General features: G+C 72.3%; 54 protein-coding genes (1 of these 54 only partly in view). 23 read left to right on the forward strand and 31 right to left on the reverse strand.

Annotated elements, in window-relative coordinates:
* The first annotated feature begins 1 nt into the window (after position 1).
* The 3 genes from ACYSUO_RS15890 (at position 2) to ACYSUO_RS15900 (ending at position 2,932) form a co-directional block, all read left to right on the forward strand.
* Entirely contained in the window at positions 2-892 is an 891-nt protein-coding gene (locus ACYSUO_RS15890; RefSeq protein ID WP_461776739.1) for an electron transfer flavoprotein subunit alpha/FixB family protein, read from the forward strand.
* 181 nt (positions 893-1,073) lie between these two features.
* On the forward strand, positions 1,074-2,372 hold the full coding sequence (locus ACYSUO_RS15895; RefSeq protein ID WP_461776740.1) for a DUF6986 family protein: 1,299 nt from the start codon (positions 1,074-1,076) through the stop codon (positions 2,370-2,372).
* Positions 2,373-2,458: 86 nt separating this feature from the next.
* Positions 2,459-2,932 carry an NUDIX hydrolase gene (locus ACYSUO_RS15900; RefSeq protein WP_461776741.1) on the forward strand — a complete coding sequence of 158 codons (474 nt, stop codon included), beginning with the start codon at positions 2,459-2,461 and terminating at the stop codon, positions 2,930-2,932.
* Between the two features lie 17 nt (positions 2,933-2,949).
* Here ACYSUO_RS15900 and ACYSUO_RS15905 read toward each other — a convergent pair whose 3' ends face one another.
* Entirely contained in the window at positions 2,950-4,032 is a 1,083-nt protein-coding gene (locus ACYSUO_RS15905; protein ID WP_461776742.1) for a LacI family DNA-binding transcriptional regulator, read from the reverse strand.
* A gap of 105 nt (positions 4,033-4,137) precedes the next feature.
* Between ACYSUO_RS15905 and ACYSUO_RS15910 the strand changes: the two genes are divergently transcribed.
* Complete coding sequence (locus tag ACYSUO_RS15910; protein WP_461776743.1) at positions 4,138-5,100, forward strand: ROK family protein; 963 nt, start codon at positions 4,138-4,140, stop codon at positions 5,098-5,100.
* Positions 5,101-5,179: 79 nt separating this feature from the next.
* On the opposite strand, the gene ACYSUO_RS15915 is transcribed toward ACYSUO_RS15910, so the two are convergent.
* Positions 5,180-5,572, reverse strand: coding sequence for an anti-sigma factor antagonist (locus tag ACYSUO_RS15915; protein ID WP_461776744.1), 393 nt, complete (start codon positions 5,570-5,572; stop codon positions 5,180-5,182).
* A 682-nt stretch (positions 5,573-6,254) separates the two neighbouring features.
* Between ACYSUO_RS15915 and ACYSUO_RS15920 the strand changes: the two genes are divergently transcribed.
* Positions 6,255-7,250 carry an NUDIX domain-containing protein gene (locus tag ACYSUO_RS15920; protein WP_461776745.1) on the forward strand — a complete coding sequence of 332 codons (996 nt, stop codon included), beginning with the start codon at positions 6,255-6,257 and terminating at the stop codon, positions 7,248-7,250.
* Here ACYSUO_RS15920 and ACYSUO_RS15925 read toward each other — a convergent pair.
* Both ACYSUO_RS15925 and ACYSUO_RS15930 read right to left on the reverse strand, forming a co-directional pair.
* The gene (locus ACYSUO_RS15925; protein WP_461776746.1) at positions 7,220-7,984 is read right to left on the reverse strand and encodes an MBL fold metallo-hydrolase; all 765 of its coding nucleotides are present in this window, start codon (positions 7,982-7,984) and stop codon (positions 7,220-7,222) included. The two genes, ACYSUO_RS15920 and ACYSUO_RS15925, sit on opposite strands and share 31 nt — an antisense overlap.
* A gap of 72 nt (positions 7,985-8,056) precedes the next feature.
* Positions 8,057-9,418 carry a M20/M25/M40 family metallo-hydrolase gene (locus ACYSUO_RS15930; RefSeq protein ID WP_461776747.1) on the reverse strand — a complete coding sequence of 454 codons (1,362 nt, stop codon included), beginning with the start codon at positions 9,416-9,418 and terminating at the stop codon, positions 8,057-8,059.
* A gap of 143 nt (positions 9,419-9,561) precedes the next feature.
* On the opposite strand from ACYSUO_RS15930, the gene ACYSUO_RS15935 reads away from it, so the two are divergent.
* A complete protein-coding gene (locus ACYSUO_RS15935; protein ID WP_461776748.1) occupies positions 9,562-10,800 on the forward strand; it encodes a geranylgeranyl reductase family protein in 1,239 nt (412 codons plus the stop codon).
* 3 nt (positions 10,801-10,803) lie between these two features.
* On the opposite strand, the gene ACYSUO_RS15940 is transcribed toward ACYSUO_RS15935, so the two are convergent.
* On the reverse strand, positions 10,804-11,256 hold the full coding sequence (locus tag ACYSUO_RS15940) for a nitroreductase family deazaflavin-dependent oxidoreductase (RefSeq protein ID WP_461776749.1): 453 nt from the start codon (positions 11,254-11,256) through the stop codon (positions 10,804-10,806).
* Between the two features lie 145 nt (positions 11,257-11,401).
* Between ACYSUO_RS15940 and ACYSUO_RS15945 the strand changes: the two genes are divergently transcribed.
* From ACYSUO_RS15945 to ACYSUO_RS15955, 3 genes are all read left to right on the forward strand, one after another.
* Positions 11,402-12,127 (forward strand): TetR/AcrR family transcriptional regulator, encoded by a 726-nt coding sequence (locus ACYSUO_RS15945; protein WP_461776750.1) that lies wholly within the window; start codon positions 11,402-11,404, stop codon positions 12,125-12,127.
* Positions 12,128-12,205: 78 nt separating this feature from the next.
* The gene (locus ACYSUO_RS15950; RefSeq protein WP_461776751.1) at positions 12,206-13,468 is read left to right on the forward strand and encodes a sensor histidine kinase; all 1,263 of its coding nucleotides are present in this window, start codon (positions 12,206-12,208) and stop codon (positions 13,466-13,468) included.
* Positions 13,465-14,130, forward strand: a complete 666-nt coding sequence (locus ACYSUO_RS15955; RefSeq protein ID WP_461776752.1) for a response regulator — start codon at positions 13,465-13,467, stop codon at positions 14,128-14,130. The genes ACYSUO_RS15950 and ACYSUO_RS15955 overlap by 4 nt, the downstream gene beginning before the upstream one ends.
* Positions 14,131-14,140: 10 nt before the next feature.
* On the opposite strand, the gene ACYSUO_RS15960 is transcribed toward ACYSUO_RS15955, so the two are convergent.
* Together ACYSUO_RS15960 and ACYSUO_RS15965 are read right to left on the reverse strand one after the other, a co-directional pair.
* Positions 14,141-14,806, reverse strand: coding sequence for a response regulator (locus tag ACYSUO_RS15960; protein WP_461777002.1), 666 nt, complete (start codon positions 14,804-14,806; stop codon positions 14,141-14,143).
* Positions 14,807-14,832: 26 nt separating this feature from the next.
* A complete protein-coding gene (locus tag ACYSUO_RS15965) occupies positions 14,833-15,963 on the reverse strand; it encodes a sensor histidine kinase (protein WP_461776753.1) in 1,131 nt (376 codons plus the stop codon).
* Between the two features lie 254 nt (positions 15,964-16,217).
* On the opposite strand from ACYSUO_RS15965, the gene ACYSUO_RS15970 reads away from it, so the two are divergent.
* On the forward strand, positions 16,218-16,604 hold the full coding sequence (locus ACYSUO_RS15970; RefSeq protein WP_461776754.1) for a DUF6223 family protein: 387 nt from the start codon (positions 16,218-16,220) through the stop codon (positions 16,602-16,604).
* A 26-nt stretch (positions 16,605-16,630) separates the two neighbouring features.
* On the opposite strand, the gene ACYSUO_RS15975 is transcribed toward ACYSUO_RS15970, so the two are convergent.
* The 3 genes from ACYSUO_RS15975 to ACYSUO_RS15985 all read right to left on the reverse strand — a co-directional run bounded on the left by ACYSUO_RS15975 (position 16,631) and on the right by ACYSUO_RS15985 (position 19,551).
* A complete protein-coding gene (locus ACYSUO_RS15975) occupies positions 16,631-17,377 on the reverse strand; it encodes a maleylpyruvate isomerase family mycothiol-dependent enzyme (protein ID WP_461776755.1) in 747 nt (248 codons plus the stop codon).
* Positions 17,378-17,433: 56 nt separating this feature from the next.
* Positions 17,434-18,645 (reverse strand): MFS transporter, encoded by a 1,212-nt coding sequence (locus tag ACYSUO_RS15980; RefSeq protein WP_461776756.1) that lies wholly within the window; start codon positions 18,643-18,645, stop codon positions 17,434-17,436.
* A 126-nt stretch (positions 18,646-18,771) separates the two neighbouring features.
* Positions 18,772-19,551, reverse strand: a complete 780-nt coding sequence (locus ACYSUO_RS15985; RefSeq protein ID WP_461776758.1) for a DeoR/GlpR family DNA-binding transcription regulator — start codon at positions 19,549-19,551, stop codon at positions 18,772-18,774.
* A 180-nt stretch (positions 19,552-19,731) separates the two neighbouring features.
* Between ACYSUO_RS15985 and ACYSUO_RS15990 the strand changes: the two genes are divergently transcribed.
* Together ACYSUO_RS15990 and ACYSUO_RS15995 are read left to right on the forward strand one after the other, a co-directional pair.
* Positions 19,732-20,649, forward strand: coding sequence for an SIS domain-containing protein (locus tag ACYSUO_RS15990; protein WP_461776760.1), 918 nt, complete (start codon positions 19,732-19,734; stop codon positions 20,647-20,649).
* Positions 20,650-20,683: 34 nt separating this feature from the next.
* A complete protein-coding gene (locus tag ACYSUO_RS15995; protein ID WP_461776761.1) occupies positions 20,684-21,535 on the forward strand; it encodes a class II fructose-bisphosphate aldolase in 852 nt (283 codons plus the stop codon).
* Positions 21,536-21,585: 50 nt separating this feature from the next.
* Here the strand turns inward: ACYSUO_RS15995 and ACYSUO_RS16000 are convergent, their stop codons facing one another.
* Positions 21,586-23,256 carry a putative glycoside hydrolase gene (locus ACYSUO_RS16000; protein ID WP_461776763.1) on the reverse strand — a complete coding sequence of 557 codons (1,671 nt, stop codon included), beginning with the start codon at positions 23,254-23,256 and terminating at the stop codon, positions 21,586-21,588.
* A 281-nt stretch (positions 23,257-23,537) separates the two neighbouring features.
* On the opposite strand from ACYSUO_RS16000, the gene ACYSUO_RS16005 reads away from it, so the two are divergent.
* Positions 23,538-24,413 (forward strand): polysaccharide deacetylase family protein, encoded by an 876-nt coding sequence (locus ACYSUO_RS16005; protein ID WP_461776764.1) that lies wholly within the window; start codon positions 23,538-23,540, stop codon positions 24,411-24,413.
* Between the two features lie 21 nt (positions 24,414-24,434).
* Here ACYSUO_RS16005 and ACYSUO_RS16010 read toward each other — a convergent pair whose 3' ends face one another.
* The 3 genes from ACYSUO_RS16010 to ACYSUO_RS16020 all read right to left on the reverse strand — a co-directional run bounded on the left by ACYSUO_RS16010 (position 24,435) and on the right by ACYSUO_RS16020 (position 27,469).
* Positions 24,435-25,223, reverse strand: coding sequence for a response regulator transcription factor (locus ACYSUO_RS16010; protein ID WP_461776765.1), 789 nt, complete (start codon positions 25,221-25,223; stop codon positions 24,435-24,437).
* Positions 25,224-25,316: 93 nt separating this feature from the next.
* On the reverse strand, positions 25,317-26,138 hold the full coding sequence (locus ACYSUO_RS16015; protein ID WP_461776767.1) for a methyltransferase domain-containing protein: 822 nt from the start codon (positions 26,136-26,138) through the stop codon (positions 25,317-25,319).
* Positions 26,135-27,469 carry a hypothetical protein gene (locus ACYSUO_RS16020; protein WP_461776769.1) on the reverse strand — a complete coding sequence of 445 codons (1,335 nt, stop codon included), beginning with the start codon at positions 27,467-27,469 and terminating at the stop codon, positions 26,135-26,137. Before ACYSUO_RS16020 ends, ACYSUO_RS16015 begins: the two co-directional genes overlap by 4 nt.
* A 118-nt stretch (positions 27,470-27,587) precedes the next feature.
* Between ACYSUO_RS16020 and ACYSUO_RS16025 the strand changes: the two genes are divergently transcribed.
* Both ACYSUO_RS16025 and ACYSUO_RS16030 read left to right on the forward strand, forming a co-directional pair.
* On the forward strand, positions 27,588-28,229 hold the full coding sequence (locus ACYSUO_RS16025) for an alpha-ketoglutarate-dependent dioxygenase AlkB family protein (protein WP_461776771.1): 642 nt from the start codon (positions 27,588-27,590) through the stop codon (positions 28,227-28,229).
* A gap of 78 nt (positions 28,230-28,307) precedes the next feature.
* On the forward strand, positions 28,308-29,567 hold the full coding sequence (locus tag ACYSUO_RS16030; RefSeq protein WP_328634402.1) for an ROK family protein: 1,260 nt from the start codon (positions 28,308-28,310) through the stop codon (positions 29,565-29,567).
* Here the strand turns inward: ACYSUO_RS16030 and ACYSUO_RS16035 are convergent.
* The 7 genes from ACYSUO_RS16035 to ACYSUO_RS16065 form a co-directional block, all read right to left on the reverse strand.
* Positions 29,554-30,783, reverse strand: a complete 1,230-nt coding sequence (locus ACYSUO_RS16035) for an MFS transporter (protein ID WP_461776772.1) — start codon at positions 30,781-30,783, stop codon at positions 29,554-29,556. The two genes, ACYSUO_RS16030 and ACYSUO_RS16035, sit on opposite strands and share 14 nt — an antisense overlap.
* A gap of 112 nt (positions 30,784-30,895) precedes the next feature.
* Complete coding sequence (locus tag ACYSUO_RS16040; RefSeq protein WP_461776773.1) at positions 30,896-31,492, reverse strand: TetR/AcrR family transcriptional regulator; 597 nt, start codon at positions 31,490-31,492, stop codon at positions 30,896-30,898.
* A 101-nt stretch (positions 31,493-31,593) separates the two neighbouring features.
* Positions 31,594-32,508 carry a phosphotriesterase family protein gene (locus ACYSUO_RS16045; protein WP_461776774.1) on the reverse strand — a complete coding sequence of 305 codons (915 nt, stop codon included), beginning with the start codon at positions 32,506-32,508 and terminating at the stop codon, positions 31,594-31,596.
* A complete protein-coding gene (locus ACYSUO_RS16050) occupies positions 32,502-33,086 on the reverse strand; it encodes a DUF4865 family protein (protein ID WP_461776775.1) in 585 nt (194 codons plus the stop codon). The genes ACYSUO_RS16045 and ACYSUO_RS16050 overlap by 7 nt, the downstream gene beginning before the upstream one ends.
* Positions 33,087-33,097: 11 nt before the next feature.
* Entirely contained in the window at positions 33,098-33,706 is a 609-nt protein-coding gene (locus ACYSUO_RS16055; protein ID WP_461776776.1) for a TetR family transcriptional regulator, read from the reverse strand.
* Between the two features lie 81 nt (positions 33,707-33,787).
* Complete coding sequence (locus ACYSUO_RS16060; RefSeq protein WP_461776777.1) at positions 33,788-34,159, reverse strand: iron chaperone; 372 nt, start codon at positions 34,157-34,159, stop codon at positions 33,788-33,790.
* Positions 34,156-34,797, reverse strand: a complete 642-nt coding sequence (locus tag ACYSUO_RS16065) for a DUF998 domain-containing protein (RefSeq protein ID WP_461776778.1) — start codon at positions 34,795-34,797, stop codon at positions 34,156-34,158. Before ACYSUO_RS16065 ends, ACYSUO_RS16060 begins: the two co-directional genes overlap by 4 nt.
* Positions 34,798-35,094: 297 nt before the next feature.
* Here ACYSUO_RS16065 and ACYSUO_RS16070 point away from each other — a divergent pair, with 297 nt between their 5' ends.
* Genes ACYSUO_RS16070 through ACYSUO_RS16080 form a run of 3 tightly spaced genes read left to right on the forward strand, consistent with a single transcriptional unit; the run spans position 35,095 to position 38,836 of the window.
* Complete coding sequence (locus ACYSUO_RS16070) at positions 35,095-35,436, forward strand: SHOCT domain-containing protein (protein ID WP_461776780.1); 342 nt, start codon at positions 35,095-35,097, stop codon at positions 35,434-35,436.
* Positions 35,433-36,278 carry an ABC transporter ATP-binding protein gene (locus ACYSUO_RS16075; RefSeq protein ID WP_461776781.1) on the forward strand — a complete coding sequence of 282 codons (846 nt, stop codon included), beginning with the start codon at positions 35,433-35,435 and terminating at the stop codon, positions 36,276-36,278. Before ACYSUO_RS16070 ends, ACYSUO_RS16075 begins: the two co-directional genes overlap by 4 nt.
* On the forward strand, positions 36,275-38,836 hold the full coding sequence (locus ACYSUO_RS16080; RefSeq protein WP_461776782.1) for an ABC transporter permease: 2,562 nt from the start codon (positions 36,275-36,277) through the stop codon (positions 38,834-38,836). Before ACYSUO_RS16075 ends, ACYSUO_RS16080 begins: the two co-directional genes overlap by 4 nt.
* A gap of 29 nt (positions 38,837-38,865) precedes the next feature.
* On the opposite strand, the gene ACYSUO_RS16085 is transcribed toward ACYSUO_RS16080, so the two are convergent.
* Together ACYSUO_RS16085 and ACYSUO_RS16090 are read right to left on the reverse strand one after the other, a co-directional pair.
* A complete protein-coding gene (locus ACYSUO_RS16085; protein ID WP_461776783.1) occupies positions 38,866-39,375 on the reverse strand; it encodes an ATP-binding protein in 510 nt (169 codons plus the stop codon).
* Between the two features lie 206 nt (positions 39,376-39,581).
* Positions 39,582-39,896 (reverse strand): hypothetical protein, encoded by a 315-nt coding sequence (locus ACYSUO_RS16090; protein WP_461776784.1) that lies wholly within the window; start codon positions 39,894-39,896, stop codon positions 39,582-39,584.
* Between the two features lie 323 nt (positions 39,897-40,219).
* On the opposite strand from ACYSUO_RS16090, the gene ACYSUO_RS16095 reads away from it, so the two are divergent.
* Positions 40,220-41,374 carry a PLP-dependent cysteine synthase family protein gene (locus tag ACYSUO_RS16095; RefSeq protein ID WP_461776785.1) on the forward strand — a complete coding sequence of 385 codons (1,155 nt, stop codon included), beginning with the start codon at positions 40,220-40,222 and terminating at the stop codon, positions 41,372-41,374.
* Positions 41,375-41,448: 74 nt separating this feature from the next.
* Here the strand turns inward: ACYSUO_RS16095 and ACYSUO_RS16100 are convergent, their stop codons facing one another.
* Positions 41,449-41,949 (reverse strand): SRPBCC family protein, encoded by a 501-nt coding sequence (locus tag ACYSUO_RS16100; RefSeq protein ID WP_461776786.1) that lies wholly within the window; start codon positions 41,947-41,949, stop codon positions 41,449-41,451.
* Positions 41,950-42,064: 115 nt separating this feature from the next.
* Complete coding sequence (locus tag ACYSUO_RS16105) at positions 42,065-42,892, reverse strand: DeoR/GlpR family DNA-binding transcription regulator (protein WP_266716289.1); 828 nt, start codon at positions 42,890-42,892, stop codon at positions 42,065-42,067.
* A 246-nt stretch (positions 42,893-43,138) separates the two neighbouring features.
* Here ACYSUO_RS16105 and ACYSUO_RS16110 point away from each other — a divergent pair, with 246 nt between their 5' ends.
* On the forward strand, positions 43,139-45,574 hold the full coding sequence (locus ACYSUO_RS16110) for a hypothetical protein (RefSeq protein ID WP_461776787.1): 2,436 nt from the start codon (positions 43,139-43,141) through the stop codon (positions 45,572-45,574).
* Here the strand turns inward: ACYSUO_RS16110 and ACYSUO_RS16115 are convergent.
* From ACYSUO_RS16115 to ACYSUO_RS16130, 4 genes are all read right to left on the reverse strand, one after another.
* Positions 45,544-47,949 (reverse strand): right-handed parallel beta-helix repeat-containing protein, encoded by a 2,406-nt coding sequence (locus tag ACYSUO_RS16115; RefSeq protein WP_461776788.1) that lies wholly within the window; start codon positions 47,947-47,949, stop codon positions 45,544-45,546. The genes ACYSUO_RS16110 and ACYSUO_RS16115 overlap by 31 nt on opposite strands.
* A 160-nt stretch (positions 47,950-48,109) precedes the next feature.
* On the reverse strand, positions 48,110-48,715 hold the full coding sequence (locus ACYSUO_RS16120; RefSeq protein WP_461776790.1) for an Rv1733c family protein: 606 nt from the start codon (positions 48,713-48,715) through the stop codon (positions 48,110-48,112).
* Positions 48,716-48,891: 176 nt separating this feature from the next.
* A complete protein-coding gene (locus tag ACYSUO_RS16125) occupies positions 48,892-49,716 on the reverse strand; it encodes an MOSC domain-containing protein (RefSeq protein ID WP_461776792.1) in 825 nt (274 codons plus the stop codon).
* A 76-nt stretch (positions 49,717-49,792) separates the two neighbouring features.
* Positions 49,793-50,236 carry a DUF6643 family protein gene (locus ACYSUO_RS16130; RefSeq protein ID WP_461776794.1) on the reverse strand — a complete coding sequence of 148 codons (444 nt, stop codon included), beginning with the start codon at positions 50,234-50,236 and terminating at the stop codon, positions 49,793-49,795.
* Between the two features lie 266 nt (positions 50,237-50,502).
* On the opposite strand from ACYSUO_RS16130, the gene ACYSUO_RS16135 reads away from it, so the two are divergent.
* Positions 50,503-51,696: a TerD family protein gene (locus ACYSUO_RS16135; protein WP_461776796.1), complete on the forward strand. Its 1,194-nt coding sequence runs from the start codon at positions 50,503-50,505 to the stop codon at positions 51,694-51,696.
* An 18-nt stretch (positions 51,697-51,714) separates the two neighbouring features.
* Here the strand turns inward: ACYSUO_RS16135 and ACYSUO_RS16140 are convergent, their stop codons facing one another.
* Positions 51,715-52,878, reverse strand: a complete 1,164-nt coding sequence (locus ACYSUO_RS16140; RefSeq protein WP_461776798.1) for a glycosyltransferase — start codon at positions 52,876-52,878, stop codon at positions 51,715-51,717.
* Positions 52,879-52,937: 59 nt separating this feature from the next.
* Here ACYSUO_RS16140 and ACYSUO_RS16145 point away from each other — a divergent pair, with 59 nt between their 5' ends.
* Both ACYSUO_RS16145 and ACYSUO_RS16150 read left to right on the forward strand, forming a co-directional pair.
* Entirely contained in the window at positions 52,938-53,723 is a 786-nt protein-coding gene (locus ACYSUO_RS16145) for a glutamate racemase (RefSeq protein WP_461776800.1), read from the forward strand.
* A 75-nt stretch (positions 53,724-53,798) separates the two neighbouring features.
* Positions 53,799-54,362 (forward strand): hypothetical protein, encoded by a 564-nt coding sequence (locus ACYSUO_RS16150; RefSeq protein WP_461776801.1) that lies wholly within the window; start codon positions 53,799-53,801, stop codon positions 54,360-54,362.
* A 21-nt stretch (positions 54,363-54,383) separates the two neighbouring features.
* On the opposite strand, the gene ACYSUO_RS16155 is transcribed toward ACYSUO_RS16150, so the two are convergent.
* On the reverse strand, positions 54,384-55,275 hold the 3' portion of the coding sequence (locus ACYSUO_RS16155; protein WP_461776803.1) for an O-antigen ligase family protein. It continues 41 nt past the right edge of the window; the window shows 892 of its 933 coding nt (coding positions 42-933); the start codon falls outside the window, past its right edge; it ends in the stop codon at positions 54,384-54,386.

Consider the following 55,275-nt stretch of genomic DNA (forward strand, 5'->3'; position numbering starts at 1 on the left):
GCTGGCCCGCCGCATCGGCGACCCGGTCGCCGTGGCGCTGGGCAACGGCGCCGGTGACACCGCCGCCGCGCTCGCCGAGCACGGCGCGGTCAAGGTGCTCACGCACGAGGCCGGCGAGTACGCCGACTACCTGGTGGTGCCGAAGGTGGACGCGCTGCAGGCCGCCTACGAGTCGGTGTCCCCGGCCGCGGTGCTGGTGCCGTCCTCCGCGGAGGGCAAGGAGATCGCCGCCCGTCTCGCGCTGCGGATCGGTTCGGGCATCATCACCGACGCCGTCGACCTGGAGGCCGGCGACGGCGCCCCCATCGCCACGCAGTCGGTGTTCGCCGCCTCCTACACCACCAAGTCGACCGTCTCGAAGGGCACGCCGGTCATCACCGTCAAGCCCAACTCGGCCGCCGTGGAGGCGGCCCCGGCCGCCGGCGCCGTCGAGGCCCTGACGGTGTCGTTCTCCGAGGCCGCGACCGGCACCAAGGTGACCTCGCGCACCCCGCGTGAGTCGACGGGGCGTCCGGACCTGACGGAGGCCGCGATCGTGGTCTCCGGTGGCCGTGGTGTCAACGGTGCCGAGAACTTCTCGGTCATCGAGGCGCTCGCCGATTCCCTCGGCGCGGCCGTGGGCGCCTCGCGTGCCGCGGTGGACGCGGGCTGGTACCCGCACTCCAACCAGGTCGGCCAGACCGGCAAGAGTGTCTCGCCGCAGCTGTACATCGCCTCGGGTATCTCCGGTGCGATCCAGCACCGCGCCGGTATGCAGACCTCGAAGACGATCGTCGCGATCAACAAGGACGCCGAGGCGCCGATCTTCGACCTCGTCGACTACGGCGTCGTCGGCGACCTCTTCGACGTCGTCCCGGCCCTGACCGAAGAGGTCAAGACCCGCAAGGGCTGAGACAGTTCCGACGTCGACGGGGCCGCGTGGTGTTCGCACCGCGCGGCCCCGTCCGCGTGACAGGACGATGGCAGAGGCGACGAAAAAGACCCATTGACGCCGATCACGCCGACGGTTAACTTCGCTATACGGATTGTTGATTCCGTGAAGTGGAAACATCGAGCATACGGAGAGTGCACGAATGGGTCAGCAGGAGAAGGTGTCGACGAGCCTCGCGGGCGCGGTCAGCGAGAGCATCAGCGCCTCACTCGCCCCGGTCGACGCGGAGCTCGCCCGCCGCTACCCGGGAGACCCCGGCACCCGTCAGCCCGTCCACACGGTCTACGTCCCCGGCGACGCGTTCAACGCCGACACCATCCGCACCTGGGGCGACAAGGCGCTCGCACAGCTCGACGAGCACGCCCCGGACGCCGCCTCCTTCGCAGCCGTCCTCGGCCTGAGCGAGGAGCTCGCCGAGCCGGTCTACACCCGCGTACGCGCGAAGCTGGAGCGCGAGCCGGTGGAGGACCTGCGCGTCGACTTCGAGGACGGCTACCGGCCCGCCTCCGACGCCGACGAGGACGAGACCGCCGCGCGCGCCGCCCGCGTCATCGCCGAGGCGTACGCGAACGGCACGGCCGCCCCGTACATGGGCATCCGCATGAAGTGCATGGAGGAGGCGGTCCGCGACCGCGCCATCCGCACGCTCGACATCTTCCTCACCGGCCTCATGGAGCACGGCGGCCTGCCCGAGGGCCTCGTGCTCACCCTGCCCAAGGTGACGTACCCGGAGCAGGTCACCGCCATGGTGCGGATCCTGGAGGCGTTCGAGAAGCAGCACGGGCTCGAGCCCGGCCGGATCGGCTTCGAGATCCAGATCGAGACCAGCCAGTCCATCCTCGGCGGCGACGGCACCGCCACGGTGGCCCGCATGATCGAGGCGGCGGAGGGCCGCGCGACCGGTCTGCACTACGGCACCTTCGACTACAGCGCCTGCCTCGGCGTCTCCGCCGCGTACCAGGCCAGCGACCACCCGGCCGCCGACTACGCGAAGGCGGTCATGCAGGTCGCCGCAGCGGGCACCGGCGTCCGCGTCTCGGACGGCTCGACGAACGTGCTGCCCGTCGGCTCCACCGCCAAGGTCCACGACGCCTGGCGCCTGCACTTCGGCCTCACCCGGCGCGCCCTGGCCCGCGCCTACTACCAGGGCTGGGACATGCACCCGGGCCACATCCCGACGCGCTACGCCGCCGTCTTCGCCTTCTACCGCGAGGGCTTCGAGGCCGCCGCCGCGCGCCTGTCCGCCTACGCCAACCAGGCCGAGGGCGACATCGCCGACGAGCCCGCCACCGCGAAGGCCCTCGCCGGCTACCTGCTGCGCGGCCTCGACTGCGGCGCCCTCGACGTCGCCGAGGTCGCCCGCCGCTCCGGCCTCACCCGCGCCGACCTGGAGGGTTACTCGGCCCCGCGCCGAGGCGACCTGACGGCCACGGCGGAGTAAGGCACACAGTTCGTCGCTGCCCTTCTCCGGGGACGGCCGGGGGAGGGCAGCGGTGCGTTCGGCGGCCGCGCGCCTAACCTTCCGGGATGGACCTACGGCTGGCGGCCTACGCCGTGTGCATCGAGGACGGGCGGGTGCTGCTGGCGCACGCCGTCAAGCCCGACGGGGAGCAGACGTGGACGCTGCCCGGCGGGCGCGTCGAGGACGCGGAGGACCCCGTCGACGCGGTGGTCCGCGAGGTCGCCGAGGAGACCGGCCTGACGGGCGAGGTCGAACGGCTGCTGGGCGTGGACTCGCGGGTCGTGCCCGCTGCGGAGCGCCGCGTGCCCGGATCGCCCCCGCTGCACAACGTCGGCGTCTTCTACGCGGTCCGGATCACCGGGGGAACGCTGCGGCCCGAGCCCAACGGGGAAACGGCCGAGTCGGTCTGGACACCGCTCGCCGACGTCGCGGCCCTCGCCCGCTCGTCGCTGCTCGACATCGGTCTCGCCCTGGCGCTGACCACTCCGCCGACCGGCCACGTCGCGCCGGTACCGGTGGGCGGCCTGATCGAGTACTAGGGCCGTGGGCGGTCGACTCAGTCGGCGGGCGGCAGTTCGCCCGAGCCGCGCTGGATCAGGCGCGTCGTCAGCTCTATGCGCTCGGGCGGCAGCGCCGCCCCGTCCAGCTGCAGGAAGAGACGGTCCGCCGCCGTGCGGCCCAGCTGCGCCGCGTCCTGCGCCACCACCGTCACGCCCGGCTTCAGCAGGTCGCCCAGCTCGATGTCGTCGAAGCCGACGAGGGCCACGGGGCGTTCGCGTTCGGACAGGACCCGGACGGCCGTGACCGTCACACGGTTGTTGCCCGAGAAGATCGCCGTGACCGGGTCGGGGCCCGTGAGCATGTCCTCGGCCGCGCGCCGCACCCGCTCGGGTTCCGTGACACCGAGCGACACCCACCGGTCGTCGACGGCGAGCCCGGCGTCCTCCATGGCCGCCCGGTACCCGCGCACACGCTCGATCGCCGTGTGGATGCGGGGCTGGTCGCCGATGAAGCCGATCCGTCGGTGGCCCTGGGCGATGAGGTGGGCGACACCGTCGCGCGCGCCCCCGAAGTTGTCGGACAGCACCACGTCCGCGTCGATCTTCCCGGCGGGTCGGTCCACGAAGACCGTCGCGACACCGGCCGCGATCTCCGGCGCCAGGTACTGGTGGTCGGTCCCCGCGGGGATCACCACGAGCCCGTCCACGCGCCGCGCGCACAGCGCGAGCACCAACTCCTGCTCCCGCTCCGGGTCCTCGGCGCTCGACCCGTTGATCAGCAGCGCGCCGTGCGCCCGCGCGACCTCCTCGACGGCGCGGCTGAGCGGCCCGTAGAACGGGTCGGCCAGATCCTCCAGGACGAGTCCGATGCTCGCCGTACGCCCCTTGCGCAGGACGCGCGCGCTGTCGTTGCGCCGGAAGCCGAGCGCGGCGATCGCCTCCTGTACGCGGCGCTCGGTGTCCTCGGTGACACCCGGCTCCGCGTTGACGACGCGGGAGACCGTCTTCAGGCCGACCCCGGCCCGCGCGGCGACGTCCTTCATCGTCGGTCGGTTGCCGTAGCGGTTCTCGGTGCGGCGGGCGGTACGGTCCACTGTGCGCTGTCCTGTCCTGTCGTCCCGGCGTGTGGCGTCGAGCATAGGGCCTGGACAACGTTGTCAGATGCGAGAGAGACTGTCCACCACTGATCGGTTGTCCACTCGCAGCCGCCCATCCGACCTGCCTTTCCAGGGGAACAGACACTGATGCACATGGACCTCGTCGCCGCGCTCGACATCGGCGGCACCAAGATCGCCGGTGCCCTTGTGGACGACCGGGGCCACCTCCTCCTGCGAGCGCAGCGGCCGACCCTCGCGCAGGAGGACGGCGAGACGGTGATGGGCGCGGTGGCGGAGGTCCTCGGCGAGCTGACGGCCTCCGACCTGTGGCCCCGGGTACGCGCCGTGGGCATCGGCAGCGCCGGACCCGTGGACCGCTCCCGGGGCACGGTCAGCCCGGTCAACGTGCCGGGCTGGCGCGGATTCCCGCTGGTCGACCGGGTGCGCGCGGTGACGGGCGAGCTGGCCGTCGAGCTGATCGGCGACGGCGTGGCGATCACGGCCGCCGAGCACTGGCAGGGCGCGGCCCAGGGCCACGACAACGCGCTGTGCATGGTCGTGTCGACCGGTGTCGGCGGCGGCCTGATCCTGGGCGGCGAACTGCACCCCGGCCCGACGGGCAACGCCGGGCACATCGGCCACATCAGCGTCGACCTCGACGGCGACCCCTGTCCGTGCGGCGCGCGCGGCTGCGTCGAGCGCATCGCCAGCGGTCCCAACATCGCCCGTCGCGCCCTCGCCGAGGGCTGGCAGCCGGGCTCCGACGGCGACGACACCGCCGTCGCGGTGGCCCGTGCGGCCCGCGCCGGTGACCCGGTGGCGATCGCCTCCTTCGAGCGCGCGGCGCAGGCGCTCGCGGCCGGTATCGCGGCGACGGCGACGCTCGTGGAGATCGACATCGCGGTGATCGGCGGTGGCGTGGCGAAGGCCGGTGACGTGCTGTTCACGCCCCTGCGCCGCGCGCTGCGCGACTACGCCACGCTCTCCTTCGTGCAGGGCCTCACGGTCGCCCCGGCGTCGACAGGTACGGACGCCGGTCTCGTGGGCGCGGCGGCAGCGGCGCTGCGCGTGGGGCCGGGTGTGAACGGGGTGCACCGGCAAGCGGTTTGAGGCACCCGGCGGGCGTGCCGTCCTTACGGGGCGAGCATGCCCTCGCCCCGTCTGGGAAGGCCCGTCACGCCCTCGGTCGTCATCCGGGCAGCTGTCGGTCCCTGCGTACCGCCTCGCCCACCGTCCAGGCCGGCGCCAGCAGCCCGGTCAGGCCGCCCAGCGAAATGAGGCGGAGGGTGAGGCGGTGGCGGCAGACCACGGTGACGCGGCCGTCGTGCTCGCGGGCCCTTTCCGCGGCGAGCTCCAGGAGTCTGAGGCCGGAGCAGTCGAAGAACGTCGTGTCGGTCAGGTCGACGACCACCACGCGGTAGGGCCTGGCGGCCACCGAGTTGAGGATCGGGGAGATCTGGTGGAACGTCTGAATGTCGATCTCGCCGGTCAGTTCGACCACGACGCAGTCCCCGACGATGCGCAGCCGGGGCGCGGGAATACCGTCCTCTAATGAAGACGTGATGTCGATGGCGCCGAACACGCCGAAAGCGCAGTCCTGTTGCCCGCTCTGTAGCATCTGGCCCCCCGGGTCACGAGCCCGGCCGAGTCCGAGGAGGGACCGGGCGGGCGGAACGAGGTCACCGGGGTCCAGGGTGCCTGGTCGATCACGCTAGTCGGAGGGTTCCCTCCCTGCGGCGGCGTAACGATTCATGAGCGGCTCACGTCACTTGATGGGGTGAATAACTCCGAAATCGCTTGACGTTAAGCGTAGTTCCGCTAACGGCGCTACCCGTGTGTTCTGTGCACACCCCGTGTGAACTCCGCACCGTCACCGGGGGTGCACACACGGTGTCGCACTCCGCCGGGGCGCGCTTGACTGGCTCGAAGAAAACGCGGGAGGTCATGATCTGGGCCGGCCGTCGACCGTCGGGCAGCGGTGGGCGTCATCCGGCCGACGGGTCTCCCGCAGGCGGCTCCGGGCTCCCCCCGATACCCGGAGTCGCGCGGGCGGTGTCATGGCGTGCGACCGCCTGGTACACAGAGCCCGCCTGCCGCGACTTCCCTGGGTGGCGGGCGGGCTCTCCGTACGGCGGATCCCGGGGCCTGCTTTTAAACTCCCCGGCGAGGTCGCTGGCGTATGCATCGATCCCCTCATCAGCGGCTGGTTTCCGTGACAGGGTGTTGCGGGCAAGCCACAGGGGGCCGATGGATGAGGGGGAGCCGTGATCGTCTGGATCAACGGGGCGTCCCGCGCGGGGAAGACCACCGCGGCGCGGGAGTTGATCGACCTGATCCCCGACTGCACACTCTTCGACCCCGAGGTGATCGAGGGCGAGCTGGAGCGGCTGCTGCCCGCGAAGCGGCTCGCCGAGGTGAGCGACCATCAGGACCTGCCGATCTGGCGGCGCCTCGTCGTCGACACCGCCGCGGCGCTCCTCGCCGAGCTGGGCGGCGTGCTCGTGGTGCCGATGGGGCTGCTCCGCGAGGAGTACCGCGACGAGGTCTTCGGTGGCCTCGCGGCCCGGCGGATTCCTGTGTGCCATGTGCTTCTTGCTCCTGGGGAAACGATCCTGCGGGCTCGTGACCCCGCCGGAGAGGCCCCCGCCGACATCGAGCCGTACCGGGCCGCACTTGCCGGCTGGCTCGCCGCCGACGCCTACCCCGTCGACAACGGCGCCCTGTCCCCGTACGAGACCGCCGTCCGGATCGCCGCCGCCCTGCGTACCGGGGACGCGCCGTCCTGCGACATCGTGCAGACGCCCGAGCCCACCGCCGAGACGGTGGCCGCGGGTGTGCTGCTCTTCGACGACGAGGACCGGGTGCTGCTCGTCGACCCCACGTACAAGCCGGGCTGGGAGTTCCCCGGCGGTGTCGTCGAGGCGGGCGAGGCGCCCGCGCGCGCGGGTGTGCGCGAGGTGGCGGAGGAGACGGGGATCCAACTCGACGACGTGCCGCGGCTGTTGGTCGTCGACTGGGAGGCGCCCGCGCCGCCCGGCTACGGCGGCCTGCGGCTCCTCTTCGACGGCGGCCGGCTCACGGGCTCGCGGGCACGCGAAGTGCTGTTGCCGGGGCCCGAGTTGCGCGCATGGCGCTTCGTGACGGAGAGCGAGGCCGCCGCGCTGCTGCCGCCCGTACGGTTCGAGCGGCTGCGCTGGGCCCTCAGGGCGCGCGAGCGCGGCGCCGCCCACTACTTGGAGGCAGGGGTCCCGGTGGGGTGAGCGCGCGCGACCGCCGCCCGCAGTGCCGCGCCCGCCCCGCCCACCACCGGGTCGCCGTGCCCGAAGCAGGCCACCTCGCTGTCGAGCCCTGCGAGCCGCCGGTAGGAGGCGATCGCCCGCTCCTTGTCCAGGTTGAACACGCCGAGCATCACCTGCCCGTCCAGCGGTGACGCCGCGATCGCGTCGCCGGTGAACAGCACGCCGTGCCGGGGGAGATGGAGCGCGATCGACCCCTCGGTGTGTCCTGGCGCCGCGACGACGTGCGCCCCGTCACCGAAGGCGAGCACGTCACCGTCTTCCAACTCCCTTACGTAGTAAGGGAGCACAGGGTCCGCCGGAGCCGGCGGGAGCTGGGCCAGGGCCTGGGCATGAAGAGGACGTTCCCAGTCCTCGTGGACCGGCTCGGGCCCCACCGCCTCGCCGCGCACGTACGGGGCGTCGAGCCGGTGCGCGGACACCTCGGCCCCGCTGAGACGCGCGAACTCCCCGGCCCCGCCCGCATGGTCCTCGTGGAAGTGCGTGAGCACGACCCGCCGTACGTCGCCGGGGTCGTGCCCCCACGCGCGTACGGCGTCGGCGATCGGGTGCGCGGCGCCGACCGCGCCCGCGTCGATGAGCGTCAACCCGTCCGCGTCGCGCCAGAGATAGGCCTGGCCGACGGCGAACCGCAGCAGCCGGAGCCGGGGTGTGACGTCGATGGTCTCGACGATCGGGTACGCGTCGGTGGTGTCCATGCCGCGACCGTACGAGCCCCGTGCCCCGAGCCGCGTACGACTTGGCTCAGGGCAGAGACGGATTGCGCGACGTCAGTTGGAGGCCGCGTACTTCTGCAGGAACAGGGCCTCCGCCACCGAGAGGCGCTCCAGCTCCTCCGGGGACACCGACTCGTTGACCGCGTGGATCTGGGCCTCCGGCTCGCTCAGGCCGATGAGGAGGATCTCCGCCTCCGGGTAGAGCGAGGCGAGCGTGTTGCACAGCGGGATCGAGCCGCCCTGGCCCGCGTACTGCATCTCCTGGCCGTCGTACGCCTGCGCCATGGCGTCCGCCATCGCCGCGTACGCGGGGCTCGCGGTGTTCGCGCGGAACGGCTGGCCCTGGCCGACCTGTTCGACCGCGACCCGGGCGCCCCACGGGGTGTGCGCCTCGATGTGCGCCATGAGGAGCTTCGTGGCCTCCGAGGCGTCGACGCCCGGCGGGACGCGCAGGCTGATCAGCGCGCGGGCGCCCGCCTGCACCGACGGCGTCGCGCCGACGACGGGCGGGCTGTCGATGCCGAGGACCGTGACGGCGGGGCGGGCCCAGATGCGGTCGGCGACCGTGCCGGAGCCGATCAGGCCGACCCCGTCGAGCACCTTCGCGTCCTTGCGGAACGCGTCCTCGTCGTACTGCAGGCCGTCCCAGGACTCGGCGGAGTCCAAGCCGTCGATGGTCGTCGAGCCGTCCTCGGCGCGCAGCGAGTCCAGGACACGGACCAGGGCGGCGAGCGCGTCCGGGGCGGCGCCGCCGAACTGGCCGGAGTGCAGGTTGCCTTCGAGGGTGTCGACCTGGACGCGGACCAGCGTCATGCCCCGCAGGGTCGCCGTCGCGGTCGGCAGGCCGACGCGGAAATTGCCCGCGTCACCGATGACGATCGTGTCGGCGGTGAGCAGCTCGGGGTGCTGCTCGGCGTAGCGCTCCAGGCCGCCCGTGCCCTGCTCCTCGGAACCCTCCGCGATCACCTTGACGTTGACCGGCACCCCGCCGTTCGCCTTCAGGGCGCGGATCGCCAGCAGGTGCAGCAGCACGCCGCCCTTGCAGTCGGCCGAGCCGCGCCCGTACCAGCGGCCGTCCTCGCGCTCCGTCAACTCGAACGGGGGCGTCACCCACGCCGCCTCGTCCAGCGTCGGCTGTACGTCGTAGTGCGCGTACAGCAGCACCGTGGGCGCACCCGCGGGGCCGGGCAGGAATCCGTACACCGACTGCGTGCCGTCCGGGGTGTCGAGCAGTGCGACGTCCTGGAAACCCTCGGCGCGCAGTGCGTCGGCGACCCAGTTGGCCGCGCCCTCGCTCTCGCTCTTCGGGTACTGCTCGAAGTCCGCCACCGACTTGAAAGCGACCAGTTCGGTCAGCTCCGTCTTGGCCCTCGGCATGAGCGAGGCGACGGTCTCGGCGATCGGATGCGGCGACATGGGCACGCTCCTCGTAGGTGCGACGTTGTGCAGGGTGTGCGGAAGATCCTCCCATAGAGGGCCGACGCACTGCCCGCCGTAGGATGCCTGGGACAGGTGCGGCAGGCATTCCTAGATGGCCGAAACGGGAGCAGCAGACCATCGTGAGCAGCGAGAATCCGGCGACGGACGGCACGGACGGCAACGAGACGGGCGACGGCGGGCCCTCCGGGAGCGTGTGGGACGTCGTCGTCGTGGGCGCGGGCCCGGCAGGCGCCTCCGCCGCGTACGCGGCCGCGAGCGCGGGGCGTCGGGTGCTCCTCCTGGAGAAGGCCGAACTGCCCCGCTACAAGACGTGCGGCGGCGGCATCATCGGCCCTTCGCGGGACGCGCTGCCGCCCGGCTTCGTGCTGCCGTTCAAGGACCGGATCAACGCGGTGACGTTCTCCCTGAACGGCAGGTACACCCGCACCCGGCGCTCCAAGAAGATGCTCTTCGGGCTCATCAACCGGCCCGAGTTCGACGCCCAGCTCGTCGAGCACGCCCAGAAGGCGGGCGCCGAGCTGCGTACCGGTGTCACGGTGACCAGCGTCGAGCAGCACGGCAGCGCGGTGCCCGACCGGCGCACCGTCGCGGTCGGGCTGCAGGGCGGCGAGACGATCCTGGCGCGGGCCGTGGTCGGCGCCGACGGCAGCGCGAGCCGGATCGGCGCGCATGTCGGCGTGGAGATGGACCAGGTCGACCTCGGCCTGGAGGCGGAGATCCCGGTACCGCAGAGCGTCGCCGAGGACTGGCAGGGGCGGGTCCTCATCGACTGGGGGCCGATTCCCGGCAGTTACGGGTGGGTGTTCCCGAAGGGCGACACCCTCACCGTGGGCGTGATCTCGGCGAAGGGGGAAGGCGCCGCCACCAAGCGGTACTTGGAGGACTTCATCGCGCGCCTCGGGCTCGCCGGCTTCGAGCCGTCGATCTCGTCCGGGCACCTGACGCGCTGCCGGGCCGACGACTCGCCGCTCTCGCGCGGCCGCGTCCTGGTGTGCGGCGACGCGGCGGGGCTCCTGGAGCCGTGGACCCGGGAGGGCATCTCGTTCGCGCTGCGCTCGGGGCGGCTCGCGGGGGAGTGGGCGGTGCGCGTCGCCGAGGCGCACGACGCGGTGGACGCGCGGCGCCAGGCGCTGAACTACGCGTTCGCGGTCAAGGCCGGTCTCGGCGTCGAAATGGCCGTCGGCAAGAGCATGTTGGCGGTCTTCGAGCGCAAGCCGGGACTGCTGCACGCGGCGCTCACCTCGGTGCGCCCCGCGTGGAACGCGTTCGCGAGGATCACGCGGGGCTCGTCCTCCCTGGGCGAGCTCGTGCGCACGCATCCGATGGCGGGGCGGGCGCTGTCGCGGCTCGACCGCTGACGGTCACTTGAACGTGATGTGGAAGACGGGGTGGTCCGGCGCGATCCGGCGCAGTTCGGCGTCGGAGGAGTCGGGCCCCACCCCGTTGAAGAACACCCCGACCTCCGCCTTCCAGCGCTTGAGGTAGGCGCGCAGCAGGGCGGGCTTGTCGTCGTCCGTGACCTCGATCGCGGTGAAGGCGTCGGCCCGCTTGCCCAGGCGCAGTTCCCCGCCGCCCGCGGCCCGCATGTTGTGGGTCCACTGGACGTGGCCGCGCGGGGCCACGAGGTACTGCCGGCCGTCCACGGTCATGAGGTTGACCGGTGTGGTGCGCCACTCGCCGCTCTTGCGGCCCCGGACGGCGAGGACGCGGGATCCCCAGACGCTGAGGCCCCGGCGGGTCATCCACGACACCACCCGGTTCAGGACGTTCACGGTGAACCAGCCGGGCTTCTGAACGTGCACGGACGCGGACATGAGGTCCTCCAGGAAAGTGTGAGCGGTGCTCTCGCTTGAGAGCAGTCTGCACGGGTTCAGTGATCCAAAGCAAGAGCAGTGCTCTCTTTTTTGAGCACCGCACCGCAATGTGTGCACCGATCCGTATCCGTGGAACACTCGAACCATGAGTACGAGCCGCAGCACACCCCCACGAGCCGCGAGTGCCGCCCAAGGAGCCCGCGCCCGCGCCCGGCAAGAGGTCACCGCCGCCATCAAGGACGAGGCGCGCAGACAGCTCGCCGAGAGCGGTGCGGCCAAGCTCTCGCTGCGCGCCGTCGCCCGCGAACTCGGCATGGTCTCCTCGGCCCTGTACCGCTACTTCCCCAGCCGCGACGACCTGCTGACCGCGCTCATCATCGACGCGTACGACGCCCTGGGCGAGGCCGCCGAGCACGCGGACGTCGGCTTCGTCCGGACGTCGTCGGCCACCGAGCGCTGGAGCGCCGTGTGCGGGGCGGTACGGGACTGGGCCCTGGCGTACCCGCACGAGTACGCCCTCATCTACGGGTCCCCCGTGCCCGGATACACGGCTCCGGACAGTACGGTCAGGGCCGCCGCGCGCGTCGGGCAACTGCTCATCGGGATCGTCCGCGACGCGCACCAGGGCGGCGGCGTGGCGCCGCCCGAGCTCTCCGACGCCCTGCGGCCCGAGGCCGAGCGTATGGCCGCGGATCTCGCGCCTGACCTGCCGCCGGGGGTGGTGGCCGCGCTCGTCGCCGCGTGGGCGCAACTGTTCGGGCTCATCGGTTTCGAGCTGTTCGGCCAGTTCAACCGCGTCGTCGACGACCGATCGGCCTTCTTCGACCACGCCGTGTCGCGCCTCGCCCGCGACGTCGGGCTCTCCATGTAGCCGTACTCCCGCGGAAGTACGTGTGATCACCTCGCACGGCGGACGCCCGGCGCCGCCCGGGGCGCTTAGCGTGGCGGCATGGACGAGCAGCGCGTACGTGACGGTGGCCCGCCCCGGCAGTGGGGCGGGCCACCGTGGCTGCGCGACCGGTGGGGGCGCGGGGCCGTCGAGGGCGACCGTCGGTGGCCGTGGCGGTCCACGCTTCTCGTCACCGTGTTCGTCCTCATGGGGACCAACTTCGCCGCGCACGGGCAGGTGGGCGAGCGCGCGGACCTGGATGTGTTCGCGCGGCTGCTGATGCTCGTCGGGGGCGTGCTGCTCCTGTGGCGCCGGCGGTACCCGGTCGCCGTCGCGTTCGGCACGACGGCGTGCGTGACCGTGTACCTGGGCGCCGGGTATCCGTACGGTCCCGTGTTCCTGCTCGTGGCCCTCGCGTGCTTCTCCGCGATCGTGGCGGGGCGCCGGTGGGCGGCGTGGGGCGCGGCCGGGGTGCTCTGGGCGGGGCACCTGCTCATCGGGCACTGGCTGTACGCATATCTGCCGCCCTCGGGCGACGGGCCCGCCCCGTGGGCGCAGGAGGGGATCGTCGCGGCCTGGGTGCTCGCGATCATGGCGATCGCCGAGCTGGCGCGGGTGCGGCGCGAACAGTGGGAGCACGCGCGCGTGGAGCGGGAGAAGGCGGCCAGACGGCGGGCCGACGAGGAGCGCCTGCGCATCGCCCGCGAACTCCACGACGTGCTCGCCCACTCCATCTCCGTGATCAACGTGCAGGCGGGCGTCGGGCTCGCCCTGCTCGACACCGACCCGGAGCAGGCCCGCACCGCGCTGACCACCATCAAGAGCGCGAGCAAGGAGGCGCTGGGAGAGGTGCGGCAGGTCCTCGACACTCTCCGGACCCCCGGCGACGCGCCCCGCGCACCCGCGCCCGGCCTCGACCGCCTCCCGGAACTCGTCGACCAGGCCGCGGGCGCCGGGCTCACCGTCGACGTCACCACCGACGGCGCGCGGGCCACGCTGCCGCCGGGCGCCGACCTCGCCGCGTTCCGCATCGTGCAGGAAGCGCTCACCAATGTCGTACGGCACTCGGGCTCACGCCACGCGCGCGTACAACTGTCGTACGGGGACCGGGTGTTGACGCTCACCGTCGACGACGACGGGCCCTCGACCCACGCCGACGCGGGCGGCAGCGGCAACGGGCTCGCCGGAATGCGCGAGCGCGCCGCCGCCCTCGGTGGCACGATCGAGGCGGGCCCGCGCGGGGATGGCGGTTTCCGGGTCGTCGCGCGCCTCCCGCTCACCACGACCACTTCCGCACCGTCCGCATCGGAGGAGCTCCAGTGATCCGCGTACTGCTCGCCGACGACCAGTCGCTCGTCCGCGCCGGGTTCCGGGCGCTGCTCGACGCGCAGAGCGACATCGAGGTCGCGGGCGAGGCGGCGGACGGCGAGGAAGCGGTGCGCCTGGTGCGCGAACTGCGCCCCGACGTCGTGCTCATGGACATCCGCATGCCGCTGCTCGACGGCCTCGCGGCGACCCGCCGGATCGGCGAGGACGCGGACCTGGAGGCGGTGAAGGTGGTCATGCTCACCACCTTCGAACTCGACGAGTACGTCTTCGAGGCGATCCGCTCCGGGGCCTCCGGCTTCCTCGTCAAGGACACCGAGCCGGAGGAACTGCTGCGCGCCGTAAGGGCAGTTGTTCATGGCGACGCGCTGCTCTCGCCGGGCGTCACCCGCCGCCTGATCGCCGAGTTCGCGGCGCGCTCGAAGGAGCCGGAGACCGTCGCGCCGCTCACCGAACTGACCGAGCGGGAGCGGGAGGTGATGGCGCTCGTCGGCATCGGCCTGTCCAACGAGGAGATCGCCCGCCGCCTCGTCGTCAGCCCGCTCACGGCGAAGACCCATGTGAGCCGCACGATGGTGAAGCTGGGCGCCCGTGATCGGGCCCAACTCGTCGTACTGGCCTACGAGTCGGGGCTCGTGCGGCCCGGGTGGCTGGGCTGAGGCACACCTGTCACCTGGCGCCGCGTGCGGTCACGAGCCCGGATTCGTACGCGAGCACCACGAGATGGGCGCGGTCGCGGGCGCGGAGTTTGGACATGGCCCGGTTGATGTGGGTCTTCGCGGTCAGCGGTGTGATCACCATGCGGGCAGCGACCTGGTCGTTGGCGAGTCCGTGGGCGACCAGGACGACGGCCTCGCGCTCGCGGTTCGTCAGCTCCGCCAGGCCCTCGGCCGGGCCCGGATGCGGCGGCTGGGTGACGTAACGGTCGATCAGCTTGCGCGTGATCGACGGCGCGAGCAGGGCGTCGCCCCGCGCGGCGACCCGCACCGCGTGCAGCAGGTCCTCCGGCAGGATGTCCTTCACCAGGAACCCCGCGGCGCCCGCCCGCAGCGCCTCGAAGACGTACTCGTCCAGGCCGTAGTTGGTCAGGACGACCACGTGCACCTGGTCGAGGGCCGGGTCCGCGGCGATGCGGCGGGTCGCCTCGATGCCGTCGACGACCGGCATCTGGATGTCGATCAGCACGATGTCGGGCAGGTGTCGCCTGATGAGTGCCAGCGCCTCCTCGCCGTTGGCGGCCTCCGCCACCACCTCGATGTCGTCCTCGAGGTCGAGGAGCGCGCGGAATCCGCTGCGGATGAGCGGCTGGTCGTCGACGAGCAGCACCCGGATCACCTTCCGCGCCTCGTCCTGTGCCCCGTTCATGGTGTGCGCTCCACGGGGAGTTCGGCCCGGACGCTGAACCCGCCGCCGGGACGTGGCTCGGCCCGCAAAGTGCCGCCGAGCGCGGTGACACGTTCGTGCATGCCGAGGAGTCCGATGCCGGGCAGCGGGGCGGAGCCCGGTGCGGCCGTGCCGTCGTCGTCGATGCGCAGGGCGAGGGTGTCCGGGCGGTGGCCGACGGTGACCTCGGCGGTGCGGGCGGCGGCGTGCCGGGCGACGTTCGTCAGTGACTCCTGGACGATGCGGTAGGCGGTGCGCTGCACGGCGGCCGGCACCTCGCGGGGGCGGCCCTCGATCGTCAACGTCGTCTCCAGACCGCCCGTTCCGGCCCGCTTCACCAGCTCCGGCAGGTCGTCGAGGGTGTGCGGCGGGCGTGTGTCGTCGTCCCGCAGAGCCTCCAGCGTCGCCCGCAGCTCGCGGCTCGCCTCACGGCCCGCCTCCTGGATGGCCAGGAGAGGCTCGGGCACCTGCTCGCCGCGCTTGAGCGCCACGTGGACGGCGACCTCGGCCTGCAGCTTGACGATCGAGATCTGGTGGGTCAGCGAATCGTGCAACTCCCGTGCGATACGCAGCCGTTCCTCGTCGGCGCGCCGCCGCGCGGTCTCCTCCCGGGTGCGCTCCGCCTCGTCCGCACGCCGCTCGGCCTGCCGCAGCGCTTCCCCCGCGGCGGCGGCCGCGACCAGCCAGCCCAGTTCGAGCGCGCCCCGCGAGTGCGTGAACGCCTCGCGGACGGACCCGGCGCCCGGCGAGAGCAGGTAGGCGAGCGGCAGCGCGGCGAGGACGGCGACGGATGCCACCAGCGTGGCGAGTCGGTGCCCCTCGCGCACCGCGGCGTACACCGCGAACAGATAGGCCACGACCGGTACGTCGAGGCCTGTCGCCTGATAGCCGACGGCGCACAGACCGGTGACCGCGAGGACGGCGACGGGCGCGCGGCGGCGTGCGTAGAGCGCGAGGCCGCCGCCCAACAGCAGCGCGTAGCCGAGGAGTTCGAGGTGCGTGCCGGCCCGGTCGCCGGAGAGCCCGGCGGCGAGCAGCATCGCCGCCACACACCCGGCGATCACCGCGTCCCTGACTCCCGCCCGCACAGCGAACCGTTCCGTGCCCATGCGCGCAATCTAGCCGCAGGGCGCCGGGGGCGGACCCTGCGTGCGGAGGATCGGCCGGCTACCGCGCGTGCCGCAGCGGCCGTGGAAGTACCGCGCCCGCGGTAGCCGGCTGCGGCAACGGTGGCAGCGCGAAGAGTCTGCGGCTGCCGGACGACGGGGCCGGGGCCCGGCGACATGCTCTGAGTACCGACTCGAGAGACCACCAACTCAAGAGACCAGCAATTCAAGCGACACCGAAGACGAAGGAGGATCCCATGTCAGGCCTGATGTCAGTGCAGTCCTTGCTCGTCTCCGCCCAGGCGGCCGAGGTCGACTCCACCACCCTGACCGCCGACCGCGTGTGGGCCACGTCCGCCGCGGGGATCGGGCTGATCGGCGTGCTCGTCGGTGGTCTCGCCCTGGCCCGCCGCGTCGGCGGCCACGAGCGGCAGGCGGCCCTCGCGGCCCAGTTCGCGGGGCTCGTCGCCGTGGTCGTCGGTGCGCTGAACCTGGCGCTCGCCGACGGCGGACCCGGCACCGGGAACGGTGTCGTGGGCGGCGGCATCGCCTTGGTCCTCGGTGCGGTCGCCGCAGTCGTCGGCCGGCTGGCGCAGCGCCGATCCCGGGAGGACGGGACGGCGCGGCACCAGCCGGGTCACTGACCGCGATGCGGAGGTCCTCCAGGAGGTCAGATCCCCGAGTGCTCCCGCCAGAGCGCGGCGAGCGCCGGGTCCCCGCTCACGTCCGGGAACGGCAGCCGGTTCCACAGCGCCAGGTACAACCGCGCCGCGGGACCGGCGAGTTCGCACTCCGCCTCGTCCGTGGCACCGCGTTCGGCGGCCGGCGGATCCTGCGTGATGCGTACCGTCCACACGGCGTCCGCGCCCGCGTCCGTGGCCCGTACGCGCAGGGTCCTGGGAACGTCCGAGCGCACCCGGCTGCGCTTGCGGGCGTGGAAACCGATGAGCAGCTCGTCGATCCCGTCGACCGCGAACTCCGGGGTGAGCGGGTCGGGTTCGCCGCTGAGGGTGGTGTTCAGGGCCGACTGCGCGTCCACCCGGTGCACCGTCGTCTCGTGCGCCTGGCGCCGCGCCCAGAACGCCAGCGGCGAGGGTGCGGGCAGGAAGGCCCAACAGTCCACATCGGTACGGGCGTCGGTGAGGGTGTCGACCAGCTGCCGGTGTCCCTCGCGGTACCAGTCGAGCAGGGCGTCGCCGTCCAGGTCGGAGCGGTCCTCCAGGGGGTGGCGCTCCTGTAGTCCCTCCGCCACGTACGAGTTGGCCCAACGGTGCACCGCACCCTGGTGACGTAGAAGATCGCGCACCTGCCAGCCGGGGCACGTCGACACCTTGGCGTCGACGCCCGCCTCCTCGGCGGCCGCGGCCAGCAACCGGCCCTCGTCGTCGACGATTCGAATATGTTCGGCAATCTGCATACGCGGAGTCTGCCGCTACAACTGTGCGCCCACGCAAGCCAATTCCATTACGTGGTCTACGTCGTCGCCACGCGCCGCGTCGCGAAGCCGATCGTGGCCGCCACCGCGGCGAGCACCGCCACGCTCGTCAGGGCCGCGGACAGCGAGAACCAGTCCGCCATGAAGCCGATGGCGGGCGGCCCGAGCAGCATGCCGCCGTAGCCGAGCGTGGACGCGGCCGCGACGCCCGTGGGCCCGGCGAGCGCCCCGGCCCGTTCGATCGCGACGGGGAAGAGGTTCGCGAGGCCGATCCCGGTGATCGCGAAACCGATGAGCGCGAGCCACACCGTGGGCGCCAGCGAACCGAGCAGCATGCCGACCGCACCGGTCAGGCCGCCGGCCACCAACGTCCGTGTCCTGCCCAGCCGTTCAAGCAGGGTCGTGCCCGTGAGTCGGCCGATCGTCATGGCGAACGCGAAGCACGAGTAGCTGGCCGCCGCGATGCCCGGGTGGGCGTGCAGGTCCTGCTCCATGTGCAGCGCGCTCCAGTCGGCCAGCGCCCCCTCGCCGTACGCCGTGCACAGCGCGATGAGGCCGCAGACCAGGACGAGCAGGCGGGTGCGGCCGTCGATACGGCTGCCGGTGCGGGGAGCCTCGGTGGCGGGCGTACGGTCCACGGGGCCCGGTGCCGGGTGGCGCAACAGGGTCGGGGCGGCGCACGCGGTGACGGCCAGGCCGATCACGGCGATCGCCATCAGGTGCTTGGTGGGTGTCAGATGTGCCGCCACCAGTCCGCCGAGGCCCGAGCCGATCATGCCGCCGAGGCTGAACGCGGCGTGGAAGCTGGGCATGATCGGCCTGCCGAGGGCGCCGACCAGGTCGACGGCGGCGCTGTTCATCGCCACGTTGATGCCGCCGTACGCCGCCCCGAACGCCAGCAGGACGAGGCCGAGCGCGAGGGGTGAGTGGGTGAGCGGCGGCAGGATCACGGTCAGCGGGAGCAGCACGCCGCATGCGACGGTCACCGCGTGCGAGCCGAAGCGCCGGCACAGCCGCCCGGTCAGCATCATCGTGATGACGGCGCCGGCCGAGACACCGAGCAGCGCGAGGCCGAGGGCGCTCGCGGACGCCCCGGTCTGTGCCTTGACGGCGGGGATGCGCACCACCCAGCCGGCGAAGACGAAGCCGTCGAGCGCGAAGAACGCGGTGAGGGCCAGGCGCAGGCGGGCCAGGGACGCGGCGCGGGGGTCGTCGGCGTTGACGGTCCCGAGTTTGTTCAGTAGCGGCACAAAGTCAGACTAGAGCGGGACTCCGTTGCCGAACAAGGGGGTCGCCCGCAGATGTGTGCGGGTTACACGGTGAGCGCCTGCAGGCGTGTGCGGGTCACACGGTGAGCGCCCGCAGGCGTGTGAGGGCTACACCGTGAGCACCCGCACGCCCGCCTCCTCGAACCGGCCGAGGGTCTCCTTGTCCGCCGCCGTGTCCGTGACGAGGATGTCGACCTGCGCCACGTCGCAGATCCGGGCGAACGCCCGGTGGCCCAGCTTGCTGGAGTCGGCCGCGACCACCACGCGCTCCGCCCGCTCGCACAGCATCCGGTTGATCGCCGCCTCCGCCTCGTCGTGCGCGGACGCCCCGTGTGTGACGTCGAGGCCGACGACGCCGAGCACCGCCGTGTCGAGCGTGACCTGGCCGAGCACACCGTCGGCGAGCGGGCCGATCAACTCGTACGACTGCGGGCGCGCGACCCCACCCGTGAGCACGATCTTGAACTGGGGCCGCACCGCGAGCTCGTTGGCGATGTTGAGCGCGTTCGTGACGATCGTCAGGGCGGGCGTCCCGGACGCGAGGTCGGGTCGGACGGCGAGCGCCCGCGCCACCTCCGTCGTGGTCGTGCCGCCGGTGAGGCCGACCGCCTCTCCGGGGGTGACGAGTTCGGCGACGGCCTTCGCGATGCGCTGCTTCTCAGCGGCGCCGAGCGCGGACTTGTAGCGCAACGGGAGTTCATAGCTCACGCCGTGCACGACGGCGCCGCCGCGGGTGCGCACCAGCATCTGCTGCTCGGCGAGCCCGTCGAAGTCGCGGCGGATGGTCGCGGCGGAGACGCCGAGCTCGCTCGCCGCGTCCTCCACGTCCAGGCGCCCGCGCTCGACGAGCAGTTCCAGGAGGGACTTCCAGCGGGCGTCGCGGGACATCGGCGGCTCCAACTCGTCGTTCGGTTCGGTGGTGCGTGCGGTGGCGCATTCGGTGGCACGACCTTAACTGGCATGCGCACGAATGCTTGATTGTGCGCGAAAGCTCGCTATATCTTGCAAGAACACGCATCCAGTGAGCGCGCCCCAGAGGCGTGACCAACCGCGGAGTGGGGGCACGGCATGAGCGACGACCAGGGCCGGACGGGCCACAAGGAAAGCCACGTCGGACACGAACTGAACAGCCAGCCGGAGTGCTGGACGCGGGCCGCCGGGCTCGCCACCCGGCACAAGGCGGCGCTGCCCGCCGCGGGGGAGCGGGTGGCGATCGTCGGCTGCGGCACCTCGTGGTTCATGGCGCAGGCCGCCGCCGCGCTGCGCGAGCAGGCGGGACAGGGCGAGACCGACGCGTTCGCCGCGTCGGAGTTCCCGGCCGGACGCTCCTACGACCACGTGATCGCGCTGACCCGGTCCGGCACCACCACCGAGGTCCTCGACCTCCTCGCCGCCCACCGGGGCAGGGCCCGCACCACGGCGATCACCGGCGACCCGGCCACCCCGATCGCGGACGCCGCGGACGACCTGGTCGTCCTCGACTTCGCCGACGAGCAGTCGGTCGTCCAGACCCGTTTCGCCACCACCGCCCTGACGCTCCTGCGCGCCCACTTCGGCCTGCACTCCGAGCAGGCGGTCGCCGACGCGCGCACGGCGCTCGCCGAGCCGCTGCCCGAAGACCTCGTGGACTGCGAGCAGTTCACCTTCCTCGGCCGCGGCTGGACGGTCGGCCTCGCGAACGAGGCGGCGCTCAAGATGCGCGAGGCGTCCCTGTCGTGGACCGAGGCGTACCCGGCGATGGAGTACCGCCACGGCCCCATCAGTATCACCACCTCCGGCACCGCGACGTGGATGCTCGGCGAGGCGCCCGAGGGCCTCGCCGCGCAGGTCGCCGCGACCGGCGGGCTCTGGATCGAGGGCGGCCTCGACCCGCTGGCGGAACTGGTCCGCGCCCAGCGCCTCGCGGTCGCCGTCGCGGCCCGCAGGGAGCTCGACCCCGACCGCCCGCGCCACCTCACCCGCTCGGTGATCCTCGACGCCAACTGACCTCCCCCGTACAGGACTTGAGAAGGGAGAGGCAGTGCCCCTCGCAGCAACAGGGACCCTCGTCGGCGCGGCGGCGGCCCGGCGCGGCGCCGTGGCCGCGTTCAACGTGATCACCCTCGAACACATCGAGGCGGTCGTCGCGGGCGCCGAGGCGGTGGACGCGCCCGTCATCCTCCAGATCAGCGAGAACGCCGTGCGCTACCGCTACGGCCGGCTCCTGCCGCTGGCCCGCGCCGCGGTCGCGGCGGCCGAGTCCGCGCGCGTCGACGTGGGCCTGCACCTGGACCACGTACAGAGCGACGACCTGCTGCGGCAGGCCGCCGACGCCGGGTTCGGTTCGGTGATGTACGACGCCGCGCGGCTGCCCTACGACGAGAACCTCGCCGCGACGCGCGCCGCCGCCGACTGGGGACACGCCAACGGCCTATGGGTGGAAGCGGAGTTGGGCCAGGTCGGCGGCAAGGACGGCGCCGCACCCCTGGACGCGCACGCCCCCGGCGCCCGCACCGACCCCGGCGAGGCCCGCGCCTACGTCACCGACACGGGCGTCGACGCGCTCGCCGTCGCGGTCGGCTCCTCGCACGCGATGACCACCCGCACCGCCACACTCGACCACGACCTGCTCAAACGGCTCGCCGGCGGCCTCGACGTGCCGCTCGTCCTGCACGGCTCGTCCGGCGTGCCGGACGACGAGCTGGCGGCGGCGGTCCGCGGCGGCATCGCCAAGGTCAACGTGGGGACGGCCCTGAACATCGCGATGACATCCGCCATCCGCGAGTTCCTCACCGCGCACCCGGAAGCGGTCGACCCACGCAAATACCTCAAGGTGGCGCGCGAGGCGATGGTGCGCACCGTGAGCGAGTTGATCGGGGTGGTGCGCGGTTGAGGGGAGCGAGCTGAACAGGGCGGTGCGCGGCTGATCGCACCGCCCGTGTCTCAGTCCAACGCCCCCGCGTGGTACCGCACCCCCGGGTTCCACAGCAGGAACCCCTCGATCCCGTCGGAGCGGGCCGCGTCGAGTTGGGCGCGGACCTCCTTGTCGCCGTAGGAGACGCCGAGGGAGAAGTCCTGGATCCAGGGGACGATCTGCGCGTCGGTGTGCCGGGTCTTCTTCGCGAAGGCGGCCAGGGAGCGCTTGGTGATCGGGTACGGGTGGGAGTTGGGGTCGGAGACGCCGTACTCGCCCTCGGCCCAGTGCGAGGGGTAGATCATCGGCGCGATGTAGTCGGCCTCCTGCGCGAGCAGGCCGACGTCCTGGGCGATCTCCTTCGGCCGGTCGACGGCGATGCCGAACACCGAGACACCGAGGAACGCGTTGTGCTTGCGGACGGCGGCACGGGTCTCGCCGACGACATCGGCGACGGACCGCTCGGGCGTGGTGTCACCGAGGCCCGGGAAGGACATCTTGCGGATCGGGCCGTCGGGGCGGCGGATGTAGTCGTAGAGGATGTCGTCGAAGCCCAGCTTCGCGGCCTCCGCGGCCAGGTCGATGTTGTACTGCCGCACTTCCTCGTTCGCGAAGTTGGTGAACGACAACTGGCCGTAGCTGCCGCCGTTGTAGGCGCCCCCGCCCGGGGTCCGCACCACACGGTCGCGGTGCCCGGACTTCCAGGACTTGGTGGCGAGGATCGGGTCACGGAAGGCGACGATGCGGCCGACGACAGTGCCGCCCGCGGCGTGGATCTCCTTGACGGCCTTCTTCGCGTCGTAGTACCCCTTGGCGGCGCCGACGCTCTTCGCCAGTGGCACCTTCGAGGCGTAACCGACCTCGCCGAGCTCGTCCTTGATGTCGAGCTGCACGGCGTTGATCTTCTTCTGCTTCAGCATCTTCATGACTGGATTGCGCAGCGCGTCGGAGGCCCAGCCCTGGGCGCTGACGTGCACGGCCTTCAACACCGGCCGATGCACGGTGAGTTCGGCGTCCTGGCGGGCGGTGTTGCCCGCGGCGTCCGTCGCGGTCACCGTCGTACGTCCCGGTGGACGCGGGAGCCGGACGGCGAAGGCGCCGTCCTTCGCGGGCTTCGCGGCGTGCCCCGCGACGGTTATTCGCCGCGCGCCGGCCGCCGTGCCCTTGACCGTGACGGGCTCGCGGAAGCCGTCCGCCTTGGTGTCGGCCACCTTGAGGCGGGGTGCCTCGGTGTCGACCGTCAGTTTTCGGACGACCTCGGTGTCACCGGTGGGCCAGGAACCGGGCTGGGTGACACGCAGTTCGTGTGTGCCGTCCTTGATGTCACCCAGGCCGACGGAGAGGGTGCCGGTGCTGCCGTGCGCGGCCCGCGTCCGCAGGGGCTTGCCGTCGAGGGTGACCTTGGTGCCCTTGAGTTCGTCGCCCTCGGCGCCGGTGACCTCGAACTTCCCCGTGTGCAGGAGCCGCGCGCCCAGCTTGCCGTCGTTGGGCAGGCCCACGAGGCTCAGGGTGGTTCCGTGTGCGGCGCGTAGCGAGAGTGTGCCGCCTATGGCGAGAACCAGTGCGAGCAGTACGCACACGAGGATGACCGGCCGTCTGCGCGGGAAGCCCGCCGGGGAAGCACTGGCCGCAGGGTCGGAAACGGAACCGGATGAGCGGGAGGTGGGGGAGCGGAGCCAGTTCTTCCAGTCGAGCCGCATCAGCAGATCCTCCAGGAGGTCTCGTGCGTCGTGGTCTACTACGTCTACCTCGTCGTCCTCGTCTTCTTCGTCTGCCTCGTGTTCACCGTTCCGGCACAACTGCCGTATCTGCTCTGGTCCTTGCGATGGCCGCGGTCTCCTGCGGTGGTACCGGGAGCGATGCGCCGGATGACGGAGCCAAGTCTCCGCAGTCCGCCGGTGACCGGCAGGATTCCCACTCCCCGGGCTCAGGACACACGTCCGGGGCAGCGAAACCGGCCAAACCTCCGGCGCCGGAAAAGGTGCGTGCCAACGAACTGGGCGCCGTGCCGGTGCTCATGTACCACCAGATCCTCGAGCACCCGAAGAGCGCGTACGACCGGACACCCAAGGACCTCCGCGCGGAGCTGGAACGCCTGGTGCGCGAGGGGTACGTGCCCGTGACCGCGGGCGAGTACGAGACGGGGAGGATCGACATCCCGGCCGGCGCCCACCCGGTCGTCCTCACCTTCGACGACTCCACCGACAGCCAGCTCCGCCTCGGCGCCGACGGCGAACCCGCCGACGACTGCGCGGTCGGCGTGCTGCGCGCCGTCGCCCGCGAGCACCCGCGCTTCAAGGCCCGCGCCACCCTCTTCGTGAACGGCGACGCCTTCGCCGCAACCGGCCAGAAGAAGGCCCTGACCTGGCTGAAGAAGAACGGTTTCGAGATCGGCAACCACACCCTCGACCACGCCAACCTCGCGCAGAGCGACGCCGCCGAGGTCCGCCACCAGATCGCCGAGGGCCAGCGCTCCATCGTGCGCGACGTCCCCGGCACGACCGTCCGCTCCCTCGCCCTCCCGTACGGCGCCCAGTCCGAGCCCGCCGACCTCGCCCTGACCGGCAGCGCCGCCGGCACGGCGTACAAGAACCGGGGCGTCTACCTCGTCGGCGCGAACCCGGCCCCCTCCCCGTACGCGGACTCCTTCGACCCGGCCGCGATCCCCCGCATCCGCTCGGCCCCCGCGAAGGGCAAGGACGCCAACTACAGCTCCACACACTGGCTCGACCAACTGTCCGCGGGGAAACTCGCGCGCTACACGTCCGACGGTGACCCGGACCACGTGTCGTACCCGAAGAACACGGCGGCGCGGCCGGGAAAGGGGGCGGACAAGGGGAAGCTTCGGCCGTACTGACAGGTCAGGCGCGCGCCCTCGTCACGGCGTCGGCGGAGCGTCCTCCCGCGTCGGCAGCAGGCCCAGTTCCTGGGCCAGCAGCACCGTGGTGAGGCGGTCGTGGGAGCCGAGCTTGCGGTAGAGGTGTTCGCGATGCTTGAGCACCGTGTGCACGGTGATGTCCAGTCTTCGGGCGGTGGCCTCCGCCGTGAGACCGCGCGCCAGCAGAGCGAGCACCGTCAGCTCGCGAGGAGTGATGCCGTACGCGGCGGCCCGCTGCTCCGGTGCTGCTGTCGGGCCCGCGTCCGGCATGGCGCGGCGCAGTGCCTCGAGCCCGGTCAGCAGCGGCTGCAGGCGTCGCGCGACGGCGCGGTCCCGCTCGCCGAAGTCCGAGCCGGCCCGCCCGATCACCAGCGTGCGCACGACTCCCGGCGGGGCCCGCAGCGGCACCGCGAGCTGGCGGGTGACACCGATGGTCTCGCGGCCGGCCCGGTGCGCGTCACTGTGCCACCACTCCGCGTCGGCCACGTCGTCGAGCGTCAACGGGCCGCTGTGTCCGGCGGCGAACAGCCGCATGAGGGGATGGGCACGCATGTGCCTGGTGATGAGGGTGTTCATCGGCCGACCGCCGAGCCAGTCCGGATGCCCGGCGATCATCCGCCCGGTGCCGGCGTCCCAGCGCAGGGCGGCCAGCACGCTGATGTCGCCGTTCAGGCAGGTACCGAGCTCGGTGAGCAGCTGCGGCCAGGACGGGCCGGGGCCGGGGTCGCCGTACACGGCGGCAGCGAGGTCGAGCATCTGCTCGTAGTCCCGTACCGACAGATCCCTCATGGGTACAGCTTGGCCCTGCCCGCCTGATCCCTTCTACCGATCCGGGCGGCCGGCGCGGGCTCCCCTCCAGGGCGCGCCGGCCGTGACGGCGTGTCAGGGGAGGCGCCCGGTGACGGTGAAGGCGACGGAATAGCTCAGGGTGTCCTCGGCGTCGAGGAACTCCAGGAAGACCGCGACGGCCCGGTCCGCTTCGGCGGATGACCCCAGGGCGTGCGCGAGGAACGGGCGGGCGATGTCCAACTTCAGTTCCCAGTGGGCCCGTTCGCCCTGCGCCACTCGCCCCGCGATCAGGTGATAGGGCTCCACCCGGACGGCGAGCTCGCGAAGCCCGGCCGCCCGCGCCAGCCGGTACAGCGCGCGTCCCGCATGGGCATCGAAGCCGGCCGCACGCAGCGCGGGTGCGACGCGGGCGAGCAGCGCGCCGAGCTCCGCGGGGACAGGGTCGTGCCAGACGAGCTGACCGTCGAGGTCGAACAGCACGACTGCCCCGCCACGGCGGGTGACGCGTGCCATCTCGGCGATTGCCGCGCCGCGGCGCCCGACGTACTGGAGCAGCAACCGGCTGTAGACCACGTCGAACGAGCCGGTGGCGAAGGGGAGTCGGCAGGCGTCCGCGCAGCAGCGCCAGGGCACCGGAGTCCCGGCCTCGCGTATCCCGCTGGCCAGCCGTCCGGCGCTGACATCGGCGGCGACCACCTTCGCCGCCGGCCACCGCCGCAGGACGGCGGTGGCCACGTGCCCGGGGCCCGCGCCCACGTCGAGTACCGTCGCCCGCGGCGACATGACGTGCGGCAGGTGCGTCCGCACCCATCGCCGGGCGTCCACCTTCGCCTCCAGCCGGGCGGCCTCGCGGGGGTCCTCCATGAGGTAGTGGCCCGTCACGCGCGGACCTTGCGTGAGGTCGTGGCCCGTCACGGGCCGGCCCTCCGGTCCGGTGCGGCCCCGTCCCCTCGTCGGCCGTACAGCTCGTCGATGTGCCGGTAGAAGTCGGCATATCCCTCGGCGAGCCAGATCGCCCGGGAGTACCGGGCGACCGGCTCGGCCCCGGCCTCCCGCAGGAACCGGCCCGTCCTGGCGTCGGTCGCCACCGGGATCGCACCGAGCGGGAACGACTCGTAGGCCTCGCACGCCCGGGGCAGAAGCCTGCGGACCACCCGCTCGGCCCGCGCCGCGTCCAGGCCGGGATCGACGAGCAGGTCGAGGCGGTTCTCCAAGAGGGACAGGTTGAGCCCCAGCGGCCCTTCGTGGGCGAGGGCCGCGCCCGACAACCGCCCCCGCTCATCCGGATGCAACCAGATCCGGCGCCGTCGTCGCAGTCCGACCGTGCGGTACAGGGAGTCCAGCGCCGTCAGCAGGAGGTCGTCCGTCCACAGTTCCTCCGCCCGTGCGTACAGGGCACCGCGTGTGCGGACGGCCAAGGCGGCGAGTTCGGCACATGCCCCGTCGCCGTCCCATTCGGACGTCGACGCGTCGTGGTCCTCCGGGTCCGCGAGGGAACGTGCGACCGGCAGAGGCACCATCAGGTAGTCGCCGGACTCGACGGAGCCGGTGCCGGGCGGCATCCATTCCTCCAGGGTCCCGAACACCCGCCCCATATAAGGGTGGTCGGGCCGGAACCACATCTGGACGGCGCCGAAACGCCCCTCGCGCATCGTCGTCTTCTGGCTCGCCAGAATCACCGCCCGCACCGCCTCCGGCGGCCCTGAGCCGACCAGGTGCTGGGCGTGCCAGCAGGTCCAGGTGCAGCGCCACGTCGCCATCGAGGCGAGACCGTCGTCGGGCGTGCGACGGAGCACCACCCGCAGCAGTGAACTGCCCGCCGCGGCGGCCCGCTCCCAGTTCTCCAGGACCAACGGCAGGAAGGGCTCCAGCCGCGCCGCCTTCTCGGAGTAGAGGAGCCGCGACCGCGCGTAGTGGTCGAGGAGGCGGTCCGGGGCGAGGGTGTTCACCTCGCAGCCGAACTCCGCGTAGTCGGCGGCCGGAGCCTCCCGCAGGTCCTGGCGAGACGTCTCCTCGGGCGGTGCCGGGCGCGGCGTCTCCTTGTACGGGGTCTCCTCGCGTGTTTCGAACGAGGACTGCGCCCCGCCGCGAGCGTGGATGCTCCCCGGGCGAGGCTCGGCGGGAGCGCTGGAGGGCTCATGGGCCGAACCCCTGGCGTGCAGCCGGGGATCCACATCCGAGTCGGGGCGGGCCGTCCGCCGTGCCGGTTCTGGTTCCAGTCGTGGTTTTGGTCGGTAGAACGTCATGGCAACGACGCTGGCACCGTGCCAAGGGCCCCGGAATGGGAAGAACTTCTGATTGACGGCGGGCGTGACGGCCAATCGCGCCCGTCGGACCACCGGGGGACCGGCATAGCCTGGACGTATGAGTGAGCTGTTTGCCCGTGCGCGCCGAACCGTCGCTCCGGGCGCCGTGCACGTGCCGGACTGGCTCGCCCCCGAGGAGCAGCGGGCGCTGCTCGAACAGTGCCGTGCGTGGGCGAGGCCACCCGCCGGGCTCAGAGAAGTGACCACACCCGGTGGCGGCCGCATGTCGGTCCGGCAGTTCGGCCTCGGCTGGCACTGGTTCCCGTACGGGTACGCGCGCACGGTCGTCGACGGCGACGGGGCGCCCGTGAAGCCGATGCCGGAGGAGTTGGCCGCGCTCGGCCGGCGCGCGGTCACCGCCGCCTACGGTGAGGCGCCGCAGGAGACGTACGACATCGCCCTGATCAACTACTACGACACCGACGCCCACATGGGCATGCACAAGGACCGTGACGAGAAGTCGACCGCGCCGGTCGTGTCCCTCAGTCTCGGTGACACCTGCGTCTTCCGGTTCGGCAACACCGAGACGCGTACGAAGCCGTACACCGACGTCGAGCTGCGCAGCGGGGATCTGTTCGTGTTCGGTGGCGAATCACGGTTCGCGTATCACGGGGTGCCGAGGACCGAGCCGGGGACGGCGCCGCCCGGGCTCGGCCTGAGGGGGCGGCTCAACGTCACGTTGCGGGTCAGCGGCTTGTAGACGGGGTGCGCGCACGGATCGGCCGCGGGGCGTTCACCGGCTAACATTCCTGAGCGTGATCAGGGCGAGGAGTTGCTGATGGGCGGCGGCAAGGCGGCCTCCGGGACCGGGGGCCATACGGCGGGCGACACGGCCGGGCGGCCACCGCGTCTGGAGCGGGGGCGCAGCGCGCTTGGTCCCGCGCTCGAACTCGTCCACACCGGGCGGGCTCCCACCCGCGCCGTGCTGACCGCCGAGCTCGGTGTGACCCGCGCGACCGCGGGCGCCGTCGCCGCGGAGCTGGAGGCGCTCGGCCTCATCCGCATCGACGCGAAGCCGAGCGCGGCGTCCGGCTCCCAGGGCCGCCCCTCGCACCGCCTCTCCGTCGCCGACGAAGGACCGGTCGCGCTGGCGGCACAGGTCCACTCCGACGGCTACCGGGCGGCGCTCGTCGGCCTCGGCGGCGGCATCGTCGCCACCACGCCGGGCTGCGAGATCATCGACCCGGACCCGGCGGACGTACTGCGGTCGGTGGTGGAGGCGGGCGTCCGGCTCCTCGATGCCACCGGGCGACGTTGCGTCGGCGCGGGCCTTGCTGTCCCCTCCGCGGTCGCCGAACCCGACGGCACCGCCCTCAACCCCCTCCACCTGGCCTGGCCGGTGGGCGCGCCGGTGCGGCAGATCTTCACCGACTGCGTACGGGAAGCGGGCCTGGGCATCCCGGCGTTCGCGGCCAACGATGTGAACCTGGGGGCGCTCGCCGAGCACCGGCACGGCGCGGGACGTGGCGCGCGCGACCTGCTGCTGGTGGCGACCGGGCACCGTGGCGTCGGCGGGGCGCTCGTCCTCGACGGGCATCTGCACACCGGCAGTTCGGGCCTCGCCCTGGAGGTCGGCCACCTCACGGTGAACCCCGAAGGGCGCCCCTGCCACTGCGGGAGCCGCGGCTGCCTGGACGTCGAGGCCGACCCGCTCGCCTTCCTCACGGCGGCGGGCCGCGCCCCCGACCCCGGCGGCTCACTCCTGGAACAGGCCCGCGGCCTGCTGACCGAGGCGAAGGACGACCCGGACGTCCGCGCGGCGACCGCCCTCCTCATCGACCGCCTCGGCCTCGGCCTCGCCGGCCTGGTCAACATCCTCAACCCGGACCGCATCGTCCTCGGCGGCCTCCACCGCACCCTCCTCGACGCCGACCCCGAGCGCCTCCGGGCCGTCGTGGCGGACCGCAGCCTGTGGGGCCGCAGCGGCAGCGTCCCGATCCTGGCGTCGACGCTGGACCACAACAGCCTGGTGGGCGCGGCGGAACTGGCCTGGCAGCCGGTCCTCGACGATCCCCTGGGGGCGCTCAGCGGGGGGTGACGCAGACGGCCTCCATGCCCGGCTCCCCGACGGGCTCCTCGATGGGCTCCCCGACCGGCTCCCGCGCCTTCGCCGCCTGGTCCCTGCGCGCCATCAGATCCGGCACGAGCGAGGCGATCCCGGCGACCGCGAGCGCCAGACCGACCCACAGCGGCGCCCGCAGCCCGTACGCGTCGATGACGACACCGCCCACCGAGGTGGCGATGACGATGCCGAGCGTGATGAACGAGGAGTGCACGGTGTTCACCAGCGCCCCCGCGTTCCCCCTGCGCTGCACGCGCACCACCATCGCCGGGTTCATGGTGACACCCACCAGACCGATGCCCAGCATGCACACCACGGCCGTGGCACTCACCTGGGCGAACAGCGCGAACCCCAGGAGGAAAAGGGAGTTGAGGGCGAGCCCGGCCAGCAACACGGTCAGGGTGTGCCGGTCGGCGAGACGCCCCGTCACCGTGTTGCCGATGACGGTGGCCGCCCCGTAGGCGACCAGCAGGAGCGGCACGGTGCCCGCGCCGAACCCGGAGATCTCGGTGAGGATCGGGCCCAGGTAGCTGAACGCCGCGAACGTCGCGCCGATCACGAGCGTGCTGGTCGACAGCGTGAACCACAGCCGCGCGGACCGGAACACCCCGAATTCCGCCCGCAGTTGACCGGCCCCCGCCTCCTTCGGTACGTCCGGCACCCCGACGAGCGTCGCCGCCGCGGCGAGCACCGCGATCCCCGAGATCACCCAGAACGCGGCGCGCCAGCCGAGCCGGTCACCGATGAACGTGGCCAGCGGAAGCCCGAGCAGCGTGCCGAGCATCAGCCCGTTGAGCGCCACGGAGACGGCGCGGCCGCGCACTTCGGGCCGGGTGAGCCGCGCGCACATCGCGAGGCCGATACCGAAGAAGGCCTGCGAGGCGACGCCGGTGACGATCCGCGCCACCAGCATTGCTGCGTACGTCGACGCGGTCGCGGCCAGTACGTTGCCGGCGAGGAACACCGCGAACAACACCATCAGCGCGCGCTTTTGAGGGACCTTCAGGAGAGCGACGGTCAGGAACGGCCCGCCGAACGCCATGGCCGCCGCGAAGGCGGTGATCAGATACCCGATCTGCGGGATCGTCGCGTCAAGCCCGTCCGCCATCTGCGGCATCAGACCGGCGACGACGAACTCGCTCGTGACCATGGCGAAGATGCCGAGGGCCAGCACGTATACGGCGCGTGGCATGGGTGTACCTCCGGGAAACGTTTGTTTTGGATGGAGCAGTACAAAATCGGGGCATGGCTGAGCGCGGTGGGGCGCTCAATCGGGATGCAACTACGGTACGGGGGCGGGGAGTTCAGCCGGTGAGGGCGTCCAGAGCGATGTGTGCCGTGGCCTCGAGGGTGGTGCGGTCGGCGCCCCCTTGTCCCGAGACGCGCATCCCGCCGATCACGGTGTTGAGGAAGCGTGCCAGCTCTTCCGGTGGCCGCTTCGAGGTGATCGAACCGTCGGTCTGTCCGGCCGCGATCACCGACCGCAGGGCGGCGAGCCGGATGTTGAGATCCCGCTCGACCAGACGCGCCGACTCGGGGTCGCGCCCCGCGAACTCCACGGTGGTGTTCACGGTGAGGCAGCCCCTGCTGTGGCCGTCCTTGCGGGTCCCGGCCTCGGTGTCGACCGTCATCGCGAACAACGTACGGATCCGGTCGAGCGGCGACTTCTCCGCGTCCTCCAGGATCTCCATCTGGTTCGCCGTCATCCGCTCGATGTAACGGGTCAGCGAGCGCGTGAATAGGTCGTGCTTGCTGGCGAACGTGTTGTAGATGCTGCTGCGCCCAAGACCGGTGGCGGTGCACAGATCCTGCGTGGAAGTGGCTTCATAGCCGTGCTCCCAGAAGGCGTGCATCGCCGCGTCCAGGGCCCGCTCCTCGTCGAACATCCTCGGTCGGGCCATGCGGGAACGCTACCTGTTTTGGATCGCCCAGTGCAATACGTGGCGGGCATCGTCCGCGTACGAGCCTCCTCTCGGCCTCGCCGCCTCATCGCCTCCCGGCCTCATCTCCACTCGACCGAGAACGCCTGCGCCGGATTGTCGACCAGGATCCGCTCCACCGCCCCCTCGCCCAGGACCGCTTCGAGGCGCGGGCGCACCCGGCGCAGCAGGTACGGCATGCCGGGGCCGCCGGTCACCGAGCGGGCTCCGGCGGTCGTGGTGTCGCCGCCGAGCAGGAGGCGGTCCGCGTGGCCCGCGTCGGACAGGGCCGCGAGGGCATCCGGCATCCGCCAGTCCGTGGCGTGGTTCGTCCGCGACGGGCCGTCGAAGGCAAGGTACGCGCCCGAGTCCGCGGCCTCCCGATGGGTCACGAAGTCGGGGGAGCGGTTGAGGTGGCCGAGGATGACGCGGTGCGCGGGCACCTCCAACTCCTCGCAGAGCAGGTCGAGTACGTCCAGTGCGCCCGTGCCCAGCTCCAGGTGGACGGCGATCGGCGCCCCGGTCGCGTGGTGCGCCTCGGCGGCGGCCGCCATCGTCCACCGGGCGTGCGCGTCGAGGGTGTGGAAGCCGCCGGCGACCTTGATCAGGCCGGCGCGTACGGTGCTGTCCGCGATGCCCTCCGTGAGCTCGCGCACGAAGACCTCGGCGAGGTCGTCGCGCCGCTCGGCCAGCAACTCCTCGGCGTAGTGGGCCGCTTGGTGCATGCCGGTGGCTGCCACGATGTGCACCCCGGTCGCCGCGGCGAGCGCGGGCAGCTCCGCCGCGTGCCGGCCGAGCCCGTACGGCGTCCACTGCACGACGGTGCCGCCGCCCACGGCCGCGTACGCCTCCAGCTCCTGGCGGGCGAGCCCGGCGTCGTCCAGCTCCTGCCCCGGCAGCACGGGGCTGCGGAAGAAGAGGTGGTCGTGTGCGTCGACGATGCCCAACTGTCCCGGATCCAGGTCGCCCTGGACGCCGCGGACGGCGCCGCTCACCACTGCCGTCCGCGCGGCAGGGTGTCGCGTTCGGGCTGGGAGAGGTGCAGGACCTGGTAGCGGTCGCCGGGGGCCTTGGGGGTGTCGTGCTCCCACGCCGAGAAGGTCAGCAGCTCCCAGGTGCGGGGGTCGATGGCCGACGCCGCGAACAACACCCCGTGTTCCTGGGCGAGTTGCGTGGCGCCCTCTACTGCCTCCGCGGTCAGTTTCGGGAGGTCGGCGCCCGCCTCGATCGGTGTCCGCTGCCGCACGGCCGTCCGCGCTCGCGCCGTGGCCGCGACCCCCTCCTCGTACGCGATGCCCGTCCAGTGCTGGACGACGGGGCGCCCGAAGTCGGCGACGATGCCCTGGAATCCGGGCCCCCAGAGGAAGGCGTTCATGCCGGTCGGCGCGTTCCACAGGTAGAACGGGGCGTACTGGTTCACCGGCGAGCCGTCCACGCCGCGCTCTCGCATCAGATACGCCTTGACGCCGAGGCCGGGGAAGTCGTCGAGCGCGTGACCCTTGGTCTCCACGCGCCTGCGGATGATGTTCATGTCGTAATCGGCGGGCACCGTGATCTCGTACTGCATCGCGTGCATGGAGCGCGTCCTCAGTGGTCGGCGGTGGGGGTCGGGGTTGCGGATGCGGCGGGGGAGAGGAGTGCGAGCAGGCCGCGTACGCCCGTGTCGAACGCCGTCGTGTTGCCCGACGCCCGCGCCAGGACGTAACCGCCCTGCACGGTGGCCACGATCGTCGCCGCTATCTCGCGCGGCACCAGATGGGCTGCCAACTCGCCGCTCTCCACGCCCTCTTGGACGACGTCGGCGAGGCGGCTCTCGACGTACGCGATCGTCTCGTCGACCGGCGCCCGCAGGTCGTCGCTGGTGATCACGTCGGGGTCCATCGTCAGCCGCCCGACGGGGCAGCCGCGCAGCACATCGCGCTCGCGGAGCAGATACGCCGCTATCCGCTCGTACGCCGAGCCCCCGCCGCCGAGCACCCGGTCGACCGTGGTCCGCATCTCGGCCCCGGTGCGCCGTATCGCGGCGAGCGCCAGGTCCTGCTTCCCGGTGAAGTGGTGGTACATGCTGCCCTGGCCGACACCCGCGCGCTGCAGGATCGCCTTCGGGCTGGTGCCCACGTAGCCGCGCTCCCACAGGAGCTCACGGGTGGTCTCGATCAGTCGCTCCTGGGTGGTGGCCATGGTGTCACCGTACATACCAGTAGTTACAGAATCAATGGCAGGGGAGGACGTGACTCAGGTGCGGCTCAGGTGCGACGCACGTGAGTCACGCCCGAGTTACATCCACAGCACACCCTCGACCTCGTGCTCCCGCACCCTGTGCGCGATCATCCGCCGCAGCAGGTCACCGGGCACGGGCCGGCCGTACGGGAGTTTCACCGAGCCCTTGCCGGTGCTGAAGCCGGCGAGGTCGGCGTCGAACGCCTCACGGGTGCTGGGGGTGAAGACGACATTCGCGTGCTTCGTGTAGCCGTTCACCATGAAGAGGATCGTCCCCGACGGGTGGATCCACGCCGGGGACCCCCACTTGATGGCCTCGGCCGCCTCGGGGACCGCCTCGTGGGCCAAGGCGCGTACCTGCTCCAGCAGTTCGCGGCCCTGACCGCCGAAGCCCTCGATGTACTCGTCCGTGGTCTCCGCCTTGCTCATGGCGCCAGTCTGGCACGCTCGCTGCCCCCGCGTGCGAGGCGCTGAACGTACAGGCCGAGCACCCCGATCATGACCACCTCGCACCCGAGCATCACCCGCTCCACCAGACCGATCAACTCCCGGCCGCCCGGCCCCGCCGAGTACGCCATCACCCCGGCCCCGGCCACCGCGAGCAGGGACAGTACGCGCAACCACCACGCGGTCCGCCCCGCTGCCTTGCCGAGCCGCCCGGCCAGGATGAGCCCGGCCGCCGGCAGCGCCGCGAACGCCGCGACGGACGCGTACCGGTGCACATACGCCGACCCGGTCAGCTGCGTGGTGAGCGGATCCGTCGGCACCACGGCCGCGAGCACGAGCCCCGCACCCCAGATCGCCAGCAGCACGGACGGCAGTCCGCGCATCGGCGGGAGCCGCTTCCTCGCCACCACGAGGAGCAGCAGCGAGACGAGGCCGAGCGAGGCCATGGCGGTCTCGATCGGTCCGCCGCGGTCGAGCGCCGCGAAGTCGCTGACGGTGAGGGACATCGGGCTGAGCCCCGGGTCGGTGTCCCGGGGCGCCAGCAGCGCCGCCATCATGGCCACGACCACGGTGGTCCACACCGCGGGGGCCAGCAGATGGCTGTGGCCGGTGAACTTCAAGCGTCGGCAGAGGGTGTCTCGTCTCGGTGTGGGCACACTCCGATCCTCCGGCCAGGGAGGCCCCGCCCACATGGGGGCCGCCCCGGAGCCGCCCCTGACCCTGCCCCTGACACACATCAGGGTCGACCGGGCGGCAGGAAGCAGCCCCGCCCCCCTCACGTACTCCCGCGGAGGTACGCACAGTGCCGCTGGCCGTACGACGACCCGGACCCCCTCCCGGCGGGACGCTCGAGTCATCACCACAAGTGGACGCCCGGCACACCGCCCCGGCGCCACCGACAAGAGGAGATGAGTCGGATGCAGACCCTCGCGGAATTCGGCCCCGGCAACGGCCCCGGCCCCGGCCCCTGGATCCTGTTCTTCCCGCTGATCTGGGCGGCCGTCGTCGTCGGTGTCGTCACCCTGCTGCGCCGCACCGTCTGGCGCGGCCGGCGCGGACCGTGGCGCCCCGTCGTCCCCCGCTTCGCCGAGAACTCGCCGATCGCCGTGCTCGGCCGGCGCTTCGCCGCGGGCGAGATCGACGAGGACGAGTACTGGCGCCGACTCACCGTCCTGAACGAGGAGTTCGGCCACGACAGCCACTACGGCGAGTACGGACAGTACGGCGTCGACGGCAAGACGAAGGGCGGCGCGTCATGACCACCGCCGCCACGACGCTCACCCCCACCGCCCTCGCGGCCCGCGTCGACAACGCCGTCAAGGTGTACGGCTCCGGGGACACCGCCGTCCGTGCCCTCGACGGCGTGAGCGTCGGCTTCCGGGCCGGACGGTTCACCGCGATCATGGGCCCGTCCGGCTCCGGGAAGTCGACCCTGATGCACTGCGCGGCGGGCCTCGACACCCTCACCGAGGGGGCCGCGTACATCGGTGACACCGACCTCGGCTCGCTCGACGACCGCCGCCTCACCCTGCTGCGGCGCGACCGCGTCGGGTTCGTGTTCCAGGCGTTCAACCTCGTCCCGACGCTGAACGTCGCCGAGAACATCACGCTGCCGATCGACCTGGCGGGCGAACGCCCCGACCGCGAGTGGCTCGACGCGCTCATCGACGTCGTAGGACTGGGCGACCGGCTGCACCACCGGCCCGCCGAACTCTCCGGCGGGCAGCAGCAACGCGTCGCCGTGGCAAGGGCGTTCGCGGGCCGGCCCGACGTCGTCTTCGCCGACGAACCCACCGGCAACCTCGACTCCCGCTCCGGCGGTGAGGTGCTCCGCCTCCTCGGCGACACGGCCCGGCAGTCCTCGCGCGCGGTCGTCATGGTCACCCACGACCCGGTCGCCGCGGCCCACGCCGACGAGGTCGTCTTCCTCGCGGACGGCCGCCTCGTCGACCGGATGGAACGGCCGACCGCGGACCGGGTCCTCGACCGGATGAAGGCGTTCGACGGGCCCGCGCCGACGGAGTTCGACGGCCCCACGCCATTCGACGGCACCACATCAATCGACGGCACCACGTCAACGGCTGGAGGCGAACCGTCATGAACGCCTCCGTCCGCCTCAGCCGCACCTCGCTGCGCGCCCACAAGCGGCGGTTCGCCGGAACGTTCAGCGCGGTCCTGCTGGGCGTCGCGTTCCTCGCCGGCACCCTCGTCATGGGTGACACCCTGCGCGCGAGCTTCGACTCGATGTTCGCGGGCGCCAGCAGCGGCACCGACGCCGTCGTGCGCTCCGGCAACGTCATCACCACCCCCGGCGAGAGTCAGGGCACTCGCCGCCCGGTGGCCGCCTCGCTCGCCGACGACCTGGCGCAGGTGCCGGGCGTCGCCGCCGCGGCGCCGAACATCCAGGGCGCGGGCCAACTCGTCGACGCCCACGGCGAACCCATCGGCGGTCAGGGCCCGCCCACCCTCGCCGGGAACTGGATCGACGACCCCGAGCTCAACGCGTACCAGCTCGCCGACGGCCGCACTCCGCGCAAGAGCGGCGAGGTCGTCATCAACCGGGGCGCCGCGAAAACAGGCGACCTGAAGGTCGGTGACACGACGACGCTGCGCACGCCCGATCCCGTGAAGGTCACCATCGTGGGCCTGGCCACCTTCGGCGGCGAGGACGGCATGGCGCAGACCACCTTCACCGGCATGACCCGCGCCGACGCCGAGAAGTACCTCACCCCGAAGCCGGAGGAGGCGTCCACCATCCAGGTGCGGGCGGGGCCCGGAGTCAGCCAGCAGGAGCTCGTCGAGAGCCTGACGGCCAAGCTCCCCAAGGGAGTTGAGGCGATCACCGGTGACGAGTCGGCGCAGGAGAACACCGACATGATCTCCGGCCAGTTCCTCACCCTGTTCACGACCTTCCTCCTCGTGTTCTCCGGCGTCGCGCTGCTCGTCGCGACCTTCTCCATCCACAACACCTTCGCCATCGTCGTGGCCCAACGCGCCCGCGAGAACGCCCTGTTGAGGGCGCTCGGCGCGGCCCGTCGACAGATCGCGGCGGCGACCCTCGTGGAGGCGTCCGCCGTCGCCGTGGTGGCCTCGGCCGCCGGACTCGCGGGCGGGATCGGCATCGCGGCCGGACTCCAGGCGCTGTTCCCCGCCATCGGATTCCCGTTCCCCGAAGGGGACTTGGTGATCAGCCCGCTGTCCATGCTGCTGCCGCTGGCCGTCGGCATCGTGGTGTGCGTCGGCTCGGCGCTGCTGCCCGCCCTGCGTGCCGGTCGCACCGCGCCGCTGGCCGCCCTGCGCGAGAGCGCCGTCGACGACTCCGGTGCCTCGCGGCACCGCGCCGTCATCGGTGGTGTGCTGGGCGCCGCCGCGATCGCGGTGACCCTCGTAGGCGTCCTGGTGTCCCCGTCGATCACCCTCGCGGGCGTCGGCGCCGTGCTAGTGCTCGCGTCGTTCGTCGTGCTCGGTCCCGTCGCGTCCACGTCCGCCGTACGGGCCCTGGGCGCGCCGCTCGACCGGCTGCGCGGCGTCACCGGCGGGCTCGCGAGGCGCAACGCCTTGCGCAGCCCGAAGCGCACCGCCGCCACGGCGAGCGCCCTGATGATCGGCGTCGCGGTGGTCTCCCTGTTCACCGTCTTCGGCGCCTCGCTGAAGGCGACCATGGACCAGACCGTGAACCGTTCCTTCGCGGGCGACGTCGCCGTCTCCACCCCGTCCTTCGGCGCCGGCGGCAGCGGCCTCAGCCCGAAACTGGCACCCGCGATCGCCGAGCGGCCCGAGGTGGCCACGGCGGTCGGCCTCGGCAGCGGCGTCGCCGACGTCGAGGGCAAGGGGCGCGCGCTCACCGTCGCCGACCCGGCCGCGCTCGCGAAGTCGTTCGACCTCGGCACGGTCAGCGGCTCGATGGGCGACCTGGGGAAGAACGGCATCGCGATCACCCGCACCGAGGCCGACAAGCAGCACCTCGCGGTCGGCGACACGGCACGGCTCGCCTTCACCGACGGCAAGAAGGAACCCTTCACGGTCCGCGCCGTCTTCGGCCGCTCCGAGCTCGCAGGCGACTACGTGATCTCGCGCGAGGCCTGGGCTCCGCACCGTACGCAGGACGCCGACAGGCTGGTCTCCGTCACCTTCAAGGACGGCGTCCCGGCGGCCGACGGCACGAAGGCGGTCGAGAAGGTCGCGGCGGCGTACGGCAATCCGGATGTGCAGACCCGCGACGCGTACGCGCAGTCCTCCGCGTCCGGCATCGACATGATGCTCACGCTCGTCTACGCGCTGCTGGCCCTGGCCGTCGTCATCGCCCTGCTCGGCATCGCCAACACCCTCACCCTGGCGCTGCACGAACGGACCCGGGAGCTGGGGCTGCTGCGCGCCGTCGGCCAGACCCGCGGGCAGCTGCGGGCGATGGTCCGCTGGGAGTCGGTGCTCGTCGCCGCGTTCGGCACGGCCGGCGGGCTCGTGCTCGGCGGGTTCCTCGGCTGGGTGCTGGTGAAGGCGTCCGACGGGGCGAGCGACAGCGCCTTCGCGTTCGCGCTGCCGCCGGTCCAGTTGGCGGTCGTGGCCCTCGTCGGGCTCGCGGCCGGCGCCCTCGCGGGCCTGCGCCCCGCCCGCAGGGCGGCACGCCTGGACGTGCTGCGGGCCATCGCCACCGAGTGAGCGACGTACCTTCGGTGATCACCGCCCGGTCAGCCTGCGACGGCCGACCGGGCGGGAGCATGCGGGGACACCTTGCGCTCGTGCGTGTCCGTGCGGCGCGAGGGATGCGTCGCGTACACCGGGTACGGCGCGATGCCCATCGCGGGGGCGGGGGCCGGCAGGGCGAACCAGACGACCTTGCCCTCGCCGTGCGGCCGCACACCCCAGCTCTCGCTCAGCGCGGCGATCATCGCGAGACCGCGGCCGCAGGTGGCGAGGGGGTCGGCGTCCCGTATCTCGGGGATCCTCGGGTCGTGGTCGTGCACCGAGACCCTGAGCGTGCCACTGAGCAGCTCGATCTCGACGGTGCAGAGCTTGTCGGGACCGGCGTGCCGGTGGACGTTGGTCAGAAGCTCGGTGACGCAGAGCGCGGCCATCTCGATCAACGGATCGAGATGCCAGTAGCGCAACTGCGCCGATACGATTCTGCGGACCTGACCTATCCGCGACGGCAGGGCTTGGAGCTCCACCGTGCAATGCCTGTTCGGCTGGCTGATCACGGCTACGACTCCCCGAAATTGAGTCCGGAAGAAGACGAAAACGGATCGAGCGGTGCGACCGTGCTGTGACAGGACTGCCCGCTCCGTGTCCGGCGGGCTGGTTCGCAGCGTTATCGCCGGTAAACCCTGAGTAGTGATGTGTGACCAGCGTGACCCAGGGGGCGTGGGCGTGCAACTTCGCCGGACTGTTCGCTGAGGGGCGGGTGCTATCCGGTGTGCGCGGTGGCGGCGCGCACGGCCTCGATGAACCGCCGGGCCGCGGGCGGCCCCGAGGCGCCGCCCTGTCCGCCGAGGTGCAGCAGATAGCGCCGCCCGTCCACGTCGGCCATCGCCCGGTCCTCGGCGCCGAACCACGGCCTGCCCGCGCGGACTTCACCCAACGGGGCGCTGTCGATCTCGCTCCCGTAGCTCGTGAGCAACTCCAGCCTGCCGCCCGCGATCCGGACCTGTCCCGCCCGGGTCAGTGATCGCAGTCGTCGGCCGATGCGCACGCCCGTCGCCGTGAACTCCGGCTCCGCCATGCCGTTTCGCCCCCTCGAGTGGGTGTCTGCGGTGCAGTTTGCACGCACCTGGCCAGGAGCACCAGTCCGCATGTGGACGCGCTGTGAAGCATTGGGGGTAGCTCCGGCGCACGCCCCCCTCGCACGTACGTTCCCGGATGCTCCCGGTACCCCAAGTGCGTGTTCCGCCACCCTCCCAGGCGTTCCTTTGAGACGCCCAAAGATGCATTTATGCAGGTGAGAAGCGTGCGCAAGGTGCTTATGATCGTGGTGTCCGGCTGCCGTCGGCGCCCCGGGACCGGAGCGCGGAACGACGGCCGGGCACGACGAGAAGGAGCCAATCGGTGAGCACCACGGAACAAGGTCGGCCCACGGGCGAGGGCGCGGCGTCCGGCCCCCTGCCGACGCTCGACGTCGACCACACGGACCCCGGCTACCGTGAGTGGCTCAAAGAAGCGGTGCGCAAGGTGCAGGCGGACAACAACCGCTCGGCCGACACGCACCTGCTGCTCTTTCCGCTCCCCGAGCACTGGGGCATCGACCTCTACCTCAAGGACGAGTCGACCCACCCCACGGGCAGCCTCAAGCACCGCCTGGCCCGCTCGCTCTTCCTCTACGGCCTGTGCAATGGCTGGATCCGGCCCGGCCGCCCCGTCATCGAGGCGTCGAGCGGCTCCACGGCGGTCTCGGAGGCGTACTTCGCGAAGCTGATCGGTGTCCCCTTCATCGCGGTGATGCCGCGTACGACGAGCGCCGAGAAGTGCCGCCTGATCGAATTCCACGGCGGCCAGTGCCACTTCGTGGACGACTCCCGGATGATGTACGCGGAGTCCGCGGCCCTCGCCGCCCGCACCGGCGGCCACTACATGGACCAGTTCACGTACGCGGAGCGGGCGACGGACTGGCGCGGGAACAACAACATCGCCGAGTCGATCTACCGCCAACTCGCTCTGGAGCGCTACCCCGAGCCCACCTGGATCGTCGCCACGGCGGGCACCGGCGGCACCTCGGCGACGCTCGCCCGCTACGTCCACTACATGCAGCACGACACCCGCATCTGTGTCGCGGACCCCGAGAACTCCTGCTTCTTCGAGGGCTGGACCACCGACAACCCCGACGCGACGAGCGACTGCGGCTCCCGCATCGAGGGCATCGGCCGCCCCCGCATGGAACCGAGCTTCGTGCCGGGCGCCATCGACCGCATGATGAAGGTCCCCGACGCGGCGAGCGTCGCGGCGGTCCGCGCCCTGGAGTCGGCCATCGGCCGCAGGGCTGGCGGCTCGACGGGTACGGGCCTGTGGAGCGCCCTCAAGATCGTCGCGGAAATGGTGGCGGAGGGCCGCACGGGCAGCGTGGTCACCCTCCTCTGCGACCCGGGCGACCGCTACCTGGACAAGTACTACTCGGACGACTGGCTGCGACAGCAGTCCCTGGACATCACCCCGTACGCGGAGGCGATCACGCGCTTGCTGGAGACGGGGGAGTGGCCGGGGCATTAAAGCCCCGCTCCGGGACGAGACTCGCGGGGTCCGGGGCAGAGCCCCGAGAGCGCAACCCCGCCGCGGCGCAACGATCAACCCGCCCCTGACGCCGGCGCCGCCGCAACCCTCCGCTCAAGCTTCCCCACCGCATCCCGAAACGCCCGCCCGAGCCCGGCCCGCCCAGCCTTCAACCCCACCCGCATCACTCCAGGCGCGTCCACGGCGAACGTCCACTGAACCCGGCACCGCCCACCGCCCACGTCCTGCACCCGCCACTCCTCCAGCAACGCCCGCAACCCCGGCGCATTCGTCTCGTCGACGCGATACGCATACACGCACACGTCCCCCGTCTCCGCGGCGACGATCGTCTCCAGGAACCGCGTCCCACCCTTGAGCCGGACCTCCCGCCGCGCCCCACCGTCCAGCGGCCGCGCCAGCGTCACCGCGGAGAACCACTGGGGCCACCCGACGACGTCCTCGGCGAGCGCCCGGTACACGGCGTCCGGGGAGGCCGACACCTCACGGGCGAACACGAGCCGCACGGGCGCGCTGTCGACGAAGTCGAGCTCGACGGGGCGAAGTCGGCGTGCCATGAAGGTTCAACCCCCAAGGGTGATCGGCGGACGCGACCCGGGCCAACGGGCGTCGCCCGCAGCCAAGTTGACATGCTCCAGGTGACCGGTCCGGGTCACCATAACTGGCGCACCGTCAGATGTCTGTACCGTCCTCGGGCTCCCCGGCCACCACGAGCCGCATGTGCTCGGCGACCTCGGCCCGCGCCTCGACGGGCAGTCCGCCGTCCGTCACCAGCGTGTCCACCTGGTCGAGCGAGGCGAACGAACTCAGCCCCACCGTCCCCCACTTGGTGTGGTCCGCCACCACGACGACCCGCCGCGCGGACTGCACGAGCCGCCGATTCGTCTCCGCCTCCGCAAGGTTCGGCGTGGACAGGCCGGCCTCCGGGCTTATGCCGTGCACCCCGAGGAACAGCACGTCGAAGTGGAGCGCCGCGATCGCCTGGTCGGCGACCGGGCCCACCAGCGAATCCGACGGTGTGCGCACCCCGCCGGTCAGCACCACCGTCGCCGCCCCCTGCCGGGACGCGGCGCCGCGCTGCGACGCGTGGAAGACATCGGCCACCCGTACCGAGTTCGTCACCACCGTGAGGTCCGGTACGTCGAGCAACTGCTGGGCCAGCGCGAACGTCGTCGTACCACCGGAGAGCGCGATCGCCGTGCCGGGCGCGGCCAGCGGCGCCGCCGCGCGCGCGATGTCCTCCTTGGCGGTCAGCTCCAGGCCCGACTTGGCCTCGAAGCCGGGCTCATGGGTGCTGGCCTCGACGACCGGGACCGCGCCGCCGTGCACCTTCTCGACGACGCCCTGCCGGGCCAGCGCGTCCAGATCGCGCCGCACCGTCATGTCGGAGACGCCGAGCTTCCTGGTCAGCTCGTTGACCCGGACGCCGCCGCGCCGACGGACCTCGTCGATGATCAGGGCGCGGCGCTGCTCCGCGAGCAGGTTCTGATTCTCGCTCACGTCCGTCGGATCCCTTCGGCTCGTCCCGCCTGCCACCACCGCCGTACCGGCCAGCGCTTTCTCGTCATCCTCGCACGCGCCACCGACACCGGGACCACCGCCTGCGCTGCCGACCTGCGCATCGACGGGGCGCCAAGGAGTGAATGACCTGCGCATCGACGGGGCGCCTCGGGGAGATTCCGTGACGAGGGGTGCCCGCGGGGGCGCCGGGCCGAGATCCTGGTCGTGTTCAGAAACGGGGGACACATGAGCACGACACACGAGCACGAACAACAGGACGGCACCACGACGGAACCGGCGACGACGCCCTCCGCGCAGCCGTCCACCACGCCGTCCGCGACACCGCCCACGGCCACCGACGAGACCGCTCTGGAACTTCTCGTCCACGGGGTCGGCGGCACCACACCTCAAGACATGCTCGACGACCCGCAGCCGGTGCGGGTGTCCGGCGACGAGACGGCGGCCGTCTTCCGGCGCGGCGAGGACGCCGACGCGGAGACGCGGCCCGACGACTACCGGGGCAAGCCCGTCCCCGAGGCGTACGTCTGGTGCAACCTCACCTCGGGCAACGGATCACGGGCCCTGTGGCTGCTGCTACTTCCCTTCATGGTGGTGAACCTGTCCCACTGGATGCGCCCCAACGCCCGCCGCAGGTCCCGCACCGTACGCGTCTACGGCCTGCTCGTCCGCCTCCTCTCGCTCACCCTCACGGTGCTGCTGGTCGGCGCCGCGTGCGAGGTCGCCCTCGACCTGACGGCCTGGCAGTGCGCGGGCACACCGGCCTGCGCCGAGCAGCGGGCCTGGCTGGGCTTCCTCTCCGTCGACGCGCACGGTGACGGCGGCTGGTGGAGCCAGCCCGGCCGCCGCCTCGCGCTCGCCTCGCTCGTCCCGACCGCCCTCGCGGGCCTGCTCTGGTACCTCTCGCACCGCACCTGGAGCGCGTACGAGGCGCAGCGCCCGCTGCCGCACATGCCCGAGCCCACCGACGGCGAGATCGACAACGCGCTCGGCAGGCCCGGCTTTTGGTACGGCCGCCGCCTCGTCGCCCGCCTGCGCTCGGCGCACACCGCGGCCGCGCTGCTCACGGTGGCCGCGGCCGTCGGCACCTCCGCGGCCCGCTTCGACCGGGCGTCCGGCGGCCCTGCCCTGCTCGACGTGGTGGGCTGGCTGATCGTGGCCGCGCTGATCCTCGGCACCCTCGCCGTCATCACCGTCATCGTGCGCCGCGGCCGCAGTGAGAACCGCGTCGACGACACCCTGGACCGCACGGTGGTGCGCGCCCTGCCCTACGCGGCGCTCGTCCTGCTCGTCGTGACCATGGTGTACGCGGCCTGGTCGCGCCCCGGATGGCAGTCGTCCGGACGGCTGCCCGGTGACATGAGCTTCGGCGGCATCACCCTCGTCCAGGGCGCGCTCGTGATCGCCCTGGCCTTCGTCGCGCACGCCATCTACCGCACGGCCCGTGACCCGCGCACCGCACTGCGCGGACTCGGCGGTCCCGCCACCGCGATGCTCGCGTGCGCCCTCGGCGGCGTCATGACCGGTGGTGTGGCGCAGCGCGTCGCCGACTGGCTGGACGGCACCAGCGGCCTCATCAAGGGCCCGCCCGTGCTGCTCACCTGGCAGGCCTCGGCGATCCCACCGCTGCTGATCGTGGTCGCCGTCCTGTGCGGCGCACTCGCCCTGCGTACGGCCCGCATCAAGAAGCGCGAGACGGCCCAGGTGGCGGCCGACTACCACCTCGACGAGAAGCCCGGCAGCACCAGCGAACCCCCGGACGTGGCCCGTACGTCACGCATCGCGGGCACCCGCGCGCGTGCCGCCCTCACCGACAGGGCGCCGGTGATGATCGGCGTCGTCTCATCGGCGACGCTGCTGCTCGGCGCGCTCGCCGTGGTGGGCGCCTGGACCACCGGGAAGGTGCCGGGCAGCGCGGCCCAGGGCTCGTACGCGATCGTGGCGGGGGCGGCCGACTCGGCGCAGGCGCTCGGCTCCTGGCTCATCGGCCTGGGCTTCATACTGTTCGTCACCTGGGGACGCCGCGCCTACAAGGACGCGTCCGCACGCCGCACCATCGGCATCCTGTGGGACGTGGGCACCTTCTGGCCGCGTGCCGCGCACCCCTTCGCGCCCCCCTGCTACGCCGAGCGCGCCGTCCCCGACCTCACCTGGCGGATGGCGACCTGGACGCAGGCCACCGGGGGCCGGCTCATCCTGTCCGGGCACTCCCAGGGCAGCGTCCTCGCGGCGGCCGCCGCCTGGCAACTGCACCCCTCCGTAAGGAAGCGCGTCGGACTGCTCACCTACGGATCGCCTCTGGAGCGGCTGTACGGGCGCTGGTTCCCGGCCCAGTTCGGACCCGAGGCGCTGGCCTCGCTGCACCGCCAGGTCGACTGCTGGCGCAATCTGCACCGAAGGACCGACCCCATCGGCGGGCCGATCAACCTGCCCGGCGAGTGCGGTCCTCAGGTCGACCACCCGGCACTCCTCGACCCGCTCGCCTACGGAAGGACCGGTGAACACCCGCTCCCCGCACCGATCCTGGGTCACGGCGACTACCAGGCCGACCCGGTCTTCGCCGAGGAGCGCGCCCACCTCTTGGCCCGCCTCAAGCCGGGCGTGCCGCAGCAGCGGCCCGACACCGAGCAGGCTCAGGGCAGTTCGGGCAGGTCCTCCGGGTAGAGCAGCGTGAGCGCGTCGGTGTCCAGGGCGTCGAGCTGGGCGACCCGGCCGGCGTGCCGCTCCACCATCGACTCGAACGTCTGCCGCGCGGTGCGGCCGTTGCCGAAAGCGGGCCCCTTCGGGAGCGCCGTGAAGTACTTGAGCAGTGCTTCCGGCGTCCCGTCGGCGAGCCGGTACTCGTGCTCCTCGGACTGCTGCTCCACGATCCGCAGCAGTTCCTCGGGCACGTAGTCGGAGAACGTGATGGTCCGTGAGAAGCGGGAGGCCACACCGGGGTTGGTGGACAGGAAGCGCTCCATCTCCGCCGTGTAGCCGGCGACGATCACGACGACCTCGTCCCGGTGGTCCTCCATCAGCTTCACGAGCGTGTCGATCGCCTCGCGGCCGAAGTCGCGCCCGGAGTCCTCGGGGGACAGGGCGTACGCCTCGTCGATGAACAGGACGCCGCCGTGGGCCCGTTGGAAGGCCTCCTGGGTGCGGATCGCGGTGGAGCCGATGTGCTCGCCGACCAGATCCACACGGGACACCTCTACGAGGTGTCCCTGGCCGAGGACGCCGAGCGACGCCAGGATCTCGCCGTACAGGCGCGCCACCGTCGTCTTGCCGGTGCCGGGGGAGCCCGTGAACACCAGGTGCCGTCGCACGGACGCCGCCTTGAGGCCCGCCTCCTGGCGCCTGCGGCCCACCTCGATCATGTCGGTGAGGGCGCGCACCTCGCGCTTGACGCTCTCCAGGCCCACCAGAGCGTCGAGTTCACCGAGGACGAGCTTGGATGCCCGGGACTCCTTCTCGGGCTCCTGAGGGGCCGCCACGGGCCGCTGATCGGGCACGGCGCTGAGCAGCCCGACCGTCTGCGTCGCGGTCTGCACGGCCGGCTGCGGGGCCGCCGTCGCGCCGGAGCTCACACCGCCGCTCTCGTCGCTCGTGCAGTCCTCGATCAGCGGGCCGTCCTCGGCGAACTCGTAGCCGCCGCGCGAACACCGCTCCGTACGGCACTTCTTGAGGCTCGTACGGCAGCCGTCGATGACGTGGAAGCCGAAGCCGCCGCTGTCCGAGACCCGGCAGCCGTGGAAGCTGCCCCGGCCGCCCGCGGACACGTAGAAACCGGCCTCGGCGGGCGAGGTGACCGTGCAGCGCTCGATCGTGGGGTCCGCGCCCTTCGTGACGATCACGCCGGTCTGCGTGGCGTCCACCGTGCAGTTGGAGAGCGTGCCGCCGCTGCCGTGGTCGCGGAACCAGGCGCCCGTCGCGGCCTCGCGGATGCGGCAGTCGTCGAGCTGCGCGGTCGCCCCGTCGCTCACCGACACGGCCGTGTTGCGCACTTGGGAGAGGTCGCTGTCGACGACGTCCACGCGCGAGCCGCGGTCGAGCACGAACAGCGCGTCCGGCACGTCGTGCACCCGGCAGGAGTCGAGCACGGCGGTCGCTCCGTCGCTGACCCAGACGGCCGGATAGTCGCCCGTACTGTCGTGGATCTCCGTCTGGTTGGCGTCCACGCGCGTGCCGGGGTCCCACACCGAAAGACCGTTGCGCCCGAACTGGCGCACGGTGGAACGCGTCAGCGTGAGCACCGACCGGGAGCGCAGGTCGATCGCGTTCTCCGGGACGTCGTGGACGCGGCAGTCGGCGAGGGTGAGCACCGCGTCCGTGTCGAGCGTGACGCCGTCCCCCGTCGTGCGGTGCACATCGCAGTCGGTCAGGTGCGCGGACGCCCGCCCGGTGATCTGCACACCGGAGCCCTTGACCTCGTACACCTCGCAGCCCACGGCCTCCAGGCCGGAGTGCTCACCGGTCGCGGACAGGCCCGCACCCGACGTGTGGTGCACCCGGCAGCGCTCGAGCCGGGGATGCGCGCCGCCGCGCACCGCGACGCCCGCCTGCCCGGCGGCGACGACCTCGCACTCCTCGAACACGCCGCCCCCGCCGTCGAGCACGGCGATGCCGATGCCGCCGGGGTTGTCGACGGTGCACTGCCGCACCGTGGGCCGGGCGCCGCCGCGGACCTCGACGCCGGTCGCGGACCGGGTCACCACGCGGACGCCGACGATCTCCGGGGCGCCCTCCTCGACGAGCAGCGCGGGCGCCGCCGCGTCCTGCCCCTCGACGTGCAGGTCACGCACGGTCGCGGAGGCTCGTACGGTCAGGGGGACACCGTCCGACGGCGCGATCCGCACGGAGCCGGGGGAGCCCTCGGGGCCACGCAGCGTGATGGCCCGCCGCAGCACCAGGTTCTCCCGGTACGTACCGGGGGCCACGGTCAGTACGTCACCGTCGGTCGCCGCCTCCAGGGCGGCTGCCAGCGACGCGTATTCACCCGTGCGGCGCCGCCACCGCGAAGTACCGGCGTGCGTCACCTGGACCGAGCCCTGTGCCATGGCGCTGATCTGCCCCCACCTCGTCGTACGCAGGAAGTGTGCGCGCCTCGTGGGGCGCTGTCCCTGGCTGCGTCCTGCGCTCTGCCTGCCAAAAGGTGGCTCCACCGTAGCGTGCGCGGAGCACGGCAGTTGACCAGAGCGACGAGCCCGTGGGCGGCGGTCAGCTGCCCGTGCCGGTCCTGCCCCAGTCGGGTCCTGCGATGTCCCAGGCGCTGTCCCAACGCGCGTACCGGCGGCGCATCATGCGCCACAGGACCAGGCGCCGGGTGCCTTCCACCAGGCCGGTGACGGCGAAGGCCGCACCGAATCCGGCGAGCGCCGCGTGCGTGGCGGCGGTGGGACGGTCGAGGGGCCGGCCGACGGCGCGGCCCTGGTCGTCGGTCCACACGGTGAACTTGTCGCCGCGGTGCGGCGTGGTGAGGGCGGCGACGACGCGGTCCTGCCGGATCGAACCGTCGGGCGCCTTCCAGGTCGCCACCACGCGTGTGTGCGCGTCACGCGCCGTGGAGGTCTCCGGGTCGGGATCGAGCGGCGGCTGTGCCACTTTGTGCACCACGGTCGCCGTCACCTCGTGGCGCATGCTGCGCTGCTCCTCCACGGAGCGATACAGAGCGTCACGCGACATGGACCCCGCGACAACGCCGGCCAGCGGCGCGGCGACGACGATCAGGAACAGTGCGACCAGGGCGACCCAGGCCTCTGCCAGGTCGGTCCCGCGGCACACCGGATTGTGACGCCAGCGCCATAGCCCGATCAACGCTCGCACGGTCTGCACCCCCTTCCGGGTCTGTCATAACCCCGAACGGCAGCGCCCGCATGCCGGAGGAGAGAAGAGAGAGCGACGTCACCTGGCTTGCTCGCCCCTGCCCACCGGCGCTTCCGACACTGCCATTGTCTCTCAACGAGCATGCCGCGGCGCCGGGTTCCCCGGCCGGATGACGGTTATTCGAGGATCCTCAAGGGATCTCCGATACGCACGGTGCCCGTCGACTCGGGCACCAGGTTCGTGCCGAAGCACAGCTGGTCGCCGAAGCGGCGGTGTCGCGCCAGCGTGCGCAGGGGTTCCTTGCCACGCTCCGCGGTCTGCTGGTTCGTCGTCGTGACCACGCAGCGGCCACTCTTCTTGGTGATACGGAAGGTGACGTCCCCGATCGCGATGCGCGACCAGTCGTCCTCCGCCCACGGAGGCGTGCCGGAGACGACGACATTCGGCCGGAACCGGTTCATGGGCAGCGGGCCCTCGTCGGCGTGGTCACCTTGAGCGATCAACGAGTTGAGGGCGTCGAGCGAGGAGAGCGTCGTCAGGAGCAGCGGATAGCCGTCGGCGAAACTCACTGTCTCGCCCGGGCGCGCGTACTTCGGGTCGATGGGGCGTCTGGTCGCCGGATCGTCCAGATGCATCAGGCGTATCTCGGTGCCCAGGTACGCACTCCACCACGCGTGGGCCGCACGGTCGGCGGGGACCGCCTCGACCTTGTCCGACCAGACCTCGATCGTGGTCGTCTCCCGCGGGCCGGGTATCTCGACGGTCAGCGGGTCCGTCCCCGGGGCGGAGACGCGAAGGCCGCCGCCGGGCAGCTGCTCGGCGGCGGCCAACGCCAGGCGCGGATGCGGCCGTTGAGTGACGATCTTGTCGTCCGCGCCCACCAGCACCCAGCGCCGGTCCCCGGCCAGGCCCCACGGCTCCACGACGGCCTCGCGCGGAGCGTGCCCCCGAACCGCCTTGAGCGGGTGGACATGGATCGAACTGAGTGCTGGCTGCGACATGCCGGTCATTCTGCCAGCAGCCACGGACATCGCCCGTGGCTGCTGTGGTGGGCCGGAGCGTTCCGGCCGTGTCGGGTCAGTAACCGCGGTACTGCTGGCGGTTGTACGGATCCTCGTACGGCGCGGGGGCGGGCCGCGGCGTGGCCGGGCGCATCGCCTCGTAACCGGTCGCCTGCCCGGGCGCGGGTCGCTGCGGCTGCTGGGCCTGCTGGCCCGGGTAGCCGCCGCGCTGGGCGCTCGCCTGCTGCGGGATGTACGGGGCCGGGGCAGCCTGCATCGGGGAGGTCTGAGGGTGCGGATAGCCGTACTGCGGCGAGGGCGCGGAGGGCGCCGACGGCAGGGCGGGCAGCGCGGCGGGGAGCGCCGGCAGGTGGCTGTTGCTTTCGTACGCGGAGGGAACCCGGATCGGGGCGATCTGCGGCGTACCCCGTTCCGCGACGAGTGAGTCGTAGATCGGAGTGTCCGGGAAGGACGGCGCGGAGTAGTAACCGCCGCCATATGTGGAGCGGGGGGAGGTCATGACACATAAGTTAAGCCCACGATGTGGTCGTTGGGGTAGACCGATAAGAGGGTTCTTTTGCGTGTCGTGTGTGACCGCGCGTCCTCAATGCGAGCGAACTTGGGGAAAACGGTCGTCGCCCGGGACAATTTTCCTGTAGGGCCCAAGATTTCGAGGGGTTACCGGCGGTTGGCCAGTGATCTTCGAACGGGCCTCTGGGAGCCGGAAGGCTCCAGGGAATAGGTTGGTCGGTAAGCCGAGGGCGGGCGTTTGGGGCGGACATGACAATGACTAAAGGCTCGAATGTCGGCGTGCAGGCGACTGCCGTACGCGTCGAATTGGGCCGACGTTCAGGCCCCGGCGTACCCGACGTCGACGCCTCGGCGCTCCTGCTCGCTTCCGGAAAGGTCCGCTCGGACGCGGACTTCGTGTTCTACAACCAGCCGACGCACGCCTCCGGGGCGGTCCGGCACGAGGGCAGGTCCACCAGCGGCGGCACCGTCACGGACACCCTCTTCGTCGACCTCGCGCGCGTGGAGCCCGCCATCGAGCGGGTGGTCCTCGCGGCGTCCGCGGACGGCGGGGTGTTCGGACAGGTACCGGGCCTGTACGTCCGCGTCGTCGACGCGGCGGACGGGGCCGAACTCGCCCGCTACGAAAGCGCGGACGCGACGGTGGAGACAGCCTTTGTGCTCGGAGAACTGTACCGCCGTCAGGGAGCCTGGAAGTTCCGGGCCGTGGGTCAGGGCTACGACAGCGGCCTGGCGGGCCTCGCGAGGGACTACGGCATCACGGTGGACGAACCGCGGCGGGCGGCACCGCCCGCAGCCGCGCCTTCGGCGACGCCCACGCGCGCGGAGCCCGCTCAACCGACCAAGGTGACGCTGACGAAGGCCGCTCCCACCGTCTCCCTGGCGAAGCAGGGCGGCACGTCCGGCGCCCTGCGCGTGAACCTCAACTGGGAGGTGCTCAAGCAGTTCGGCGGCCGGGGGAGGCGCGCCCGGAGCCTCGACCTCGACCTGTGCGCCCTGTACGAACTGGCCGACGGACGCAAGGGGGTGGTGCAGGCGCTCGGCAACGCCTTCGGGTCGCTGGGCGAGGCCCCGTACATCCACCTCGACGGCGACGACCGCAGCGGAGGCCGCGGCGCCGGCGAGAACCTCACCATCAACCTCGACCACACGGACGCGTTCCGCCGCATCCTCGTCTTCGTGACCATCTACGAAGGCGCGCGCAGCTTCGCCGACCTCCATGCGACGGTCACGCTGCAACCGGCGCACGGCGCGCCGATCGACTTCTCCCTGGACGAGTGCACGGTGCCCTCCACGGTGTGCGCGCTCGCCCTGCTCACGAACGACGGCGGTGACCTGACCGTGCAGCGCGAGGCCCGCTACCTCGTCCCTGACCGGGGCGTCAGCCCGCAGCGCACCGTGGACCGCGCCTACGGGTGGGGCATGAACTGGACGAGGGGCCGCAAGTAGCGTTCCGCAGCGAGCCGTTCACCCTCGATCGGGCGCGGCGTACGTACGCCCCTTCCACGCTGCGCCCCGCCCCCTGTAGTGCTGCACGGCGGAATCCACCGTCATCAGGAGGTACAGCAGCGCGGTGAACGGCAGTAGCGGCGCCAGCCACAGCGTCTGCCGGTAGTAGCGCAGCATGGGGATGTACGTTCCCGCCATCACCGCCCAGGCGAGCACGCCGAGCAGTGCGGTCGGCGCACTGCCCGCGAGCAGGCCGACGATCACCGCCGCGGGCGGCACCAGGTAGACCAGGGCGAGCCCCAGCACGGTGGCGAGCAGCACCAGCGGGTTGTGCCGCAGCTGTGCGTACGCGCTGCGGGACACCATGCGCCACAGATCCGCGAGGCGCGGATACGGCCGCACGCTGTCGACGCGCTCGGCAAGGCCCAGCCAGATGCGCCCGCCCGACCGCTTCACGGCCCGCGCGAGCGACACGTCGTCGATGACCGCCTGCCGGATCGCGTCCGGGATCCGCGCCCGCTCGGCCGCCTCGGTGCGCAGCAGCACGCAGCCGCCCGCCGCAGCGGCCGTGCGCGCGCCCTGCCGCGCGATCCGACGGAACGGGTACAGCTGCGCGAAGAAGTACACGAACGCGGGCACGACCAGCCGCTCCCAGGCGCTCTCCACCCGCAGCCGCGCCATCTGCGACACCAGATCGAAGCCGCCCGTGCGCGCCGCCGCCACCAACTCCCGCAGGCTGTCCGGTTCATGCGCGATGTCGGCGTCGGTCAGCAGCAGGAACTCGGGGTCACGCGCGCGTGCCAGGCCGATGCCGTGCCGCACCGCCCACAGCTTTCCGGTCCAGCCCGCGGGCGGCTCGCCGGGGGAGTCGACCGTGAGGGGAAGCCCGCCGAACCGCTCCGAGAGGGTGCGTGCCACCTCGCCCGTGCCGTCCGAGCTGCCGTCGTCCACCAGGAAGATCTCCGCCCGCCCCGGATAGTCCTGGGCGAGCAGGGACGGCAGGCTGTCCGGCAGCACCTGCGCCTCGTCGCGGGCCGGCACCACGATGCACACATCCGGCCAGCTTCCGGGCTCGGTGCGCGGCGGCAGGCGCAGATCCGTGCGCCAGAAGAAGCCCTGGCACAGCAGCAGCCACAGCCATGCGGCGAGCGAAGCCGCGGTGATCCACACAACGACGTCCATCCGCCGCAGTCTGCCCCACCGGCACCGGCATTGTCGGACCGATCGTCTATGGTTTCCGGGTGAAGATCGCGCTGATGGACTCGGGAATCGGACTGCTCGCGGCCGCTGCCGCGGTACGGCGCCTGCGCCCGGACGCCGACCTCGTGCTCTCCTCTGCCCCGGAGACCATGCCGTGGGGGCCGCGCACGCCCGAGGACGTGACCGAGCGGGCGCTCGCCGTCGCCGAGGCCGCCGCCGCGCACGGCCCGGACGCGCTGATCATCGCCTGCAACACCGCCTCCGTGCACGCGCTGCCCGCGGTGCGCGCCCGGCTCGAGCCGCAGATCCCCGTCATCGGCACCGTTCCCGCGATCAAGCCCGCCGCCGCGGGCGGCGGCCAGGTCGCCATCTGGGCCACGCCCGCGACCACCGGAAGCCCCTACCAGCAGACGCTGATCCGGGACTTCGGGGGCGGCGCCCAGGTCACCGAGGTGCCCTGCCCCGGCCTCGCCGACGCGGTGCAGTGGGCCGACGAGGAGGGCATCGACCGGGCCATCGAGGCCGCGGCCGCCCTCACGCCCCGTGATGTAAGGGCCGTCGTCCTGGGGTGCACCCATTACGAGCTCGTCGCGGAGCGTATCCGCGCCTCGGTGCAGCAGTCCGACGCGGCCCCGCTCGTCCTGCACAGCAGCGCGGGCGCCGTCGCCGCACAGGCGCTGCGCCGGATCGGCGAGGGCCCGCAGGCCGGGGCCGATGCGCGCGGCCGGCTCACGGTGCTGCTGGGCGGCCGGGAGGACACGCTGCCCAAGGAGGCGCTCGCCTACGCGGAAGGCCGTGACCTCCAGGCACTGAGCCACGCGGGCTGAGCGAGCACACCGGCCTGGCCCACGGGGCTGCGCAAGCCGGTGCCGGACCCGCGGAACATGAGTAGGCTCGATTCCATGAGGGAACACGCCCCCGACGAGCACTCAGGGCGACGCTCTACCGCCCCCGCGACCGACATCTGGACCGGCCGCGCACACAACCGTGTGCAGTGGATCCTGGCCTGTGGCGGACTCGCCTGCCTGGCTCTGGGCATCGAGCTGGCCGTGGACAACTCCTGGGCCACCGGCATACTCGCCCTGGCCATGTCCGTGGTCGGCCTGATCGCCGTGGGCCTGCTCATCCTGTTCGGCACCCTCGCCTTCCTCCACGTAGCGGTGAAGGTCGACAAGGACCACCTCGAAGTGCGCTGCGGCCACGTGGGCCTGCCGCGCCGCCGCATCCCGCTCGCCCATGTGATCGAGGCGGACTTCGCGCCCCGCGTCACGCCCCGGCAGTGGGGCGGCTGGGGCTACCGCTGGCGCCCGGAGATCGGCACGGCCGTCGTGGTGCGGCGCGGCGAGGGCGTGGTGCTCGTCCTCGGTGACGGCCGCAGGTTCACGGTCACCGTGGACGACGCGGAGGGCGCGGTGCGGCACATCCGCGACCGCCTCAAGCGGCCGCATGCGGGTCCGGTCGTCTGACCCGGGACCTGCCTGGTGAACTCAGTCGTGGCCGCTCCGGAGGAATTCCGGGGCGGCCACGTCGTCGTCCGGTGGCCCGTCCGTGAACGGGTCGGCCGTGGCGATCCCGGCGAGCAGGCCCACGCCCGCCGTCACGGTCGTGAAGCTGAGCGCGTTGCCGACCGTCGCCATCGCGGCCACCGCGGCCAGCGCCGCGCCCGCCGCCAGCACCACCTGGGTCGACCGCGCCGAGCGCCACAGGACGTACAGCAGCCAGCAGTAGGCCGTCGCGAGCAGCAGGACGCCGACGAGGCCCTGCTCGGCCGCGACCTGAAGGACGGCGGAATGCGGCTTGCCGTCGGAGAGCGGGGACTGCGCGAGCGTCGGGCTGAGGTCCTCGAAGCGTCCGGGGCCCGTGCCCAGGGCGGGATCGTTCCCGGCGAGGTGCAGGGCGTCGCGCCACAGGAGGATCCGCCGCGGCGAGAGCCACGCCTCCAGGGAGGCCGTCGGGCCGGACGGCAGGACGTTCTTGGCGAGCGCCACACCGAGACCGGCCATGACGGCCGTGGACAGGCCCAGGCCGATCAGGCCAATCGCCCGGCGGCGCAGACGGGCCGCCGCGAGCGAGCACAGGACGACGCCCGCGCACGCCGTGATCCCGCCCGGTGAGTCGACGACGGCGGCCACCACCACGCTGCCCGCCGCCACAAGGTGCAGCGCGATCCGTGCGGCCCGCCGCCGCGCCGACCAGGCCGCGCAGCACAGCGCCCCCGTCGACAGGGCGAGCAGCGCGGCGGTCGCGCCGACCCGGCCCATCGGCGTCATGACATCCGGTGTGGGGACCGCGTACGGAGCGGTGAGCGCCAGGCACAGGCCGCCGAGTCCGACCGCGCAGGACGAGGCGACCGGGACGAGCGCCCCGCCGATGCGTCCG

Source organism: Streptomyces sp. UC4497, assembly GCF_054871485.1.

Excerpts from the sequence above, each read along its gene's own strand:
- ACYSUO_RS16110 (WP_461776787.1), top strand. The coding sequence starts at position 43,139 with ATGAGCACGACACACGAGCACGAACAACAGGACGGCACCACGACGGAA.
- ACYSUO_RS15895 (WP_461776740.1), top strand. The coding sequence starts at position 1,074 with ATGGGTCAGCAGGAGAAGGTGTCGACGAGCCTCGCGGGCGCGGTCAGC.
- ACYSUO_RS15900 (WP_461776741.1), top strand. The coding sequence starts at position 2,459 with ATGGACCTACGGCTGGCGGCCTACGCCGTGTGCATCGAGGACGGGCGG.
- ACYSUO_RS16055 (WP_461776776.1), bottom strand. The coding sequence starts at position 33,706 with ATGTACGGTGACACCATGGCCACCACCCAGGAGCGACTGATCGAGACC.
- ACYSUO_RS15905 (WP_461776742.1), bottom strand. The coding sequence starts at position 4,032 with ATGCTCGACGCCACACGCCGGGACGACAGGACAGGACAGCGCACAGTG.
- ACYSUO_RS15945 (WP_461776750.1), top strand. The coding sequence starts at position 11,402 with ATGAGTACGAGCCGCAGCACACCCCCACGAGCCGCGAGTGCCGCCCAA.
- ACYSUO_RS16010 (WP_461776765.1), bottom strand. The coding sequence starts at position 25,223 with ATGAGGGATCTGTCGGTACGGGACTACGAGCAGATGCTCGACCTCGCT.
- ACYSUO_RS16080 (WP_461776782.1), top strand. The coding sequence starts at position 36,275 with ATGAACGCCTCCGTCCGCCTCAGCCGCACCTCGCTGCGCGCCCACAAG.
- ACYSUO_RS16140 (WP_461776798.1), bottom strand. The coding sequence starts at position 52,878 with ATGGACGTCGTTGTGTGGATCACCGCGGCTTCGCTCGCCGCATGGCTG.
- ACYSUO_RS15970 (WP_461776754.1), top strand. The coding sequence starts at position 16,218 with ATGTCAGGCCTGATGTCAGTGCAGTCCTTGCTCGTCTCCGCCCAGGCG.
- ACYSUO_RS15950 (WP_461776751.1), top strand. The coding sequence starts at position 12,206 with ATGGACGAGCAGCGCGTACGTGACGGTGGCCCGCCCCGGCAGTGGGGC.
- ACYSUO_RS16020 (WP_461776769.1), bottom strand. The coding sequence starts at position 27,469 with ATGACGTTCTACCGACCAAAACCACGACTGGAACCAGAACCGGCACGG.
- ACYSUO_RS16040 (WP_461776773.1), bottom strand. The coding sequence starts at position 31,492 with ATGGCCCGACCGAGGATGTTCGACGAGGAGCGGGCCCTGGACGCGGCG.
- ACYSUO_RS16150 (WP_461776801.1), top strand. The coding sequence starts at position 53,799 with ATGAGGGAACACGCCCCCGACGAGCACTCAGGGCGACGCTCTACCGCC.
- ACYSUO_RS16135 (WP_461776796.1), top strand. The coding sequence starts at position 50,503 with ATGACTAAAGGCTCGAATGTCGGCGTGCAGGCGACTGCCGTACGCGTC.
- ACYSUO_RS16025 (WP_461776771.1), top strand. The coding sequence starts at position 27,588 with ATGAGTGAGCTGTTTGCCCGTGCGCGCCGAACCGTCGCTCCGGGCGCC.
- ACYSUO_RS16115 (WP_461776788.1), bottom strand. The coding sequence starts at position 47,949 with ATGGCACAGGGCTCGGTCCAGGTGACGCACGCCGGTACTTCGCGGTGG.
- ACYSUO_RS16100 (WP_461776786.1), bottom strand. The coding sequence starts at position 41,949 with ATGGCACGCCGACTTCGCCCCGTCGAGCTCGACTTCGTCGACAGCGCG.
- ACYSUO_RS16090 (WP_461776784.1), bottom strand. The coding sequence starts at position 39,896 with ATGGCGGAGCCGGAGTTCACGGCGACGGGCGTGCGCATCGGCCGACGA.
- ACYSUO_RS16050 (WP_461776775.1), bottom strand. The coding sequence starts at position 33,086 with ATGCACGCGATGCAGTACGAGATCACGGTGCCCGCCGATTACGACATG.
- ACYSUO_RS15930 (WP_461776747.1), bottom strand. The coding sequence starts at position 9,418 with ATGTCGCCGCATCCGATCGCCGAGACCGTCGCCTCGCTCATGCCGAGG.
- ACYSUO_RS16060 (WP_461776777.1), bottom strand. The coding sequence starts at position 34,159 with ATGAGCAAGGCGGAGACCACGGACGAGTACATCGAGGGCTTCGGCGGT.
- ACYSUO_RS15990 (WP_461776760.1), top strand. The coding sequence starts at position 19,732 with ATGAGCGACGACCAGGGCCGGACGGGCCACAAGGAAAGCCACGTCGGA.
- ACYSUO_RS15975 (WP_461776755.1), bottom strand. The coding sequence starts at position 17,377 with ATGCAGATTGCCGAACATATTCGAATCGTCGACGACGAGGGCCGGTTG.
- ACYSUO_RS16075 (WP_461776781.1), top strand. The coding sequence starts at position 35,433 with ATGACCACCGCCGCCACGACGCTCACCCCCACCGCCCTCGCGGCCCGC.
- ACYSUO_RS15985 (WP_461776758.1), bottom strand. The coding sequence starts at position 19,551 with ATGTCCCGCGACGCCCGCTGGAAGTCCCTCCTGGAACTGCTCGTCGAG.
- ACYSUO_RS16125 (WP_461776792.1), bottom strand. The coding sequence starts at position 49,716 with ATGTCGCAGCCAGCACTCAGTTCGATCCATGTCCACCCGCTCAAGGCG.
- ACYSUO_RS16030 (WP_328634402.1), top strand. The coding sequence starts at position 28,308 with ATGGGCGGCGGCAAGGCGGCCTCCGGGACCGGGGGCCATACGGCGGGC.
- ACYSUO_RS15925 (WP_461776746.1), bottom strand. The coding sequence starts at position 7,984 with ATGGACACCACCGACGCGTACCCGATCGTCGAGACCATCGACGTCACA.
- ACYSUO_RS15965 (WP_461776753.1), bottom strand. The coding sequence starts at position 15,963 with ATGGGCACGGAACGGTTCGCTGTGCGGGCGGGAGTCAGGGACGCGGTG.
- ACYSUO_RS15940 (WP_461776749.1), bottom strand. The coding sequence starts at position 11,256 with ATGTCCGCGTCCGTGCACGTTCAGAAGCCCGGCTGGTTCACCGTGAAC.
- ACYSUO_RS16000 (WP_461776763.1), bottom strand. The coding sequence starts at position 23,256 with ATGCGGCTCGACTGGAAGAACTGGCTCCGCTCCCCCACCTCCCGCTCA.
- ACYSUO_RS16035 (WP_461776772.1), bottom strand. The coding sequence starts at position 30,783 with ATGCCACGCGCCGTATACGTGCTGGCCCTCGGCATCTTCGCCATGGTC.
- ACYSUO_RS16070 (WP_461776780.1), top strand. The coding sequence starts at position 35,095 with ATGCAGACCCTCGCGGAATTCGGCCCCGGCAACGGCCCCGGCCCCGGC.
- ACYSUO_RS16130 (WP_461776794.1), bottom strand. The coding sequence starts at position 50,236 with ATGACCTCCCCCCGCTCCACATATGGCGGCGGTTACTACTCCGCGCCG.
- ACYSUO_RS15910 (WP_461776743.1), top strand. The coding sequence starts at position 4,138 with ATGCACATGGACCTCGTCGCCGCGCTCGACATCGGCGGCACCAAGATC.